27 protein-coding genes are annotated in these 46,980 nt (G+C 43.3%); 16 read left to right on the top strand and 11 right to left on the bottom strand.

Features of this window, described 5'->3' with window-relative positions; translation table 11 throughout:
• Positions 1–142 precede the first annotated feature (142 nt).
• Positions 143–7,735 carry a SpvB/TcaC N-terminal domain-containing protein gene (locus Q0954_RS14670; RefSeq protein WP_299458109.1) on the bottom strand — a complete coding sequence of 2,531 codons (7,593 nt, stop codon included), beginning with the start codon at positions 7,733–7,735 and terminating at the stop codon, positions 143–145.
• 652 nt (positions 7,736–8,387) lie between these two features.
• On the opposite strand from Q0954_RS14670, the gene Q0954_RS14665 reads away from it, so the two are divergent.
• Positions 8,388–9,092 (top strand): hypothetical protein, encoded by a 705-nt coding sequence (locus Q0954_RS14665; protein ID WP_299458107.1) that lies wholly within the window; start codon positions 8,388–8,390, stop codon positions 9,090–9,092.
• Positions 9,093–9,175: 83 nt separating this feature from the next.
• On the opposite strand, the gene Q0954_RS14660 is transcribed toward Q0954_RS14665, so the two are convergent.
• Positions 9,176–11,119: a tetratricopeptide repeat protein gene (locus Q0954_RS14660; protein ID WP_299458105.1), complete on the bottom strand. Its 1,944-nt coding sequence runs from the start codon at positions 11,117–11,119 to the stop codon at positions 9,176–9,178.
• Between the two features lie 407 nt (positions 11,120–11,526).
• Positions 11,527–11,820: an FHA domain-containing protein gene (locus Q0954_RS14655; RefSeq protein ID WP_299458103.1), complete on the bottom strand. Its 294-nt coding sequence runs from the start codon at positions 11,818–11,820 to the stop codon at positions 11,527–11,529.
• Between the two features lie 387 nt (positions 11,821–12,207).
• Between Q0954_RS14655 and Q0954_RS14650 the strand changes: the two genes are divergently transcribed.
• Both Q0954_RS14650 and Q0954_RS14645 read left to right on the top strand, forming a co-directional pair.
• The gene (locus tag Q0954_RS14650) at positions 12,208–12,414 is read left to right on the top strand and encodes a hypothetical protein (RefSeq protein ID WP_299458101.1); all 207 of its coding nucleotides are present in this window, start codon (positions 12,208–12,210) and stop codon (positions 12,412–12,414) included.
• Positions 12,415–12,706: 292 nt separating this feature from the next.
• Entirely contained in the window at positions 12,707–13,279 is a 573-nt protein-coding gene (locus Q0954_RS14645) for a hypothetical protein (RefSeq protein WP_299458099.1), read from the top strand.
• A gap of 114 nt (positions 13,280–13,393) precedes the next feature.
• Here Q0954_RS14645 and Q0954_RS14640 read toward each other — a convergent pair whose 3' ends face one another.
• From Q0954_RS14640 to Q0954_RS14625, 4 genes are all read right to left on the bottom strand, one after another.
• Positions 13,394–14,215: an enoyl-CoA hydratase-related protein gene (locus Q0954_RS14640; protein WP_299458096.1), complete on the bottom strand. Its 822-nt coding sequence runs from the start codon at positions 14,213–14,215 to the stop codon at positions 13,394–13,396.
• Positions 14,216–14,637: 422 nt separating this feature from the next.
• A complete protein-coding gene (locus tag Q0954_RS14635) occupies positions 14,638–16,626 on the bottom strand; it encodes an amidohydrolase family protein (protein WP_299458093.1) in 1,989 nt (662 codons plus the stop codon).
• A gap of 188 nt (positions 16,627–16,814) precedes the next feature.
• A complete protein-coding gene (locus tag Q0954_RS14630; protein ID WP_299458091.1) occupies positions 16,815–18,500 on the bottom strand; it encodes a leucine-rich repeat domain-containing protein in 1,686 nt (561 codons plus the stop codon).
• Between the two features lie 300 nt (positions 18,501–18,800).
• Positions 18,801–19,736, bottom strand: a complete 936-nt coding sequence (locus tag Q0954_RS14625; RefSeq protein ID WP_299458089.1) for an SDR family oxidoreductase — start codon at positions 19,734–19,736, stop codon at positions 18,801–18,803.
• A 159-nt stretch (positions 19,737–19,895) separates the two neighbouring features.
• On the opposite strand from Q0954_RS14625, the gene Q0954_RS14620 reads away from it, so the two are divergent.
• The 8 genes from Q0954_RS14620 (at position 19,896) to Q0954_RS14585 (ending at position 30,046) form a co-directional block, all read left to right on the top strand.
• On the top strand, positions 19,896–20,669 hold the full coding sequence (locus Q0954_RS14620; RefSeq protein ID WP_299458087.1) for a class I SAM-dependent methyltransferase: 774 nt from the start codon (positions 19,896–19,898) through the stop codon (positions 20,667–20,669).
• Positions 20,670–20,888: 219 nt separating this feature from the next.
• Positions 20,889–21,632 carry an iron-sulfur cluster repair di-iron protein gene (locus Q0954_RS14615; RefSeq protein WP_299458085.1) on the top strand — a complete coding sequence of 248 codons (744 nt, stop codon included), beginning with the start codon at positions 20,889–20,891 and terminating at the stop codon, positions 21,630–21,632.
• Between the two features lie 145 nt (positions 21,633–21,777).
• On the top strand, positions 21,778–22,194 hold the full coding sequence (gene ruvX / locus Q0954_RS14610) for a Holliday junction resolvase RuvX (RefSeq protein ID WP_002700277.1): 417 nt from the start codon (positions 21,778–21,780) through the stop codon (positions 22,192–22,194).
• A gap of 517 nt (positions 22,195–22,711) precedes the next feature.
• On the top strand, positions 22,712–23,263 hold the full coding sequence (gene def, locus Q0954_RS14605) for a peptide deformylase (protein WP_299458081.1): 552 nt from the start codon (positions 22,712–22,714) through the stop codon (positions 23,261–23,263).
• Between the two features lie 535 nt (positions 23,264–23,798).
• Positions 23,799–24,977 (top strand): imelysin family protein, encoded by a 1,179-nt coding sequence (locus Q0954_RS14600; protein WP_299458079.1) that lies wholly within the window; start codon positions 23,799–23,801, stop codon positions 24,975–24,977.
• A 712-nt stretch (positions 24,978–25,689) separates the two neighbouring features.
• Positions 25,690–27,096 carry a di-heme oxidoredictase family protein gene (locus tag Q0954_RS14595; RefSeq protein WP_299458076.1) on the top strand — a complete coding sequence of 469 codons (1,407 nt, stop codon included), beginning with the start codon at positions 25,690–25,692 and terminating at the stop codon, positions 27,094–27,096.
• 105 nt (positions 27,097–27,201) lie between these two features.
• Positions 27,202–28,299, top strand: a complete 1,098-nt coding sequence (locus tag Q0954_RS14590) for an imelysin family protein (protein ID WP_299458073.1) — start codon at positions 27,202–27,204, stop codon at positions 28,297–28,299.
• Positions 28,300–28,732: 433 nt separating this feature from the next.
• Positions 28,733–30,046, top strand: a complete 1,314-nt coding sequence (locus Q0954_RS14585) for an HTTM domain-containing protein (RefSeq protein ID WP_299458070.1) — start codon at positions 28,733–28,735, stop codon at positions 30,044–30,046.
• Between the two features lie 226 nt (positions 30,047–30,272).
• On the opposite strand, the gene Q0954_RS14580 is transcribed toward Q0954_RS14585, so the two are convergent.
• Positions 30,273–31,952, bottom strand: a complete 1,680-nt coding sequence (locus Q0954_RS14580; RefSeq protein ID WP_299458067.1) for a serine hydrolase — start codon at positions 31,950–31,952, stop codon at positions 30,273–30,275.
• Positions 31,953–32,218: 266 nt separating this feature from the next.
• On the opposite strand from Q0954_RS14580, the gene Q0954_RS14575 reads away from it, so the two are divergent.
• The gene (locus Q0954_RS14575; RefSeq protein ID WP_299458066.1) at positions 32,219–33,304 is read left to right on the top strand and encodes a sensor histidine kinase; all 1,086 of its coding nucleotides are present in this window, start codon (positions 32,219–32,221) and stop codon (positions 33,302–33,304) included.
• A 96-nt stretch (positions 33,305–33,400) separates the two neighbouring features.
• Here Q0954_RS14575 and Q0954_RS14570 read toward each other — a convergent pair whose 3' ends face one another.
• Positions 33,401–37,729, bottom strand: a complete 4,329-nt coding sequence (locus Q0954_RS14570) for a tetratricopeptide repeat protein (protein ID WP_299458063.1) — start codon at positions 37,727–37,729, stop codon at positions 33,401–33,403.
• Between the two features lie 391 nt (positions 37,730–38,120).
• Here Q0954_RS14570 and bshC point away from each other — a divergent pair, with 391 nt between their 5' ends.
• From bshC to Q0954_RS14555, 3 genes are all read left to right on the top strand, one after another.
• On the top strand, positions 38,121–39,683 hold the full coding sequence (bshC, locus tag Q0954_RS14565) for a bacillithiol biosynthesis cysteine-adding enzyme BshC (RefSeq protein WP_299458061.1): 1,563 nt from the start codon (positions 38,121–38,123) through the stop codon (positions 39,681–39,683).
• Positions 39,684–39,999: 316 nt separating this feature from the next.
• Positions 40,000–40,455 (top strand): hypothetical protein, encoded by a 456-nt coding sequence (locus Q0954_RS14560; protein WP_299458060.1) that lies wholly within the window; start codon positions 40,000–40,002, stop codon positions 40,453–40,455.
• Between the two features lie 97 nt (positions 40,456–40,552).
• A complete protein-coding gene (locus Q0954_RS14555; protein ID WP_299458058.1) occupies positions 40,553–40,993 on the top strand; it encodes a hypothetical protein in 441 nt (146 codons plus the stop codon).
• 110 nt (positions 40,994–41,103) lie between these two features.
• On the opposite strand, the gene rlmN is transcribed toward Q0954_RS14555, so the two are convergent.
• The gene (gene rlmN / locus Q0954_RS14550) at positions 41,104–42,156 is read right to left on the bottom strand and encodes a 23S rRNA (adenine(2503)-C(2))-methyltransferase RlmN (protein WP_299458111.1); all 1,053 of its coding nucleotides are present in this window, start codon (positions 42,154–42,156) and stop codon (positions 41,104–41,106) included.
• A gap of 484 nt (positions 42,157–42,640) precedes the next feature.
• Here rlmN and Q0954_RS14545 point away from each other — a divergent pair, with 484 nt between their 5' ends.
• Positions 42,641–45,238, top strand: a complete 2,598-nt coding sequence (locus Q0954_RS14545; RefSeq protein ID WP_299458056.1) for a TonB-dependent receptor family protein — start codon at positions 42,641–42,643, stop codon at positions 45,236–45,238.
• A 714-nt stretch (positions 45,239–45,952) separates the two neighbouring features.
• On the opposite strand, the gene Q0954_RS14540 is transcribed toward Q0954_RS14545, so the two are convergent.
• Positions 45,953–46,864, bottom strand: a complete 912-nt coding sequence (locus tag Q0954_RS14540) for a DUF2279 domain-containing protein (RefSeq protein ID WP_299458054.1) — start codon at positions 46,862–46,864, stop codon at positions 45,953–45,955.
• Positions 46,865–46,980: the final 116 nt, after the last annotated feature.

Raw genomic sequence — 46,980 nt, 5'->3', positions numbered from 1 at the left:
AACTTGATTCGGGGCTTGCAGCTTCCCTATTTTTGTAAAAAAAACCTTTGCCTAGTCTTGTAAATCTTTCTGAGTACCTGTCCAGAAAGCTGAACTTGCTACGCTGGACACAAGCGAGGACGCTTGCGCCAGTTAGGGAAGCCTAATCTAACCTAATAAAACCTCTAACATTGAACAAGTGTGTGACCATATCTGGATCAATGCAAACTCCATTCTGAGGATCATAAAATTCCATTTGATATAATGGCATCTTATGTACTCGTTCCCCATCCCCCATAAGTTCAAGAGCATCAGTCTTTGATATGATTCGCCCCTCATGGATATATTTTGTACCAATAATTTGATTAGATACATTTACGTGGATAGCATGCCCACCCATAGGTCCATCAACTTCCATAAGGTAAGCCCCTGGTTTAAGGTCAAAACTGTTACCTGATGGGATGGAAGCTTCTATACGTTGAGATATTCTTCCAGAATTGTATAAACCTTCATACCCTTGATTTAGAAAGGCTACTGCTTGGCCTCTATTTTCTATTGGATTATTTACTCGGTGAACTGGTCTTCCTGAAGCAGCTACAAATTCTTCGTTGGTAATCAGGGGGGAATCTTTAGGTCTTACCTTATTAGCGTGATGAGCCCCAACATCTGCAACGCATAAATCTCCACGGCATGTCGGGTTTGTTTCAGTTGGCACTCTTTGGCTTGACCTGTAAGAAGATGAACCAATGTGAGATGTACCAGAAGTTTTTTTTGCTATCGTAGTCAAAGTTCGGTTACTTGTTGCCAACGGCAACACATCCATAGTAAGGGTTGCTGCTGCTTCCAGCCTGTTTGTGTCTTGCCCTGTTACTGTTTCTCCTGTAGCCAGCCTTAATGCTGGATCTACAACAGGGACTTGACTTGCACCTACTTCCATTCCTACTTGACTCAGTAATGTCGGGTCATTTTCAAGAACACCTGTAAGCCTTAATGTAGCTGTATCGGCTACCCCACCCACAACACCTCCTATTCCGCCTTGTGGTAAGCTTGGCTTCTCATCTCTTATTGGGTCAGCTTTTCCTCCTACAAAAAACTCGAATAATGCGCCAAACCCTCTTCCTAATTGGAACATTGGGTCAGGGTAATATTCAGGAGGAAGACTCTGTCTCCCACTCCCATCCACCAACCTCACAGGATTCCCCCGCACATACCCATACACATTCACCCCATCCCCAATCCCAATCGGGTCGGTGCTCAACCAGCGCCCCAGCCAAGGCAAGTAATAGCGGGCGCTGTGGTATTCCAGCCCTGTCTCTTCGTCGCGCTCCATGCCTGTGTAGCAGTAGCGTTTGGCAGCTGCTCCTATCGTGGCGTTTGTTGCCTGGTAAGCCGTAGTGCCATAGGGGTGGTATTCTTCATAGCTAATCACCTCCGCCGTCTCGTTGAGTTCCAGCGCTGCCGAGCCCAAGTGGTTGTGGAGTTGGTAGCGCACCAAGGTTTCTTCGGTGCCATCGTTTACCGCATTGCGTCGGTCTATCATCACAAAGCGGTGCCCTTCGTCCAGCAGGCTCAGGGTTTCGCGTTCCAGCCCCACGTTTGCCCCGTTGTGGCATTTGTACAGCTCATAACCCGCCACATAAATGCGTTCGTCTTTTTTGGTGGAACCTCCTGCCATTCCTGCATCGGCGGCGTTTTCGGTAATCTTTCTCAGCCTTTGCCTGCTGCCATCATATTGGTAATAAGTGGTTTCGGGGGTGCCGCCGTCGCTGCGTTGTTGGCGGTTGGTGCGTGCCACTTGCTCCAAAAAGTTCCAGCCAATGTCTGCCAAGTGGGGCAAACTGGTCATAAAGCCGTGTTGGGTGTGGTAGGCATAGCTATAGGTGTAGCTACCCACTTGGGTACTCGTCAGGCGGTTGTTGGCGGTTTCATAAGCATAGTGGCGCGTCCAGTTGTTGCCGCTGGCAGTGTGTTTCATCTGCAAGATGTTGCCCACACTGTCATATTGGTAGCTTTGGGTATAGTTGCGCATTGCCATAGGGTCGTTGGGTTGCATGTCATGGGCAAAGGCGTCATCGTTCCAATTGTCTTGGTTGCCAAAGCTCAGGGCGGCGCTGTTTTCGCGCCCCGTGGCGGCTATCAATCGGTACAAGGCGTCGTAGGTGTAGGTGGCAAGGCTCGTGATTTTTTGGTTGTTGAAAAACACTACAGGCGCGGCACTGTCTTCTATTTGGCATATATTGCCCACGGGGTCGTAGGTATAGCGCCAGTCTTGCAGTGGGTCGCCGTTTTGTTGTTGGCTCACCAGCCGCAACAGCCCAAAAGTCTCAGAGTCGTAGCTGTAGCGGCTGGTCACTTGGTTGCCATACACTATCTTTTCGCGCTGCCCCTTGGCGTTGTAGGCAATGCGGGCAATGTAAGTGCTGGGCGTTGCCTCGCTGGGGTGGGTCACGGTTTCGCTGGTCAGCAAGCCCGTCTCGTTGTAGCTAGGAGTGATCACGCTGCCGTCAGGGGTGGTTTGCTCCACAATGCGTCCCAAGGCATCGGTGCGGGTGGTAAAAACGAACGCCTCGTTTTCCAAATCGGCGAGCATATTCGCCTCCGTCCAGTTTGCCACCTCCTTATATTTACTGAAAAGCTGGCGGCTGGTACTCAACGGTTGCCCCTTAAAATCATACGCAGGGCTATGCACCAGCCCACCCGTGTCGTATTGGCGGGTCACTTGCCCCAAAATGTTGAGGGCTTGTACCGCCGCTTCGTTGTCTCGCCCTGCGGTCAATTCTTGTTCGCCATAAATAGTGCGGCTAAAAATGTGGTCGAGCGGAGTGTCGCCATCGCCCCCCAGCACTTGGCTATAGCTGGGGCGTTGCAAGGCGTCATAGAAATAGCGGAACTCATGGTCGCGTTCGTCCCAAGTGCGGAGCGGCTTGCCCACCACATTGAGCAAGAGCCAACGCTTGCCCGCGTCCATGCTTTCTTGGTATACCTTGTTGCCTAACATGTCATATTTGTAGCGCATCACTAAATTGTCGCGGGCATCGGTCACTGCGCGCAGGTTGCCTTCTGTGTCTAGGTTTGCTTGAGTGTGGTAGAACGTCTCATTTTCTTGGTGGTCTTCATCAAGCTCTTTGTTGTTGTCTATTTGCAACACAGGTCTGCCCAAGGTGTCGAGGTGCAGCACTTGGGGCGTTTGGGCGTGCAAGGCGGTTTGCTCCGCAGCGTTCTCTTCTTTTGCAGGGTCTTTGCCGTCTGCAATCAACGCCTCGTCTATCAATCGCCCCACCCGTGCCGCATACCAATCGCTCTCGAGTACTGTGTCGTTGGCATCGTACAAGCTTTGGCGCCAAGCCGTAAAACTCACTTTAGAAAAAGTACCGTTGGGCATGTCGGTTCTAATGAGTCGCCCCACCGCATCGTAATAGAGCACAGGGCTTACTCCAGTTTCTACCAATTCCTTGGTGTCTTCGTAATGGTGACTCACCGAAAAATAAGGCTCGTATTGTTTCACCACATTGCCCTTGTTGTTTTTCACGGTGCGCCCGTTGCCAATCCAACGCAATTGGGGCGTAGTGTCCACCTCGTTGATGGTGATGCTTTCGTCGGCATTGATGACCACTTGCTTGGCAAGCCCTGGCGCGGCTTGAGTTTTTTGCATCACCACCTCACCCAAGCCATTGCCATACTCTAGGGCAATTTGCACGGGCGAATCAGCTACTTGTTGCGAATGTTGCTCGCGGCTAATGGCAGCCACCACCACAGGCTTGCCTTCGCGGGTGTAGGCGGCTAGGTCATAGACAAAACGCGTGGTAGCGTGCTGGAGCAATGCCTTGCCCGCGTTGGTGAGGGCGTCAGAGTCGGCAGCGGCAAAAAAGCTTTCAATGTTGGCGGTTTCGCTGGCGTTGGAGGTGGCTTCTAGCCCTGTCAGCGCGTCGGCTTCGTTGCCTTTGCCCATCACGGCAAGGGCTTTCGCCAAACCCAATTCGTCGCTCAAGCTTTCCGACAAATTGCCGTTGATGTCGTACATCTGTTGGGGGGCAAGGGTACGAAAGTTGAACACATTCACCCCCGCACGGTTGCCCAGTGCATCTTCGGTTTGGGCAATCAACAAATACTCATTGCCATAATAGCGTACCTTGGTCACCGCTTCATAGGCATCGGCGAAAGCCACTGGCACATAAAAACGGGCTTGAGCCTCGGCAGGGGTTTCGCTGTCTGTTATAAACTGCACCACCCCCGAACGCACCCACCAATTGGCGTCGCCTTCGCTGTGGCAAAAACGCCCTTCGGTGAGCACCGCATCACCTACTTTAGTCCCAAAAATGTCTGCCACTAGCTCGGGCGTGTACGCCAACTGATAGCTCTCGTAAGGCAAGCCCAACGATTCTAGTTGATAAAGGGGCAAAGCGCCGCTCAAGTTGTTTTGATAATAAGTAGAGCGCACATGCTCAATGAGTCGCCTTTGGGCTTTGTCTGCCGTCAAGGGTTGGTCAATTTCGTGGTACAAAGCCTCTTCCGAATGCGTATTTGAAAGAATTTGGTCAAAATCGGAAAGCTGGTAATAGTTCCCGTCTTTGGGTACGCCCTTGAGGGCAAAAGTTTTTGTCTCGGCAGGTAAACGTAAGCGGTAAGCCTCATCGTCGATCACGTCATTGGTAAAGGCGTTTTGGGTATACAAAATAGTGGTGGTGCTTTGGGCGGCTTGAGTGGCAGCGGGCAACGAGGCATCTGTCACTTGGCGTGGATACACCACCGCCGCCGACTCTAGCACATTGCCGTATTCGTCAAACGCTACATTGAGTTGGTGGGCAATGCGAGGGTCTTCGGGGTTGCGTTCATAATGGTAGCTCAGGCTTTGGCTGGGCTGCACCATAAACACCGCGTGGGCATTGTTGCCCTTGGGTTGCAGCAGCTTCACTACCCAATTGCTTTGCGTGACTGTGTAAGGCGTTAGCGCTTGTAGCTGTTCTTCGGCAGTGGCGTCTTCGGTAGCATCTTGGGCAAACACCTCGCTGCGCAATGCCCTGCCCTTGCAAGCTCGCAACGCCTCCACCCATTCTTGGGGGTTCAACTCGACTTCAATCATTTCCACTAGAGTGGTTTCGTGGTGACTCACTTCTTCGCCTTGGCGCTCTAGTTGTGCCTGCCAATAGTCTTTTTCAAACTGGGCAAGCAGTCGGTCATTGTCTAGAAAAGCCCCCGTGTGGTGCCAAGTTTTGGTGAGCACGGGCGCTTGGTGCAGGGCTTCTTCGGTGAGGTTGCTCGCCTCGGTTTTCACCCAATGGGCAAAGCTTTCGCTGTCGGTTTGTTCTACCCGCCCAAAGCCACGAAACTCGCGTTCGGGGTGGTCATAATAGCCATGATGGTAGGTGTAGCTGCTGGTGAAACAATGCCCCGTGATTTTGTCTTCAGTGGTGAGCTTGGCGAGGCAATGCACGGGAAAATGCAAGCGACTTGCCCAAGGCGTGCCTGCTGCTTGGTCGGCAAGGTAAAACTGGGTAGAGGGGGCGTACTCCATCGTTACTTCTTTGCCCAAGTTGTTTGTGTAACCCACCATCAAGTGAGGTTTTTGGCTGCCCATGAGGTCAATGTATTGCAGGGGGGCAGTGGTGTCTTTGGCAAGTCCGCTCGACCACACAATGCAAGCTACTCCATTGCCCAACAAATCGGCTACGGTGATATGGGCTTGGGGATGAATGGCAGGGAAAGCTTCTAACTCAAAGGGCGTTTCGGCAAAGCTGTTGCCGTGCAGGTTTTGCCAACAAGTCCACTTGTTTTTGCCCAAATAAATAATGTCGCTTGTGCCCGACCCGTCAATGTCGGCAAGGCGCAGCAAGGCAGGGTTAAAGGCATCGGGGGCGTCAAACCAAGGGGCATTGCTCATCGTCACTTTTTTGCCAAACCTGCCATAGCCCAAGTTTGACCAATAGCACACTTCGCCATTGCGAATGCGCACAATGTCGGTGAGCCCATCGCCCGACATATCGGCAAGAAAAATGGTTTGGGTGGCTTCGGCAAATACTAGAGTGGCGCCCGTGTTTTCGTCTGTAGGCTTCAGGGTTTTCTTTGCTTGCCCAAAGCCCTTTTTGCCCTTCGAGGCATACCAAGTAAATACTTGCTCTTGGCTAATGAGCACCTCCGCCTTGCCATCCCCATTCAGGTCAAGCCAACGGGCATTCGGGTCGTTCAAATCAATATTGGGCAAGGCATCAAAGCGGCGAAAGCCTTCCCATTCGCCTTGATTGTTTAGCTCAAAATAGCCAGGGGCAAGCGGGCTATAGCTTACCAATTGTTTTTTGCCGTCTGCCTCCAAGTCGCTCAATTGCATTTGCCCACCCAAACCCCCAAACGAAGGCTTGGGCGACACGAGCTGGGCTTGAGCAAACGCCCCATTGCCCAAGTTTGCCTTATAATACCAACCGCCCGCTTGTTCGGTGAGCACGCCCGCCAAGCCCTCGTTATACAAATCGGTCAATTGCCAAGGCGAAGAAAGCCCCACGGGGGCATGTACCAAATGCTCAGATTTGATAGTGCGCACTTCGCGGTTCCAAGCAAGGGATTGGTAGGCAAACTCTAGCGGGGGCATTGCCTTTTTTGAATAGCTGCCGTCGGCTTGTTTGATGTAGCCGCAAGCGGTGATGCTTTCCAGAAAAGTGAAACCCTCGGCTTGGGTTTGGTTGTAGCCAAAATCCAACGATTTCACCAAGCCATTGTACTCGTCTTGCCCGTTGAAACGGTGAAATAATAATACCCTTTGGCAAAGACGGGTGGTGCGTCGCTCAAATCCCGCCCTATAGTCCGAAAAAGCATCGCCGCGAAAGCCCCAATCATTGATTGGCTCGTTGGGGGTGGTGGCGTCATACTCGCCATAGTCGAGCACGGTGGCAAACAAATAGTCGATTTCGGGGGGCAGGCTTTCGCCAAAACCAGCGTAAGGGGTACGGTTGCCATAAAGCACTCGGCTTAGGTAAGTATTGGTGTAGCTGAGTTGCTCGTCTTGGACGCGGCTTTGATGGTGCACCAAGGCAGGGTCAAAGCCTTGGGCGTTTTCTTGTTTGTAAATATAATGGGCACAATTGCCCTTGTCATCAAAGCTAAATTCGGGCAACCATTCAAAAATGTGGGCGTCGTTGGCAGGGTCGGCAATGCGGGCTTGAGCCGTCCAACCATAGAGGGTGGTCAAGTTTTCGCGGCTGGTTACGCGCCATTTGAGCGCGCCCGACTCTAGGTGTTGCCAACGTTCAATGCGTGCAAAGCCTCCTTCGATGCGCGGGTGATAGCGGCGAATGAGGTGGTTGCCATCAGGCGAGGTTTTTTCGTCGATGAGGTACTCGCCCGTTTCGTCTAGAGCAAAGCTGCCATCGGGTAATTGGGCAAAGGCAGGCACCAAATCTTCTGCCTCCGACAACAAAAAAACATCTGAATCTATAGCATCTAGGTATTGGGGCAAACCTTGGTTGGTTTTGCGCTTGATAGAGGGCAAACTCAGACTCCAGCCCAAACCAAAAATGCCATTGCCCGCCCCCGAGTTGTAGGCAAGCGATAGGGCTGGGGTGGTGCCTCTGGCGGGCGAAAAGGGGAGGGGAATGCTAAAAGAAGCAGTGCCATTGACGGCATTGACGTTGAGCTTTTCGTCGATGCCCTTGATAGCGCCACCACCTTTGGGCAGGGCAATAGAAGGTATCTCGATGGCATTGCTTTCGGTTTTGCCTTGGTCGGTGGCAAGAAATTGCCCCGAACCATTTTCTGGTGGTGGATTCATAGGTTGTAAGTGATAGTTCGATCCCTGAAAATAGGAACTTATTGAAACTTTCACAAGATTTTATTATAAAGTCCTACTCTACCCAGCTATTTTTAAAAAGTAGCGTCCTCACCTGTTCCTCCGAATCAAATTCGGTTTACAACTCCAAGCTTGTCCTCTAAGAGCAGGCAAGCTTTTGGGACAGGTGTCCTGAACAATGTCTTGCTTTTTAACACTTATCTAAAATTAGCCGTTGGCAGAGCTCCGAATCAAGTTCGCTTCGTAACTCCGAGCTTGCCCTCGGAGAATTTAGAAACTCGCTTTGATCGGTTCACATAATAGGCACTTTATACGAATTTTGCCCTCATAATCTGGTGTAAATCTCCAGACTTAAATCTCACAATAGCCGCAAGTTTTGTAACTTGCTTTTGCTCCATCAAGATTACCTGTTTTTGATGAAATGGAAGTGAAAAACTTTCTTCTACTCAAGGGCTCTCCTACTAAAAATACTACTCCACACCAATTAAATACCAAAAAGTCTCTTCAGTATTGCTTTTGTAGGGTATTAAACACTGTACTGTATAAGCCTTGTAGGGTGCTCTCAATAGTTTTTTATCCCCTCCTCCCCTTCCTTTGCAACATCAAAAAATAATTAACCAAAACATAATTACTAATGATTACTTATAACAAACCTGTTCAGTTTTTACTCCTTGTATTGTCTTTTGTGGTTTTAGTTACCTCGTGTAGTAAAAAAGAAAGCATTGCTCCAGCAAACAATCAGGCGACACCTGTCACCCCCAGGGTTAACTTAAACACCTTGGCAAACAAGATTTCACAAGACCAGGATTTTAAGGCTTATATGCACACTTTGGCCAAGTTTTATATACTGCAAGGCGAAACTATAGAAAAGCGTTATAACGGTGATGTAAATGCGTATGAAAAAGCCATACGTGCCACACATAGCACACAAGCCCAACAAGGCTGGACAGCGGCAGGGGTAGCAACGTTGAGCGCCAAAATGGGGCTTGATACAAAGTTGTTGACTTTGTTGGTGCAAAAGCAACAAGCGGTAATGAAAAAATATCCGGAGCTAAGCCAGCTACGCCAGGAAGACCAAAACACTGTGGCCCAAAAAAGCATTCAACTGATGACCAACGACCCAGCAATGAGAATCGCTGCCAACTGTGGCGATGCTTGCTACAACGAGGCAATTGCTTGCCTTTGGGTAGCAGCTGGTACCGCAGGCACTGTATTTATAGGCTGTGTGGCTACTTGTGTTCCTTGTGCCATAGGTTGTGCCATTGGCGCGGGGCTGGTAGACATTGCTGCTGTTACGGCATGTGTATACCTGTACAAAGCTTGTTTGGCTCGCTGTTAAACAGTTTAATATAAGCAAACCCCCAATGCGCTGTACAATTTAAAGCTCATTGGGGGCTTTTTGATTTATTAAATCCTGCATTGCTATAATTGTTGTATAAACTGGCTGAGATCTTCTGTTTTGGTCAAACCTATCTTCTTTTTGAGGCGGTATTTTGCCACTTGTACACTTCTAAACTCTACGTGTAAAATACGCGCAATCTCTTTGTTGGTAAGTCCAATTCTAATATAAGCACATAGCCTTAAATCATGTTGCGACAAGTGAGAAAAACGTTGCTGCAAAAGACCAAAAAAGTTGGGGTGTACCTGGTTAAAGTGTATCTTCAAATGCTCCCATTCTTCTTCCAGGTGGTTGTTTTCTTGAATAATCTTTTTGATAGATTGAATATTACTGCTCAGTTTTGGGGGTACCTGATGCTGAAAAGAACTCAATTCGCCCTGGATATTGGTCAACACCTCGTTTTTGTGGTGCATCAATAAGGTAGAGGTGGCAAGTTCACGGTTTTTATACTCCAGGTCTAGCCTCAACCGCTTATTTTCTTCCTGTTTCAGCTTTTGCTCTACTTCCAGGCGTTGCCCTTCGGCCTTATGGCGCGCATTTTCTTGCGCCAAAGCCAGGCTTTTTTGCTGCAGTATTTTATGCCGCAACTGGTATCGGTTGTACAACAACACCACTACTAACACCGCCAACAACAGCCCGGCTACTGCTATATTGCGTAGCTTTCGCTGAAAAACAGTTTTCTGGCGCTGCATGTTCGTTTCTTTTTTCAACAAAGCAATGGCTTTTTGTTTTTGCTCTTCCTTATAGTGTTGCTCCAGCTTGGCTATACTTTCCGATTTTTCATTGTTAAATATACTATCGTTCGCCTTTTTATGCATTGCCTGATAATAATATGCCTGCCTAAAATCATTTAGAGCAGCATAGTTACGCGCCAACAACTGATAGGTAGCACTGGTTTCAAACAACGATGACGCCTGTTGCACCTTGGCTTCGCTTTGCTTCAGGTATTTTTCGGCTTGTGTGTATGCCTGCTTTAGATGGTACACTTCGCCTATGTTTCTCAACATAACCCCAGTAGCCAGTACATCACCTCGTTTTTGGGTATAATCGAGCGATTTCTTAAAGTAAGTAATCGCCAAATCGTATTGCAAAGATTTTCGATATAAATCGGCTATATTATGGTACAAAATAACCAACCTGCCATTGTCTTTAGTCTTTTGTTTAATGCGTAAAGCTTTGGTGTAATAGCCAATCGCCTGGTCATATTTTTTAAGACAAGTGTTGGCTATAGCCAAATTGTTGTAGGCTCCCGCAAGCAAATGACTATTATTGGTGTTAGCCACTACCTCTAGTGCTTCATGGGCAAGTTGTTCTACCTGGTCAAACTGCTCCAAATCGGTATAAGCAGTCGACTTTACCATCAATCCTTCATACTCCAAAGCAACCATTTGATAGTGTCGGGCAATTTTCAAGGCTTTGGCTATATACTCAAAAGCATAATCATAGTTTTTTTGCAAACGATGGAACTCTCCAATGCGAATGTTGGTATAACAAATTCTTTCAGGGTCGTTGAGTTGTTGGGCAAGCTTCAGTGCTTTATGATAAAGAGTACGTGCTTTGTGCTGTTTGTTTTTTTCTATCAGTACCGAGGCAATGCCATTCAAACAATCAATATGTGCTGCTACCAGCTGGTACTTTTGAGCCGTTGCCTCTCCCTTTTTAAACTGCTGCCAGGCTTTGTCAAAACTACGATAGCTCAGGTGTAGCTTGCCCTGTAGTACGTGCCCTTGAGCAACCCCCGCCATATCGTGGGCTTTGGAGGCAAGGGCTCCCCCTTTTTGGTAATACTGAATGGCTTTTTTGTATTCAAATTTATGGAGTTCACCCAATTGATAAAGTAGTTTTACTTTCTGAGGAATAGAGGAGGCTTGTTGCAGTTGAGCAGTAAGCTGTTCTATTTGTCGTTGGATTTTAGAATGAGGCTTTGACTGAGCAGTGGTTAGTACCAAACAGCATAACACTGTCATACATAAACAGATGCATATTTTTTTGGTGTCTGCTATACAACAGACCCAAGCAATGGGCAGGACTTTCATTTTTTATATTACTTCTGTGGTTAGTTCAAGAATCATTTCCCCAAAAACCACACCTATGATCAGGCAAGGCATATTACAGGCTCTTGAATTATCTATAATTAATCCGGCAAATCTAAACAAATTCAAGGAATGAAATCAACCCAGCGAAGTAAATTAGAAAAGTTGTCAATACTTTGTATATCTTTTTTAAATTTGTACCCCATCTATGCTGCTGTATGCAACCAAGGCACAGACATTACAACAATAAGGGAGTCACCAGAAAATACAGACTTTAATTTTTTAGTTACTCCCAACATCATCTGGTTATGCCACCAAAGTGCCCCGGTTTATAAAAATCTTTATTGGCGAGCAGGCGCTTTTGGGAAAGTTTTTGCGGGTTCGAACCGGTCGCTCAGGTAGGTTTGCCAAGGCACTATAGTTTTGCCTATTTTAACGGTATCTTTAGGCAATATTTGAAAGGGTTCATTGCCTATTTTGTTGCCGTTTACAAAAGTGCCATTGGTAGAGTTAAAATCTTGCACATAATACTCTTGTTTGTCGGTCAAGGTAAACGATGCATGCTTACCCGACACCTTATCATCAAACAAAATAATGTTATTGTCTGGCGCTCTGCCAACTGTTACTATTTTCATTGCATGTTTTTTTTACAGAGTTCTTCTTATAATCATATTTTTAAGGAGTATGTATACTCATTGCATTATAAATCTCTGAAAATATACATAACCCCCTTCAATTGAGCGCAATATCCTCAAAAAGTACTACAAAAAATAAAGAAACAGATAACTATTTTAGGTAGGGTAAATTCATTTTATAAGTATTAATACTTATAAATAGTCTTTTATTCCAAAACAGCGCAAAATACCCAAATAAAGCATAAGAAAATGTTATTTATTTGTTAAAACATCTATGGGCAAACCGAAGATTTAGCTCCAATTTCTTTGTTTTCTCATAAAAAAAATTAACTTGCGAATGCTTATTGCAAGGTATATCACACTTTTTAACTTTTAAAACTGATTATAATGAAAAGAAGTTTAAAAAACTTTGGGAATATTCAAGACCAATTATCTAACTACAACTTGAGAGACATTAAAGGAGGATTTAACCCCAAAAAGAACCCATTCGGCCCAGGAAGTTTTGGTCCTATGTTTATGTTGGGCTTTCCACCTAAAGACGATGACGACACTGGCCGTGCAGATGTAGACGATGAAATTAACACTGCTTTTTAATGTTGATTTAGTAATAAAGCAGAAAGGGAGCTGTTGATATTGTAAAACTTTTTGAACGATAAATATTACAGCTTTACATACACAACTAATTAACCCAAACCCTGCGAAACCCTAAAAACTTGTCTAAGTGTATTGTTGAGTGTATCACGCCTCACCTCTCGCTTAGACAAGTTTTATTTTTGCCCTTCTCTCCCTTCCTACCTCTTACTTTATTACCTCTACTGCTTGCTTTTCTGCTCCAAAAACTCCATTTTTAAGTACTCTAACATTCCTCATTCAAACGTTGAACTTTATGGCAGGAAAAATCAGCGATAAACTATTTACCAGACTGTTGTTTTTATTTATTTTCGTGGCCTGTTTATTTGTAAGTTTCAAAACTACCAAACGCCGCAAAGTAGCCGATGTTCAGCTGCCTATAGACTCTCTCAGCAAAACCAAGCCATTGGTAACTCCCTCATTTCCTGTGAAGAAAAAAGTAGGCATCTACAGTTTAACAATGTCGGTTTACCCTCACATGACCCATGTCAACGGTGATTTTATATACCTAATGGCTGAGATGTACGATAGTGAAGACCGTCGCATCAATGAGTTTGAAAACGAATATTGGTGGGAATCAGGACGAGACTCTGACGGTACCTGGACAGAAAAAGAAGAATCGGAATCGTGGATATTTAAAAACCGTCAAAAAAACGATTCACTTTACCTAGAGATTTACGGCGAAAAGTCACTCAGTAAAGGCGTATATTATAACCCCAAAAGTGTAAGAATACAAGTGTGGGAAGACCCACAAGCTGCCATAGCAAAATATTTTTTGGTAACAGGCATCGTGTTTTTGGTATTGTTTATCATTCTTCTTTTTATGTGATACCCTGAAGCCCAAGTACTCCACCACTTGAATTAATATCAATAGGTATTTTATAATTATTTATACCTACCAGGTTTTGAGACACCTGGTAGGTGCTGGCTAATATATCCTCTCCTACTCTCCTGTCCAGGCAGGCGCACGTTTTTCGGCAAAAGCCTTAAGTCCTTCCTGGGCATCCTTGGTCATAATGGTTTGCCCCAACATTTTGGCAAGGTAGGCCTGTTGCTCGCTCTCGCTGATGCTTCTCATTTCGTCAAACGCCTTAAGCCCCAAACGTACTGCTGAGGGCGAGTTGGCAAAAATCTCTTGTACCAAAGCATCTACAGCTTCGTCGAGCTTGTCGGGTGCTGCCAACTGAGTAACCAAACCCGCTTCCAAGGCTTCCTGAGCGCTTAGGCTTTTAGCCCTGATACAAAAATCAAGTACTTGACGGGAAGGCATAAACTTCATCAGGCTTGCCATTACCTGAAAAGGAAACAACCCACGTTTTACTTCAGGTAAGGTAAAAGTGGCCTCTTCGGTAGACACCACATAAGTACACCCTCCAATAAGCAAAAAGCCTCCAGCATATACTGGTGCGTGTACTTTAGCTATTACAGGTTTATGAATTTTGGTAAATAACTCTGCCATCACTATAGGAGTATCAGGCGTAGGAACAGTACTGTCGTTGGCTTCTTCTTTGCCTCGCATAGCCTTAAGGTCGGCTCCGGCACACCATACCTGTCCATTGGCAGCAAACACTACTGCCCAAATATGCGCATGGTGGTGAGCATAGCTCATGGCATAGGCATACTCACGTATCATAGTAGGGCTCATCGCATTGCGTGCCTTGGGGCGATTCAATGTAATAGTCAATAAATGGTCTTTTTCTTCTACTGTAATGTAAGCAAAAGTTTGTTCTTGCAGGTTGGCAGTTTGTTCTTTGGTATAATTCATTGTTTTAATTTTTGTTATTTTGGTTTATCTAAGGAACGGTGTCAAAATAAATTTACACTCTGAGAGGTGATCTTGCGCCTTGATACTTCGTTATTTTTATTGCCCGTAGCGCTGCTATGGGCGCAAAAAATAGCCTCGTCTCAAAACAAAACCTCTACCTCAAGAATGGTAATTTAATTTCTCACCATTCCTAAGTTGGTAGCCTTCGCAGGCATGGACTTGGATACTGATGTAATCAATCGGTACCGTAAGTCTTCACCTGTTTGGCCACCCTGAGCTCACAGGCTTGGTTTATAAGCAACTATCAATTGTATAACACAATTATTTTCAAACACTTATAACTCCAATAATTGAGCGTCAATTGTATACAGTTTTTCTTAATTTTTCGAAAAGTAAAAAACTACAAGTTAAAAAGCTATCTATTAAAAATACTTCACAGATACCGCTTTGAACAACTCTTTGGTGTAGTAAATATCTTGGTTTTTGATCGTAATGGCTACTTTGCCCACATCTGCAATGTTTTTGAGTGGGTTACCACTGATCAAGATAATGTCAGCAGCTTTGCCCTTGGCTATAGTACCATAGTTGGTGGCTTGACCTGCCACCTTTGCCGAGGTAATGGTGGCCATTTTGAGTACCTCTGCTGCCGGAATACCCGCTTTTACATAATTTTCAAGTTCACGATGCAAAGTAAAACCCACAAAACTATCGGTACCCGGCACTACCGTGATGTTATTTTGGTGCATTACTTTTACCATTTTGAGCATATTGGCAAAAGATTTTTCGTAATTAGCTCCCTGACCTTCGGGTACTTCAAGCGATGAGCCAGCCTTCATAGCGCGCTGTATGTTCAAAGGCAAACGTTTGGCTACTCTTTTCATCGAAGGACGAAACTCACCTTTGGCGCCTACAAACATATTTTCAAATATAGTAACTGTGGGGTCAATCACTACATTTTTTTGCTTAAGCAATTGTACAAATGCCTTCAACTGGGGCGAGTCAAAATCAAATTGATGCCCGCGTTGTGCCACCGCGCTAAACCTGACAGGGGTACGAGTATCTAGTTTTTTGCCATAAAAGTTTAAAAACAGCATATTGGCGTGCTGTATTTCATTGTAGCCCGCCTTTACCGCTTCTTCGGCAAGCATAAACGATGGAATGTGTCCACTTACCCTCATTTTGAGGCGATGAGCTTCTTCGGCAAGTGGCTTTACCCATTCGGGTTTCAAAGAGCTATACAACTTAATTTGCTGATACCCTTTATTGGCATACGCCTGCACCGCCGCAATGCCTTCTTTTACATTGTGTACTTTGCTACCTATGGGACCTGCATATTTGCCTGCTCCATCTATAAAGCCAGCCATTGCCTGAATACGTGGTCCCAGTACTGTACCCGCCTCTATAGCCTTTTTGCGGGCAAGCAATGCCTCACTGTTGCCCATGTCGCGTACATTGGTTACCCCACAAGCAAGGTGTAGCAACCCGTCGGTTTCGCTGGTGTAGTGCACGTGCATGTCCCACAAGCCAGGCATGGCAAACTTCCCTCTGGCATTGATCGTTTGGTAGCCTTCAGGAGCCTTCAGTTTTTTGCCATAAGCTACTTGTTGAATCTTACTTTTAGCGATTAAAATACTACTTTTAGGGTGCAGTTTACCAGACACTGGGTCAAACACCTGGGCATTGGTAATAAGCAACCCTTTGGCGATCTTATGGCGCAGTTGAGAGGCCAGCTCTTTGTAATAACTATCACGGTACATTTTTATAATCTTGTACAATTCTTTGATAAAGCCCTCATAGCCCAGCTTGACCATAGAAAACCACTCGCCCGGAGCAGCAAAAAACTCATTATTCTTGTTCAGCCATATATAATTGGGTGCCAGTCCCAGCCCACTTATTCTCACCAGCTTTATTTTTCTGCCATCGCGTAAAATATGATTTTGCAACACCTTAAGGGTAGAACTACCACTGGGCAAATGCTGAATGACGCGTTTAGGGTGGTTAAAATAAGCCTGGTATGAAGTGCCCACCGAAATATTGAGGGCTACATATTGTGCTTTTTTTCGCACCCCTTCTTTGCCCTTTTCTACATTATTTTCCCAAAAAGCCTCATCCCGTTTAAAACCATACCTTTCGTATACTGGCTTTTTATAATAATCTACCCCTCGTGCATCTATCATGGTAATGTAACCATCTTTGTCGTAACTGTAAGTACCTACTGTGCTATCGCCTCGCCCCCGGTCATTGAACTGACGCCATTCGGAGAAGGTGTCATCTACATTTTTCCATTTTTTCAAAAAGCCTACTTGTTTTGTACCCATCGTTATCGACCACCGGGTAGTATCGGGTTTTTGGGCATGGCTTACGCCAAAAACCCACCACAAAGTAAATAGCAGGAATAGTGTTTTTTGCATAATTTTATATTTTGTGTAATCAATTTGGATGCATAAAAACACGAATATAGGCATTATGACCAAACGAAGGTTGAATACAAGGCAGGAATTCAAAAAAGGTGGGCAATCGAAAGTAAGAAGCATAAAAAAACGAGTGACAGTATTGGTTCCATCACTCGTTTTTTATTTTGTTTTATTTCTGCTATTCGCTAAAGCGCTACCTCGGCATAAGAGCCACTCACGTTGCCCGACGTATGTGGGTCTATGGGGTTCTCCTGAATGTTGACCTCTTCGAGGTTGGATAATTCGCTCAAAATGCTTATATCTTTTACCTTATTTGAGTACAAATTAAGCTGCTTTAAACGCTTCAGATTTTTAAGCGGCGTCAAGTCAGTAATTTGGTTATTACTCAAATCCAGTTTTTCCAGGTTGGTCAAAAACTGAAGATCACTGATTTGGGTCAAACCTTTGGCACTTAAGTCCAAGTGGTTTTGGTACAAGAACTGGTCTAGCTGATCAACATCTATTTGAATATCGTTGATTTGCAACAAACCCAAGCTCTTGAAAGTACGCAATACCTGTACATCGTGGGCATCTATCTTAAGCAATGCCGCGTGTTTGATTTTTTCGAGCTCGGCAGGTTTTATATTCACAAAATCCTTGCTCTTGCCTGAATCATAGGTTTTATAGCGTCCAAATAACGATTTGGCTTTCTCAAAAAACATTTCTTTACGCAATTGTTCGCCCTGTTCCAGGTCGCTCAGGTCGAGCTGTTTGGCAAACTGTAGATTATAAAAAGCCTCGGTTACCAGGAAATACTCCAGGATAGATTTGTGGGCAAAAGTACACTGATGCAACGTGTTCATATGCAACAATGCCCTTGTTTTGAGCTCAAGCGTACCCAAATCTACATTGTTTTGCTCAGCCAGTACTTTTAGTTCATCATCAGTAATCACAAAACCACCTCGGCGCTTGCGGTGTGTGTACATGTCAATGGCCACTTCACGCGAAAACTTGTACAAGTCGCGGCGATACTTTTCTTTGTTTGTTCCCCGGCGTTGTACCTCACGTTCTATCCATTTGGCAATCAGTTCAGTATAAATCTGATAAGTAGAGCTGTAATTGTCCCGGCTTTTGATGAGGTCGTCAATATAGCGCAACAACATAGGGCGCACCATGAGGTTGGGTGAGTGCAACACTATTTTTTCGGCTTTTTTGCGCTTCAGAATGTTCAAAAACGAGTAGTTCTTCTTAAGGTATGTTTTGATGTCTTCTTCGTTGAAAGGAGACAAGTAAAGCTTTCGAAACTGGTAAGTATTTTCTTTGTATTTAAACTTTAACAGACCAGTTTCTCCTGATTCTTCTTCTTCGCGCGGAAAAAACTGGGTACGACAGGTAAAAACCACTTCTTTAAAATCAGCCACTTTTTGCAGAATGTAGTGCAGCCTTTTTTGATGAGCCTTGATAGCGTCACTGTCTTCGTCAAATGCGTCTAATAATAAAATGGTATTGGGGCGTTCTGCTTTTGGAATTTTCTCTACCTGCTCCATTGCATTAGGAAAACTCAACGGAAAGATTTTGATTTGATAATCGGTATCTGCCAGTTTTTCGGCGTATTTGGTGTACAAGTTCAACATAAAAGTTGTTTTACCCATTCCGGCCTCTGCCAAAATGATATAAAACTTATCTCGGTACATCGAGTCTTTGATGTTGCGATTGATAAAAAACGGAATCAATAACTGTCGTGTAACAAAGGCAAACTGATTGTCAGGATTGTTCTCTAAGGTGGGGGCTATATTCTGACAGTGCGTAGGAACATAGTATTTGAGTGCGCGCTTTATTTCGTATTTTGTGTAGTAAGCGTACAGCCCATTTTTTGTTTCTTGTAGGCTCATTGTTTCTAAAGCTTATAGGGTTAGGCAAATTAACAATCATACAAGCTCCACGCATTTTTTTTTGTACGATTAAAAATCAATAAAATTATTTAGGTTTTTAAAACATCAAAAACCGCCTTTATTGATTCAATTTGCTCATTTAAAATAATATATCACTGGGAAGAACAAAAATTGAGCAGAAAATGCTATAACAACAAAAATAGCGAAATGTATACGCAAAAAAAAGCAAATTGATTAAACAATATCAAGATTTTCGCGCATACACCCCTATTTTCTGGCATACTTTATAGTAGCCCACCCCTATACTGTGGCCTTGAGCTGTTGATCAAGAATGGCAATGCCTTCATCGAACGAACGCGGTGCATAATTGAGTTGTTGGATTGCTTTATCAAGAATAAACCCAGTTTTTGGTGGTCTTTTGGCAGGCTGCGAAAACCGTGAAGCATCAGTTTTTACAATTAATGAAGCATCAAGGTTAAAGTATTTTGCGGTTTTAATCGCCATTTCGTAGGGCGTCAGAAAATCTTTGCCCGATATGTTAAAAATACCACTAATTTTCTTGTCGGCCATCAAAAAGCACCCCATCGCAAGGTCTTCGGCAAGGGTAGGCGTGCGCCATTGGTCATCTACTACATGAATGGTTTTGCCCTCTTCAAGCGATTTTTTTACCCACAAAATGATGTTCGAGCGACTCATAGCCTCGGTTATACCATACACCAGCACGGTACGAGCAATGCTCCACTGTATATTGCTTGCCAGTAAAGCCTGTTCAGCGGCTAGTTTACTTTCGCCATAATAACTTACCGGGTTGGCGGTGGCTTCTTCGTGGTAAGGACCAGCTGCCCCATCAAATATAAAGTCGGTAGACAAATGAACTAAGAAAGGCGCCTGTCCTGCTTGCTTTAACTGTTGGCAAGCCTCTATCAAATACTCTACACTGTTTACATTGAGCTGCCAGCACAAGTCACGTTGAGTCTCACAGTCATCAACCTGGGTCATGGCAGCAGTGTGTATCACAGCATCTGGTTTAAACTCGGTCAGGGTGGCTATTATTTCTTCACGGTTGGTAATGTCCATGGACTGGTAGCGCAGGTTGGCACTGGTGATAGAGCAACGATTGTTGCCACGCGAAGTAGCCAGTACTTCTACTGTAGTATTATAAGGCGACGTAATAAGTAATTGCTGGAGCTTTTGGCCTAATAAACCGTTGGAACCAGTAATGAGTATTTTTTGCATTTGAAAAATGTTTTTGAGAATAGCAAATCAGGTGCAAAGCTACCAATAAGTGCTCTAAATACAACTTTTATCGTTGGCAGAAGTCACTTGTGTATTTTGTTTGCTTCATTTTTTCAGACTTTAGCCGTAGCTTTGTAGTTACATTTGATTTTGACCTTCATGAAAAAACTCATTAGCTGGATCATTAGACGAGTTCCAAGAAAGTATTTACAAATTATAAGCCCGCTGGCGCTCAAAGTTTTGGCCATATTTTACCGGGGAAATAAGGTACACTGCCCAGTATGTAGCAAAAATTTCAAGAAGTTTCTGCCTTATGGCAGGGGTGAGTCGGCACGAAACAATGCTTTGTGTCCCAATTGCTTATCGCTGGAGCGGCACCGCCTGATGCATTTGTACTTAAAAGAAAAAACCAATTTTTTTAATGATCAACTCAAGGTATTACACATTGCTCCTGAGGCTTGTTTTATCAAACGGTTTGACAAAATGCCTAACCTCGACTATATCACGGCCGACTTAGAGTCGCCGCTTGCCAAGGTAAAAATGGATGTGCATGACATTCCCTTTGACGCAAATACTTTTGACGTGGCTTTTTGCAACCACGTAATGGAACATGTAGATGATGACATCAAGGCAATGAGTGAGATTCACCGTGTACTAAAGCCTGGTGGTTGGGCTATTATTCAAGTGCCTTTTATCGCAGAAGGGCTAGAGCTTACTTACGAAGATGCCAACATTACCAGTCCATCGGAGCGTTTCAAGGCTTTTGGACAAGAAGACCACGTACGCATGTATGGTACCGACTATGGCATACGTTTGCAACAGGGTGGTTTTGAAGTAATAGAAGATGATTATGTGATGCATCTGGACAAGGCATTGGTAGAAAAATATTCATTGCCTTCTAAAGAAATTGTGTATTTGTGTAAAAAGGTTTAATTTTTTATTTTTGCTAAGCACTTTCTATATAGCAAGTAGCCGCAAGCCTTGAATGCCAATACATATTGGTATAATTAACGATCAGCTAAAAGTAAGGCTAACTCGCTCATCATAAGCTAACAATAACTACTTGTTAGCCGTATTTAATGCTGTATTAGTACTTATTTACTTTATCTATTACTATATCATCTTACAGTCTCAAAATTTAGGAACAAGTATATGAGGTTAGTGGCCAAAAAAATAAACGAACTAGTGACCGAAAATTATGTATACGCTGCTGTATTACACTATTTTGGTATTGAGTTCTACAATTACTCAGACGATACGCTTGCTCAGGTTTGTAAGGCGAGAAATCTCAACGTAGAAAAGGTAGTGAGTAGCCTTGAGGCTATCCATCACCAACCTAAAGAACTTCCCCTCAATACTTACCCGGCAGACTTGGTGATTGAGTACTTGCGTCATGCCCATTATGTGTTTATCAACGAAAAGTTGCCTTATATGGCGTCGTTGATTGAAAACCTTGACCCTCAAACAATAGGAAACGCTCATACTATCCGCGATCTTCAGTTACTCTTTCCTTTATTTGCCGAAGATTTCATTCATCATATCCATGAAGAAGAAGATACTTTTTTCCGATATGTAATGCTTTTAATGGGTGCCTCACAAGGGCATTACAATGCCAGCAAGTTGCATTATGAAATGGAGAAAAATCAAGTGCATTTGCTTGCCATTGAGCACGACACTCACGATGACGAAATGAAGGGCATCAGAGATATTACCAACAATTACTACCTTGACCACAATGCTCACTTACACCTGCGGGTACTTTTTATGGAGTTACAGGCATTGGAAAAGGACTTGCAGGTACATGCCAAAATAGAAAATCAAATTCTGTTTCCCAAGGCATTGCAGCTGGAACTAAAGGTAAAACAGATGCTTAAAAAACGTCATCACTATAACTAAACCCTTGATTTTGTGCCCTCCAGGGTTATATAAATAAAATTAACTATTGAATCGCGCGCTAATCAGTAGAGATTTGTCTAATTTTGTGCAGTAGATGGGACGATAACCCAATTTACAAAATAATGTTTCTAACTAAATTGTTGATATGCCGCGTATTGTTGCCATTGACTATGGAACCAAAAGGGTAGGATTGGCGGTGACTGATCCACTCAAAATTATTGCTACTGCCTTAGACACTGTTCACTCAAAAGATGTTATCCAGTTTTTGAAAGACTACCACGAGCAAGAAGGCATTGAGTTGTTTGTAGTAGGCATGCCCAAACGATTGGACGGCACCGAAAGCCATGCTACCAAACACGTAGAAGCTTTTCTTAATTTACTCAAGAAAAATTTCCCGGACACGGATATAGAAACTCACGACGAGCGATTTACCTCTAAAATAGCCCTCAATGCAATGATTGCCGGGGGTACTACGAAGAAGTATCGCCGCGAAAAGGGCAACATAGACAAGGTGAGTGCGGTAGTCATATTGCAGTCTTACCTGGAGAAAATGCAGTTGTGATAGTTTAAGTGGTTTTATGGTTCGCGAAACGGGGTTTTTATAGTTTTCAATTAAGAATTAGGAGCGTACGTGGGTTTAATTGATCATAAGTGAATTATGCCAGGAAAATAAACTTTGCCAATAAAATTTTCCACTCAAAAAGCCTTTAATTCACGCTTGTTTACACTTCATAAGGGCAAACTCCCGGACTTTCATTGTATTATAGCAAGGGGTTTAAATATACATCGGCACCTAAGGATTTACCCTGTGGGGGCTATGGGCTAAAGCACCCCCATAACTTTCAGTCAAACAAGAGCTAAGCAAACCACAAAACTTTTAACTACGCTTTTTATAAATTGCTAAAAATCAATGTGATAGAAAAAGTGTAGCTACTTAGGGAACAAGGTATACCTAGAACCTTGCACCTAGTCCCTAGTGGAGGCTATGCCGACATCCCGTTTACGGGGAACCTTGTCGGGGCTACGGACTACTAATCTATCGACTAAAGTATAAGTAATAATAAAAATTTTGATATACAATGATTTATCCGATTGTGGCTTACGGTGACCCCGTATTGAAGAAAAAAGCTGAGGAAATAGAGCCAGGGACTGACATAAGTGAACTGGTAGAAAATATGTTTGAAACCATGTATGAGGCACACGGCGTAGGGCTGGCGGCTCCGCAAATAGGCAAAAGTCTGCGTTTGTTTGTGATTGATCCTGAACCAATGGATGAGGCGTTACAAGACATGAAAATGGCTTTTATTAACCCGGTGATACTGGAAGAAGAAGGTACCGAATGGGCATTTGAAGAAGGTTGTTTGAGTATTCCTGACATAAGAGAGAATGTAAGCCGACAGCCTAAAATTCGTATCAAATACTTTGACCTCGACTGGAAAGAACACGAAGCAGAGTATGATGGTATGGCAGCAAGGGTGATTCAGCACGAATACGACCATATAGAAGGGGTATTGTTTACCGATTACCTTTCGGGTTTTAAGAAACGTTTGCTCAAGTCGCGCCTTACCAAAATAAGCAAGGGCGATGTGCGGGTTGATTACAGGATGCGTTTTCCGGCAGCGAAAAAGTAAATGTGCTGTATTATAAAGAATTGACCAGCCGTGGGTGTTACCAACATCTGCGGTTTTTTTTTGGTCGATCGCTGAATATCTTCTTAGGAATGGTGTAAAAATAAAGTTCTAACGCCAAAATATTTTGTTGGCAGGAGAGGCAAAAAAACGCGGCATAGCAGCGCTACGACAAGTTTTTTTAACGAATTCTGTCAGCGAAAGATGAGGTTAAGAATGTAAATTTATTTTGGTACCATTCCTTATCAATATATATTGGCATTATGTGTTGTCATTCTACCATCATACAATTTTAACATGCCTACACCAATTTTTTGACCTCCTACCGATGTACATTGGCAAGCGCACCTACCGGATGAAAAAAAATATCAAAAAATAATTTTATTATAATTGACTGATTCTCACAATTGAGTAAAGCGAATGTATGCTCGAGTGGGTGGTGGGTGATGGACTAAATGCGGTAGACTGTTGATTATTTGAATAAAATAATTTTATATTTGCCGTATTATTTTTAACAAGTCTAAATAAGGATAGCACAATGCGACTTACTAAAGTATTACCCCTGCTGGTATTTGTAATGTTACTCAATGCCTGCAAAAAAAAAGAAGAAACTACTACTCCTACCCCTAACCCCACTCAGGTAATTGAGGTATTGACAACTTACGCCAACATAGCTTATCAGAGCTATAGCGATAGCTATGATAAGGTGGCAGCGCTCAAAACAAGTATTGACGCTTTTGTGGCCAACCCCGACCAAACCAAGTTTGATGCTGCCAAGCAAGCCTGGAAAGACGCCCGCGAACCCTATGGGCAAACCGAGGTTTTTCGTTTTTACGAGGGTCCTATCGACAACTCTGCTACTGGACCAGAGGGGGCAATCAACGCATGGCCACTGGACGAAAATTTTATAGATTATGTAGCGGGCAATGCCACAGCTGGGATCATCAATGATGTAACCCAGACCATTGATGCTGCTACATTGAGAAGTAATAATGAAAAAGGTGGTGAAAAGAATATCAGCATTGGCTACCATGCCATTGAGTTTTTGTTGTGGGGACAAGACACCAACCCTGGTGGCGACTACAGTAACGCCGGACAACGTGCTTTTACTGACTATACTACGGCTACCAATGCCGACCGACGCAAAAAATATTTGCAGGTAACGATTGATTTATTGCTCGAAGACTTAAAAACAGTGAGAGATGCCTGGGCAGAAGGTGCCAGCTACCGCATTAGTTTTATAGGGGATGGTAACAAGTCGGTAGTAAGAATTTTGACCGGCATGGGTAGCTTGTCTGAAGCAGAGCTTGCCGGAGAGCGTATGAAAGTAGCTTTGTTTAATCACGACCAGGAAGACGAACACTCTTGCTTTAGCGATAACACTCACCGCGATATAGTAACCAATGCTCAAGGGATTTATAATGTATACTGGGGTACTTACGGCAGTATCACGGGCAAGGGCATTGCCTCGTTGGTAGAGGTAGCAGACAAAGAGCTATATGCCCAAATAAAAACCGAGCTGGAAGCTACTAAAGCCGCTACAGTTGCCATTCAAGCACCCTTCGACAAGGAAATAAGCCAGGGCAATACTGCTGGAAACCAACGCGTGGAGGCAGCTATTACCGCTTTGAGAGCCCAAACCCGCTCTATTGAGTTGATTGCTCAAAAGCTCAACTTAGGCAACCTTACGCTGGAAACTTCTGACGCTTTGAAATAAGTTTATAAAGCTACAAGCAATAATACCTGCCAGGTAGGCTGTTAAGAATCTGGTAATTTCTTCCCCACGTTTTTGGTTTAGAAATACCATGAGATTATCACAACTTTCAAGGAATTGTTTGCCTACCTTGATTGGATAAACCAAAACTGATTTTTCTTTAAAATATACCCTGTAACGTAGTAATGGCTATTTTTGCAGGAAAAGAAAAATTTGGGTATCTTGTATTAGACAAAGAATGTTTACCTTATTTTTAAAATCATAAAAGTTTCCTCAAAAACGTGGGGCACTTTTTTAAAATTCTTAACAGCCTACCTGCCAGGTTTTTGAAACTTGGCAGGTATTATTGCTTGTTTTATACCTATCCAAACGGTTAATTGCAGTTTACTTATGCCCAATAGTCCATAGTATTTAGTCGATAGTCCATAGCTGATTCGAGTAAATGTTCACCTTGTTAAATGCTGTAAACCAGTATTTTATATTGAGATTGTGTACTCACTTTATTTTTAAAAGTGTTTCGGTTTTATGCCTAAACACCCAATTAAATAGTTTTTAAATTCATCAATGACTGATAACCGAGCCTCTGGCGAGTCCTTAGATACCGATGTATATCGGTGCTCAACGAAGTTAATCAGCAAACAACTTTGACTAAAATCACTGCGGACTATTGTTATGCCTCTATGCAAAGATTTCAATAACTGCCAATTCCCTACCAATGAAACATATCAGATCCCTTACGCTTTTTCTTAGTTTACTGGCTTACTGTAGTGTAGTTTTTATAAGTTGCCAGTCAGAAACAGAAATGTTGATGCCCGAAGAGAATGAAGAACTTTCGGGAGGCGAAACTACGGTTTTTGCCAGCAGCACCAAGGCTTTTGACAAGTCGGTGCGCAACCTGAGTAATGAAAATTTTGACCATTTTTTTGTCGGCAACTCGTTTTTCCGCAACCCCTGGGTATCGGCGCCTGCCTCTACTACCGCTCGCGATGGCTTGGGACCATTGTTTAATGCGGTGTCGTGTGCGGGGTGCCACGTAAACGACGGACGAGGCACACCGCCTGCTCCGGGTGGGGTGTTTGAGTCTATGCTTATTAGGCTGAGTATTCCGGGGCAAACCGAACACGGAGGGCCTCTGGGTGACCCAATATATGGCAACCAGCTCAACAACAAGCATATACTGGGGGTAAAGGCAGAGGGCAATGTAGCACTAAGCTATGTAGAGATTGCGGGGAAGTTTGATGACGGCGAAACCTATTCCTTACGCAAGCCTGTGTATACCTTCAAAAACCTGGGTTATGGCGCCATGTCGCCGCAAATACTTTTTTCGCCCAGGGTGGCTCCTATGATTCCTGGCTTGGGGCTACTACAGGCGATCAACGAAACAGATATTTTGGCGCAAGCCGATCCTAATGATATAAACAAGGATGGGGTGTCGGGGCGCCCCAACTATGTGTGGGATGTGGTGAAAGAAAAAAAGACGCTGGGCAGGTTTGGCTGGAAAGCCAACAAACCTACGCTCAAACAACAAGTAGCGGGGGCTTTTTTGGGCGATATGGGCATTACTTCGCCTTTGTTTCCTAACGAAAACTGTACTTCGGGGCAAATCAACTGCCAACAGGCACCCAATGGGGGTAGCCCTGAGATAAGCGCCGAAAACCTGGACGCGGTAACGGCTTATAACCATTTGGTGGCGGTACCTGCACGCCGCAACTGGCAAGATGGTGAAGTGCTTAAGGGCAAGGCGTTGTTTCGCAAAATTGGTTGTATGACTTGCCACACGCCTAAGTTTACAACGGGTACTCTTGAGGGCTTTCCAGAACTGTCGGGGCAGGTCATTCGCCCTTATACCGATTTGTTGTTGCACGACATGGGCGACGGTTTGGCGGACAATCGCCCTGATTTTGAGGCAACAGGTAAAGAATGGCGTACTCCGCCTTTGTGGGGCATTGGCTTGGTACAAACGGTAAATGGACATACCAATTTTATGCACGATGGACGGGCACGCGGTTTACAAGAGGCTATTCTTTGGCACGGTGGTGAGGGTGTTAAAGCGAAGGAGGCGTACATGAGGTTGTCGAAAGGTGACCGTCAGGCGGTCATTAAGTTTTTGGAATCGCTTTAGAGCAAATTCGGGGCTGGGATTTACCGAGCCTTCTTATTATACTATTTGCAAATATAATAAAAACAAACACTGTGGGCTATTGATGATAGTCTGCGAAATAAACTGATGAAAAGAAATATACTACTTTATATCTGCTGCCTGTGGGGTTTGCTGGGCTGTATTAAACAAGAGCAAGAAGGTTATAACCGTCAACTCATTCTGGAAAATGTGGGGAATAATATCATTGTGCCACAATTAAACACTTTGCAGCAAAAGATGAGCACTTTGGTAAAGGCTGCCCAGGCTTTTGAAACCGAAACTACTGCCGAAAACCTGCAATTGGTGCGCAATGCCTGGCAAGCCGCAACGCTACAATGGGAACGCTGTGCTTTTTTTAACTTTGGCCCTATCAAAATGCAGGAAACCAGCCTCAAAATCGACTTTAACCCTGCCCGTACTCATATCATTGAGAGTGTGTTGGGCGATGCTTCTATCATGCTCGACCAGGCTTATGTGGCTACACTGGGGGTTGCCGCCAAGGGGTTTCCAGCCATCGAGTTTTTGCTGTTCGACCACGAAAAAACACTGGAACAAATGCTTGCTTTGTTTACTACCGATGCTCAAGCCATTCGCCGAAAGGCTTATGTAAGGGCAGCAGCACAAAACATTGAAGTGCAAGTGACGGCAGTAGCGCAGGAGTGGGCAAATAACGGGGGCAATTATCTTCAGACTTTTATTAAAAATAGTCAGGGAGGCAACGATGCCGTCAATACACTTGCCAATAAAATGATTGAAACGGCAGAAATTGTTGCCAATACCAAACTGGGTGTGCCGCTGGGGGTGCAACTCAAGGATGGCAGCCCTCAACCCGAAAAAACGGAGGCTTGGCGCAGTAAAACTTCGCTGGCGCACTTGGTGGCAAACCTGGATATGATGACGATGGTTTTTAAGGGTGATTTGGGCGATGGTTTTGATGATTACCTCAATGCATTGAAAGCGTCGGGCAGTGGGCAATCGCTTGCCAATCGTATAGTGGCACACATTGCCAAAACCAAACAGGCGGTGCTTGCCATTCAACCTACTTTGTATGAGGCTGTAAGTGCTGACCAAACACAAACAAAAGCAGCGTATGAGCTTGCCCGTGAGCTAGTGGTACTTATCAAGGTAGACATGATGAATGCACTGGGGGGCATTGTGACGTTTAATGACAATGATGGGGACTAGTGCTCTGGGTACTAAAATCCTTTCACATATTTCGGCTTCTTTTGCCTGCTGACTTCACCTAAAAAAACTCACGTAGCTTAAGCTATGCTCGTTTTTTGGAGGTTTGACAGCTACCAAAATAAACTCGAAATAGTGTATAAACTACTTAGTTCCCAAAGCACTAGGGCTTGGATAGCCTCAAGGTACAAGCGACAAGTCACAAGCTTGGGGCTATAGTAGCTTCAAACTCCCCACCTCATCCACCAATTTTATAAAACGCTAAAAATCAGTGTAATATAAAACCACGAAAGTTTGTAGAACAGCTTCAACTTGGCTTGCCCCTATAAAGGTTCTCCAACTAATTCCACTTGTGGCTTGCCGCCGAAAAGCTTAAGCCTTTCAACAAAGTATGCCTAGCTTATACCTGGTAGGTAGTAAATAATTGCGTTAAACTATGAAGACTTCGCGCTTTGCTCGCCCGGTAGACAATGCTATTTTGGGTGTTTTCAGGATTTTTTTTGGTAGCTTGATGCTGGTCAGCCTTATAAGGTTTGCCGCCAAAGGTTGGATCAAAGATTTGTACATAACGCCAAAGTTCTTTTTTACCTTTGAGGGGTTTCATTGGGTGCAGCCCTTGCCAGGCAATGGTATGTATTGGTTGTTTGGCGGGCTTATGGTGCTTTGTGTATGCATTATACTAGGCTTGTTTTATCGCTTGAGTATGGGGCTGTTTTTTTTGGGTTTTACTTACGTAGAACTCATTGACAAGACCAATTATCTTAATCATTATTACTTTATCAGTGTATTGAGTTTTTTGCTCATTTTTTTTCCTTTACATCATCGTTTTTCACTCGACAGACAATGGTTTGCTCAATTGCGCCAGCAAACGGTACCTTTTTGGTATGTGGCGGCGTTGCGTTGCCAAATCGGGCTGGTGTATTTTTTTGCTGGAATAGCCAAGCTTAAGTATGATTGGTTGGTATACGCCGAACCACTCAAAACCTGGCTTGCGGTGCGTACCAACTACCCGTTGGTGGGTGCCTGGCTTCAGTACGATTGGGTGCCTTACCTGATGAGCTGGGCAGGGGCTTTGTTTGATTTGAGCATTGCTTTTTTGCTTGCCTGGTGGGTGTCGCGCCCAGTGGCTTATGGGTTGGTAGTAGTGTTTCACTTGCTTACCTGGCTATTGTTCAATATTGGTATTTTTCCTTGGATAATGATGGTGAGTGCTACAGTTTTCTTCTCTACGGGTTTTTACCAAAGGGTTTTCTCATCGCCTGTATTGGCGCCAAGCCACTCCTCTCCTGCCCTGCCTTGGCGCACTCGATTGGTCAAGGGTTTTGTGGCGTTTTTTTTAATCGTTCAATGTTTGCTACCATTGCGCCACTGGTTGTACAAAGGCGATGTTCTTTGGACAGAGGAAGGGTTTAGGTTTGCCTGGAATGTGATGTTGATTGAAAAAACGGGTTTGGTAAGTTTTGTGGCGCATGACCCGCAAACCCAACAACAATGGGAGATTTTACCGGGCAAAATACTGACGCCTTTGCAGGAAAAAATGATGGCTACCCAACCCGATATGATCTTGCAGTTGGCGCATCACTTAGGCAAACAACTCAGGCAAGAGGGGCACCCAAAAATCCAAATTAGGGCAAAGTCGTACTTGGCGTTTAATGGTAGAAAAAGCCAGCCTTACATTCACCCTGAGGTAGATTTGATGCAAATAAAATGGCAACAACCTCGAAGTGAATGGCTGTTACCACTTTTGTAGTTTTAGTAAAAGCGGCATTGCATTATAGTACAACTGACAAAATTCACTGCTGAGGGCTCACAAGCTTGCAACGATTCATAGTATACTGAAAATGAAATTATTAGTCATTAGCAGGATAAGCCCTTGCGCCTTATTGCACCGATATACATCAGCATCTAAGGGCTTGCCCGTGTTTCCAACTCCGTGAAGCTTGTTACTTGTCGCTTAAAGCTATAATAAACAGCCCCTACTCCTTCACCAACACCTTGTCTCCTACCCTTATAGCAGGCTTGCCTTGTTGGGTAGTGAGTTGTATTTTAAGCTGGTTGCTTTTTGCAAAAAAGGTTTGCTCACCCTGGTAATCAAACTTTTTGGTCATTCCAGCTTCGTTCAATGCCCTCATACCAATCAGTTGGTTTCCTTGCCAGGTATAAAAAACATAATGATTTCCCTTTGCAAAGGTGAGTTTTGCTGCACTTAAATAATATTTTCCACCCTGACGCGCCACACTGCCCAACACCTCCACTGCCTGTATTTTGCCCAGGCGTTTCTCTCTGCGTTCAAGACTGCGTTTTATTTGGCGTGCTATTGCTTCTTCTGACTCTTCAGTCATATACTGATGTTCTAACTTGGCGTATTGAGCATAATCGTGCTGGAGCAAGGCGTTGACAAGTACGGTTATTTTTTGGTTATAAGCCTTTGCTACGGAAACCTTGTCAGTATTGGTACCTGAAAAAAGCGTGTATAACTTGGCAGTGGTAATAGGTACCTCTAACTGACTGTTGGCGTTGAAACGTACCTTAAATTTTTCGCCGGAAGGCAAGCGATACGCCCCCCCATAGCGCTTTGCCAGTTTTTCATTCATTGTTTTAAACTCGCCGTGCATGATACGGTCTATTTGGTGGGCATAAGGGTCAGCACTTGTACCATAGTTGGTGGCCACAATAATTACCAAATCTTTGGCAAGATAATACCCCATAAAAGCATTAAAAAAACCATTGCCGCCATTGTGCCACACTATTTCTCTGCCGGGCTTAGGTTCGGTGCCCCAACCATAACCATAGTGTCCGCCTCCGTCTTTTATATGTTTGGCAATGTATTTTTGGGTGGCCTCTTTCGACAATACAGTGTTGTTTTTAATTGCCTTGTACCACTTGTGTAGGTCGAGCACGGTAGACATAATGCCTCCGTTGCCCTTGAGGTGGTAAGTAACGCCTTGGTCGTAATGGCACTTGAGGTGGGTACTGCCCCAACGGTTGCCATTGCGATAACCCACTACTATATTTTTGGTGTTCCAGGTGGGCAATCTATACCCGGTTTGAGTCATTCCGGCAGGAACAAATATTTTTTTGTGTAAAAACTGCTCATACTCCATCCCGCTTGCTTGCTCTATAACCATTGCCAACAGGCTGTACCCCACATTGCTATAAGCAAACGAGCCAAACGAATCACTTAGTTTTTTGGTAAACAACCTTTTCAGGTAAGCTTCTTTACTCAACACCTCCTCGTCGGGGCCTATGCCACCGGGCAAGCCTGCGCTGTGGGTAAGCAAGTGATGGAGGGTAATTTTGTGCATGTGGGTGGGCAAGTTGGGCAAATATTTTTTCAATAAATCAGTCGTTTTCAGTTTGCCTTCCATTTCCAGTTTCATAATGGCTGCCCCAGTAAACTGCTTGGTAATAGAGCCAATGTCAAATACCGAGTTTGGATCAAAAGCAAGGCGCTTTTCACGATTGGCAAAGCCATACCCTTGACTAAAAATGATCTTGTCTTTGTGCGCCACCAAAGCCACTCCCGTAAAACCCTCTTGGTGGGCTTTAGTCAGGTATTGGTCAATGGTGCGGGCGTGGTTTTGGGCTTGTAATGTACCCAGGGCAAACATTGCTACTAAGCAAATACAAAGATTGAATAAGGTAAGTTTTTTCATGAGTTTATATTTATTGGTTGTGTAAAGCCACCTCAGCTTTTCTAATTGGCAGCAATGAAGGCAACTTGTGGTAGTATAAAAAACTCAATACAGCAACGTACTGGTATTTTTGATGTATGGTGCCATTGCTGGTAACAAAGCGGTTTTACAGTATTATGTACCGTTGGTACAATAAACCCAGGCGTTGATCAAAAAAACCTCATTCCCTCTTATTAGATTCATAGGTTTTGCCTAACTTCGAGCTGTTCCACGTTAAACCTCCTTGCATGAAACCTCAAAAAATCATTACCATAGTATTGCACGCACTTTTTTGGGTAGCGGTTTCTTACTTTTATTATACCTTTTCATCTAGCAGGCTGACTTACTCTGACAAGAACAGTATTTTTCACGATGTGCGCTACCACGATATGCGTTTTTTGATTCCACTATGGGTAGGCAATATTTTTAAGGCAATACTGTTTTATGGCAATGCTGAGTTTTTGATGCCTACTTTTCTTCAAAAAAAGCAATACTTCAAGTACCTCTATTACTTTATAGCCTTGATAGTGATGTGTTATGGTATAGAAATAGGAATTGATTATTTTTTGGTAAATGTGATTCCGCCTACCATGCCTCAAGACAATTACCCACCTGATTATTTTCATAACCTTGCAAGCATACAACCCGCCTTGTATTTAATGTTTATTGTCACTTCTTTTGGAGCTCGCTTTACGCAAGATTGGGTGCAGCACGAAACCGAAAAGCAATATTTGCAACAAGCCAAGCTTCAAACCGAGCTCAAATTTTTGAAGTCGCAGATGAACCCTCATTTTTTGTTCAATACCCTCAATAACCTATATGCTTCGGCATTAAACGACGGATCGGAACGAACCGCAGAAGGCATTGCCAAGCTATCGAAACTGATTAGGTACATGTTGCACGAAAGCAATGTGGATAAAATAGCCCTGGAGCGCGAAGTGGCTTATATTGAGACTTATATAGAGTTGCAAAAGCTGCGGTTTGCCGGCAAACACAATCCCGTAAATATTAACTTTGAGGTGGCAATAGATGCGCCTGAATGCCTAATTGCCCCTATGTTGCTGATTACTTTTGTCGAGAACGCTTTTAAACATGGCATTAGCAAACAACAAACGTCGTCGATTAGCATTGAGCTAAAAGTAACCAACCAGCAATTGAGCTTTTGGGTAGAAAACACGGTAAATCCGTTTGCCAACAATCAATTAGAAGAAAAGTCGGGCTTGGGGCTCAAAAACGCGCAAAGGCAACTTGAGCTGCTATATGCTCATAAGTATACCCTCAAAGTAACCCCTGGTGAAGAGGTATTTAAGGTAAACCTAGTATTAGAGCTGTAAAAAGGGCTATCATTATGCCCAAAAACAGACGCGTTTTTAGTCAGATCCGCCAGGTTTGGAACATCTGGCGGGTCTGGCAATTTGAGTGAAAAAATACTATTCCCCCACCATTACAAAAGCCCCCCAATAATATGGGTGACTATAATCTTTTCTTATTTTTAGTTGCGCTTTCTGAAAAGCCTGCCTTTTATTCCCCGACTTAAGCCACTCTTCATAAAAAGCATTCATCAGTTTTTGGGTCGCCTCATCGCTCACCTTCCATAAACTCATAAGCACGGTACGCGCCCCCGCTATTTTTAAAGCTCGCTGCAGCCCATATACCCCTTCGCCACTTTGTACCTTGCCCAGCCCGGTTTCACACGCCGACAGCACCACCAAATCGGTTTCATCAAGCTGTAGGTTCATTGCCTCATAAGCTGTCAGCACCCCATCATCGGTGTTGGGCTTCTCGGTTGCCTTAAAATAATCTGTCACTCCGGCCAAAATCAACCCCGAACGCAACATAGGGTCATTGTCTAGTGGGTTACTGCCCTTTTTCTTCTTTTTCTGGGCTTTTATTTTTACCCCACGCGAATCCTGCTCTCCATCACTAAGCGAAGGAATAAAAAAACCATGCGTGGCAATATGCAAAATATCAGGGTTTTTGATTGTTTTCAAGCTGTCTTCAAGGGCTTTGTTACCCAAATGAACCTCTGTGTTCCAGGCTTGTCGTTTTAACACCTTTTTTATACCAGCTATTTCTACTGCTGTACCTGGCAAGTCGGCAAAAAAAGCGTGCTTCAGCCAGGAGTCTTGTTGTTGATCCAGGTTATTTTTTTTCTTCACCATATTTATCTTGCCTTCCGGCTTGATATAGTATTTGGGGTGCCCCAACAATACCGCTTGCTTGTGGGTAGTTGTACGCTTACCAAAGCCTAATATATCGCGGGTATTGGTCACCATCGCTACCTCTAGTTCGTCCAGTACATACTTGTTCGTTTCGAGATTTTGGAGCGTATTTAGGTTAATTTGATTATACACACCATCGGGCGAAATGTATACCTTTTTTACCCCTTTGAGTGCTTTACGAAAAGGTTGCCAAAACATTTTATAAGAGTAGCGGTCTTGGCGTTTAAAGCGAATGGCATTTTTATAATACGCTACATAACGGGTTTCAAGCTTTTTACCATTGCGAATGGTCAAAAACTCCGGATGCTCTTTAGTCTCAGGTTTTATCACCAGCACGCTGTAGTAAACACTGTCTTTACGCGTACGCAAACGTATCATTTCTATAGCTGCTTCGCCTGGCTTCAAACGCTTTTGCACATCGCGCCAAGTGGGTAATGAAGGGTTATAAGCCCCACGAAACCCCTCGGCTTTGGCAGACAACTCCCGCTCTAGCGAGTTGGCCTTTGCTTCCAAGGCTTGTACATTAATTCCCTTGCGGTTGAGCGCAGCATCGCCCAGGTTATACAAATTGGCAATCTGTTCTCTCACCTCTTGCCACTCATTGTATTTGGTAATCAAAGCCTGGTTGCCGCTTGCCATAATACGGCGCCGTACCTTAGAGGTAGCATTCAAAATAAGGGCTTTGGTAGCCAACTGTAAGTTATACGCATCGCCCAATACTGGTAGCTTGGTTTGCCCCTTTGACAACCGCAAGCCTGATGAATTGAAGGCAAAACGCATAAAACCATCTATAAAGCGCTTATTGACTTCATAAAACTGTTTTTTTTCATCTTCGCTTAACGAAGAAAAAGTATGATCAATTTGCCTGAGCACAATCTTCACTGCCTTGCTAAAGTACTGCTCGGCTTGGTCAAACTTACCCTGGGCTTCTAAGAAAACGCCCAAATTACCCAAAGCCGCTGCATAATCAGGGTGATTGTCGCCTAGTTTTTCTTTAAAAATATCTATAGTTTGTTTATAAGCTTGCTCTGCCTCAGCCAATTTGCCCAACTCTTCATAAAACACCGCCAGGTTGTTCAACGATGCCGCATAAGCTGGGTGGTTATTGCCCAACGTTTTCCCTCTGATCTCAAGCGCCCTTAAGTAATATTCTTCGGCTTTTTGTTTGTTGCCCTCATCTCGGTACAAACCCGCCAGGTTGTCTAAAGACGACGCATAATCGGGGTGTTGCTCGCCCAGCTCTGCCTGCCTAATAGCCAACGCCTGAGTATACAATTTACGTGCTTCGGCTTTCTTGCCCAGTTTACGGTATAACCCCGCCAAGTCGTTCAAGGTAACGGCATACTCAAAATGTTGTTCCCCCAGCGTTTTTCGTCTAATATCGAGCGCTTGTATATACATCTTTTCGGCTTCCTGATAGCGTCCCATTGCTTTATACAAATTGCCCATCCCGTTTAATGTAGCAGAATAAGCGTAAGAGGCAACACCCGGGTTTACCTTACGTAGTTGCTCTGCCTTCAAAAAACTTTGTTCGGCTTCGGCATATTTACCCATTGCCTTAAACACCACCCCCAAATCGTGTAGCGCGCGGGCGTATTCGGGGCTATTGGCACCCTTTATTTTCTTCTCCAGTTTCAATGCCTCCTGGTAATTTTTCAGGGCTTCGTCGTAGCGCCCTGCTTGTTCATACATCTTGCCCGACTCGTCAAGTGTCACCGCATATATTTCACTATTACGCCCATACTTTTGTCGACTCAACCGCAACGATGCCGAATACAGCGAGTCGGCAGTAGTATAGCTACCCGACTCTACATAAGAGGCAGCCAAAGAGTTAAGAAAATAAATATAACTTTCATCGCGTCGGGGGTACACTTTTATACACTGGGCAAAGCGTTTTTTAGCTTCAGTTATTTTACCTTGTTGGTAATAAATCCCGCCCAGGTTTCTTAATATATTGGCATATACATCTGGCATCTTACGCAATACACTGGCGTTTTTTTCCAGATCCTGCAATAGGCTAAAAGCACTGTCTAACTTGTTTTCTTCGGTAATGTACACCATTGCCAGGTCATACGAAGTAAGCAAATAATCGCGGTGGTTGGTACCCAATGTTTGCGCCCTTCCTTTGAGTACTTTTTTATATACCTGAACGGCTTCTTTCAATCGATTTTGGGCATCATACATCTCCCCCAGGCGATTGAGCGTGGTCAAATACTCTTTGTGCAACGCTCCTTGGGTCTTTTTTTGGTAATCCAACACCGTTTTGTAATACTTTTCGGCTTCGGTAAACCGTTTCAAAGTCCAATAGATATTCGCTATGTTTCGGATGGTGGTCATCTCTGCGGCTTTGTCATTGCCTTTCTGACGAATCTCTAGTGCTTGTTTGGCATAGGTAAGCGCCTGTTGATGCTTGCCCATCTTAAAATACAACTTGGCTAGGTCATTCAATGATTCAGCGTATTTGGGTGAGCTTTTGCCATACGCCTGCGCTCTAATCGTTTGCGCCTTTTTCATCATCTGTTCGGCTTTGTTGAGCTCATTTTTCAGCTCATACAGCTTGCCAAAGTCGTGCATCGCCTGGGCATAATCGGGGTGTTGCTCACCCACCTCTTTTTTCAATTCAGCAATGGCTTCTTTGTACAGTTTTTCGGCCTCGTCATAACGATCCTGCACCTCTTTGAGCACCGCCATGCTTGCCAAATACCTGCCATACAAAGGGCTTTTAGTAGCTTTAAGGAGCTGCACTGTTTCGTTGTACAAAGGATCGGCTTTGTTGTACTTGCCTACCGCAAAGTAAATTTCAGCAAGGTTGCCTACGGCTCTTATGTATTGGGGGTGGCTGTTTTTTACGGTCGCTTTATAGGTTTGCCATATTTTTTCAAACAAAGGCATTGCTTTTTTATAGTCTCCTTCCTGATTATACAAAAACGCCAACCCTTCGAGGGTATTCAAATAATCGGGGTGTTGTTCGCCTATGCTCGCTTTTTGAATAGCCAATGCCTGCGTATAGTATTTTTTCGCTTCTGCAGGTTTGCCCAAGTCCCTGTTGAGGTTGGCCAGGTTATACAAGGTAAGGGCATATTCAGGGCTTTTCTCGCCCAGGGCACTTTTCTGGCTTTCGAGCATTTGGGCATAAATTTTCTCTGCCTTGGCCATTTTTTTAGTCTGAAGGTAAAGCCTTGCCAAGCGTCGTTGAGTTTTGAAATAACTGGCAGCTTTGCCCCCCTCTAAGTTTTTTCGTATTGCCAGCGACTGTTGGTACATTTGCGCTGCTTTGTCGTACTTTTGTACTGCCTGGTAAAACCCAGCTACACTATAGTAAAAAGAACCCAGTTGTTTAGAGCCTTTTCCTAATACACCCTCTATGCCTGGTAGCATTTCTTCGGCGTATTTTACGGCAGTAGGATATTTTTTTTGCCTGGCAGCTTGTACCATGTCATTGTACAATTTCTGATAGTCTTTTTGTTGTGCCTGGGCTGTATGCATACCTGCCAGCCATAGCAACATCATCATAGTAAAAGCCCTCATCCGCATCATAATTTGTTGTTTATTGTTATATGAGTGTATTGTTATTGTTTTATTATTTGAATAGGTTTGATTGGATGGATAATATAGCAAGAAAGTATTTGTAAGACTAACAACGAAATTAACAATTTTAATTACATCACTAAATACTTGTTAAACCCTGAATTTGACCATTTGATATAAAAAAAACCAGGGCTAATCTAACTTAACATCCATTTAACAGGACACATTTAAAAATCCCTGTATTTTTGCTTCACGAATAAAGGTTTCATTCGTCAGCCCAAAACAACTATCTAATAATCAATAAATTACTCAAACTCAGCCGTAGTCTTTAGTTTGGCTTACGTTTATTATTCAAATACTAAAATACCGAAGGCTTCAACATAAACAAACAAGTTACACCATGCAATTACATCAAATTGATTTTGCCCAAGCAGGCGTATTCTCTGACACTTTTGTAGACTATATCAGCGGAAAGGATGCCCTGAAGGAGTTTTATCACCAATTGCCCCACATCGAAAACTTCGAACAGCAAATAGCCCTCAAAAAAACGTTTTCGGCTGATACCCGCCAAGTACTACACGAGGCACTCACCCAACAATACCAACAAGTGCCCGCACCCCCTCAGGCACAAATAGATGCTTTGCTCGATAAAAACACTTTTACTGTAACTACCGGGCACCAGCTCAACCTGGCCACGGGACCTTTGTATTTTGTATATAAAATTGCTGCGGCAATTAATACTGCCAAAGCACTGAAAGCCAAATATCCAGCGTACAACTTTATACCTGTTTATTGGATGGCAAGCGAAGACCACGACTTTGCCGAAATCAATCATTTCAATTTGTTTGGCAAAACCTACACCTGGAACACTGACCAAACTGGAGCTGTGGGACGGTTTAACCCCGAAAATGTAGCCCAAATATTTGAACAGATCAATGAGCCCAAAACCGATTTATTTGCCCAGGCTTACGCTCAGCACTCATCGTTGAGCGATGCCACCCGCTACCTGGTACACCAACTATTTGCCAATACTGACCTGGTGATTCTGGATGCTGACCATACTGGACTCAAAAAGGTGTTTCAGCCCATTATCAAAGAAGAGGTGCTGACCCCGGCATCTTTTGACATTGTACGCCAAACCAGCGAAAAACTAGATCAACTCAATTACAAAACTCAAGTAACCCCCCGCGAAATCAATTTCTTTTATCTGGAAGGCAACACCCGTGAACGCATTGTTTGGGAGGGCGAAGAGTTTAAGGTTTTGAATACCGACTTGAGCTTTTCAACTGCTCAAATGGAAGCACTCATTGAGCAGCACCCCGAAAGGTTTAGCCCCAATGTTATTTTGCGTCCCTTGTATCAAGAGTGTATTTTGCCCAACCTGAGCTATATAGGTGGTCCAAGCGAACTTGTGTACTGGCTACAGCTCAAAGGGGTGTTCGAGCATTACCAATGTCCTTTTCCTTTGTTACAACCCCGCAACTTTGTGCTTTTTGTTGACCACATCAATCATAAGAAAAAGGAAAAGTTGGATTTAAGCATTGCCGACTTATTTTTGGACGAGGTAACATTGCGTAAAAATTTTGTCCTCAAAAACTCAGAAAACGAGCTTAAGCTCGACCAAGAGGTAGAAGCTCTCAATAAAGCGTTTGCGAGTGTGGTGCAAAAAGCCCTGGAGGTAGATAAATCATTGGAAGGTTTTATTAAATCGGAGCAGCAAAAAAGCCTGAAGTCGTTGGGCAATATAGAGAAAAGACTTAAGAAGTCGGAAGAGCGTAAATTGGAAACTGAAATTAATCAACTACTAAAATTGAAAGAAAAATTGTTTCCAAATGGTGCCCCACAAGAGCGTAAAGACAATATTTTGAGTATTTATGTCAATAACCCTGCGTTCATTTCTCAAATATTAGAAAAACTAAACCCGCTTAGTTTTCGTATGAATGTGTTATTGGAAAGCTTTTAAAAACCTGATAAATACAGGTATTACAAATCAATCATTTCGTCTAATAAAACAAGCATAATCTATAATTTTGTTTGATTATGTAAAATTTTTCAAAGCGGAATGAGTTACTTAAGAAAATCCAGTGAGCCATATCATTTGATCTTTTAAAAAGTTTCGATGATGTGGGGTTTTTCAAAAAATATTATACATTTGTAAAGTAAGCTTTTATGAGATTGATTTATATTTTTTGTTTAAATCTCTAACAGATCAATTGTTTTACACAAAGAATAAAAACAAAGCATTTTTGACATAATTCTACTAAAAAACCAAAATTATTATGATGGTCTTGAATCTAATTCTGTCGTTTTTTCTTTCATTCACCAATGTTTCACCAACTACGCCAGTGAAGGCAGAAGCTGTAAAACCAATGGCTTGCAATACAAAAGCTTTTACTGACGCAGCAATCAGCAAACTACCAAGAGGTTATACTTTCCTGAAAGCTTACCCGATTGATGGTAGAGGTGGAGCAAGAAAAACGATTAAGTACTCATACATTTTCAGTAAGAACTCTACTTACACTGTGAGACTAAAAAATAGTCACCCAAAAAATGTAGGAGTAATTGTTTCGATTATGAACTCTAGAAGAAAAAAAATAGCCTCAAGCTATGTAAAAGGTAAATATTACCCAGGTTTAGGGTATAAATGTGGTGCTACTGGTATCTACTACATTACCTTTAAGTTTGATGGCAAACACGATTATTGCGCAGGAGGTGTATTGGCGTTCAAACGTTAATCAACTCTGTTAAATATATCACCACTTTATTCAAAGGCTTTCTGAATTTTTATAATTTGGAAAGTCTTTTTAGTATCAACAAAAAACAAAGCTACTCATGATCTTCAGTTTCTTACTCGCTTCGTTAATGTCTTGGTTCCACCCATCACCTACTCCGGTAACCAACGCTCCCTGCTCAGCCAAGCAAATTGTACGCAAGGGTATTAGCAGTCTACCCAAAGGTTTTACCTTTCTCAAAGGATACCCTGTCAATGGGTTGAATGGCAAAAAGAAAAAAATTGAATACTCTTACATTCTTAGCCGTAACTCAAAATACCTTATATCGCTTGCCAGAAAAGGCCGCAAAAACGAAGGTTTACAAATTACGTTGCTCAATTCACGTAAAAAAGCCATTGCTACTAGTTATGTAGATGGTAAGTATTACGATGCTATTCAGTACACTTGCCAACGTACTGGTATCTACTACATTCGGTTTACTTACGATACCAAGAAAACCTCTGACTATTGTTCGGGGGGGGTGTTGAGTTTTAGGAGATAAGTTATAGGTTTTAGGAGCTGGGGACTTGGTTTTCATTACTCCATATCAAAAAAGCGTAGTTGTTATTGAAACAACTACGCTTTTTTTATGGCTATAGAACTACATGTCAACTATTTCTCTTCTTTGATTGCCAATTGTCCACAGGCAGCGTCAATGTCTTTGCCTCGGCTACGTCTCACGTTTACAATCACCCCTTTGCCTTCCAGGTATTTGGCAAATTTAGCCAACTTATCTTCTTTAGTATTTACAAAATCTGCTTCTGCAATGGGGTTATACTCTATAATGTTTACTTTACAAGGCAAATGACGGGTAAAACGGTATAACTCTTCAGCGTCTTTGAGCGAGTCGTTAAAGTTATGAAACACAATATACTCGTAAGTCACCCGGTTTTTGGTTTTCTGAAAGTAGTATTTCAATGCATCGCGCAAAGCTACCAAGGTGTTGCTCTCGTTGATGGGCATTATTTCGTTGCGCTTTTCATCGTTGGCAGCGTGCAACGACAAAGCCAGGTTAAACTTCACTTCGTCATCGCCTAGTTTTCTAATCATTTTGGCAATGCCTGCGGTAGATACTGTAATTCGCTTAGGCGACATATTTAAGCCTTCGGGCGAGGTAATGTGCTCTACTGACTTTAGTACGTTGGCATAATTGAGCAAAGGTTCGCCCATCCCCATATATACTATATTGGTAAGGGGTTGTTGGTAGTTTTCTTCGGCTTGTCGGGCAATGGCCACTACCTGATCATAAATTTCTCCTGGTTCAAGGTTACGCTTGCGTGACATATAACCTGTAGCACAAAACTTACAGGTAAGCGAGCAACCCACTTGCGACGACACACAGGCAGTCATTCGGTCTTTAGCCGGAATGAGTACTCCTTCTATGATATGGTTATCGTAAAGCTTAAAGGTAGACTTAATTGTTTGGTCATTACTAATTTGTTGTTGATCTACCGTCAATGCAGTAATGTCGAAGTGTGTTTGCAACATTTCCCGCAGCTTGAGCGACAAATTGGTCATCTCCTCAAAACTATTTGCCGACTTTTGCCATAGCCAGGCATATATTTGTTTGGCTCGAAAGGCTTTCTCACCTTTACTTGCCAAAAAGCTGCTAATATCAGCCACTGAAAGTTTTCTTATATCTTGTTTTTGGCTTACTGTTGCCATCATCTTAGTCTTTTAAAAGGTAGTGAGGGCAGTTCAGTTGCCCCGAATGTTTGTAACTGCAAAGTTCTATAAGTTTAAGGGGATAAACAAGTTTAGGCAACGACCTTCAACATACAGCTTGTAGCAAAAGCAAGAAAAAACGTTCAACACTCCTGCGCTTAAACGCCCACAAAGTAGAGTAACCTCCCACTACAACCTGTTAATAATTTGTTAAATAATTGATAATCTGTACTTTAACTTATCTATAAAATCAGGCATTTCATAGAGATGTGATTGGGTGATTGGTCTAGAAAATAAGGCTATAGGTAGATTATACATGTATGAAATAGAGCCATTCACTAGTTTTGTAAAAACGTTGCTTCCCATATAGAGCAACCAAATACAGCATAAAAGTGTGATTTTTTAAAGATGATGCAGGCTGCAGTTGATGGTTCATTCCTATTTTTAACCAAACAGCATACATTCCTAAGAAAACATTTATACCATGAAAAATTATACATTAAAGAATTATACCATGAAAAACCTTCTTATTACCAAATTATTAGTGTTTGGACTGATACTAGGCTTTACAAGTACTCAGGCACAGCAAAAAAAACCTCCTGTCAAAAAAGGGCAAAAAAGGCAAATGCCCGCCATCGGAAAAGTATATGGCGTGGTGAAAGATGCTTCTACCGGAAAACCAGTAGAGTTTGCTACGGTGGCGTTGGTAAACATGCGTACAAAAAAAATAATTACAGGAGCCATTGCCAATGACAAGGGCAAGTTTTCTATCAGTGAGGTAAAGCTAGGCATGTACCAGCTCAAAGTAAATTATATTGGTTATAAAGTGAAAACCCTGGGTCCCATCAAACTCTTTCCTAAAAAATACCGGGGCGATGGCATAGAACAAAATATGGGAGAAGTGGGCATACAATCGAACGCCGAAAAGCTGGGCACAGTCACTGTGACCGCTGAGCGTGAAACAATGGAGATCAAAGCCGATCGCAAGGTGTTCAACGTAGAAAAAAACATTACCAGTACTGGTGGCACCTCGTTAGATGCGCTGCAAAATGTGCCCTCAGTAGATGTAGACCAGGACGGCAATGTGAGTTTACGCGGAAGCGCCAATGTAACGGTATTTATTGATGGCAAGCCTTCTGGATTGACAGGGGGTGGGCGCCAGGCTGCTTTGGAGCAAATTCCGGCGTCGAGCATCAAAAAAATAGAAGTAATCACCAATCCTTCGGCAAAATATGACCCAGACGGCATGTCGGGCATCATCAATATTGTACTGAAAAAAAACGTATTGCGTGGAATGAATGGTTTTGTAAACCTCAATGTAGGTACCAACGACAAATACAGTGGTTCGCTTCGTTTGGGGTTGCGTACTGGGGCTATCAACGCCTATGTAAATTATAGCGGCAACTTGTTTAACCGTTTTATGAACTCTACCAATGTGCGTGAAACTTATAACGACGCCCGTGATACGACTACTTTTTTGAATCAAGTAGGTGATGGTGACATGCAGTTTCATTCAAATTTGCTCAAAGCAGGAATAGACATCAACCTGAACGAAAAAAACACTTTGACTTTTAGTGGTTTGTACAGCATCAGAGGCTTTGGCAGAGACATGATCACTGACCAGGTAAACGAGCAACAAGTAAACGGAGGCAATCGTACTTTTTTGTCGCGCTCATTGCTCGACAATGAGTTGGGCAGTGATGGCAATAATATGGATTTTAACGCTGGCTACAAAAGATATTTTAATAACCCTGATAAAGTCCTGGCGTTAGATATACGTCATTCGCGTTCAAGCAGCTTGTTTAGCTCAGACCTTGCCCTGGCCCCTCGCAATGAGGATGGTACGCCCACGGGAGGCAATTCGGCATTGACTATTAACGAAACCGACAACAAGTTTAATATAACTACCGCTCAATTGGATTTTGAGTTGCCAGTAAATAAAAGTGTGAAATTGGAAATGGGACTCAAAACTACCATAAGAAATATATTCAATGGTTATTCGGTATTGAACGATGCCACCGGAACGGGCAACTACATTCCAGACCTTACTCAAAACAATGATTTTCGTTACGATGAGCAAGTACACGCCGCTTATGGTATCTACAACCACGAATTGACCAAAAAGTTAAGCTTTCAGGTAGGGTTACGAGTAGAACAAACCATGTCGGATGCGGTAGTTGAAAACACTGACCAAAACTACAGAAATGAGTTTTTAAATATGTTTCCAAGTGGTTTTATAAGCTATAAAATCAGTAAACAAGGAACGTTTACTGCTAACTATAGTCGACGCATCAACCGTCCTCGCACCCGTGCCCTCAACCCTTTTATTATCAGAATAGATGCCAACAACCAGTTTCAGGGAAACCCGGCCTTACTGCCTGAGTTTATCAACTCTTATGAGTTAAGCTATACCCATACCCACAAAGGCATCACCTTGAACATGACCACTTATTTTAGAGACATTCGGGGCAATATTCAACGTATTCTGTTGGAAGACAACGTCAATAATATCATTACCCGCTCGTATGACAACCTGGAGTCGGGGCGTAACTATGGCATAGAGGGGGCTTTTAATATGAGGGCGACCAAATGGTGGAACTTTACCCTGAGTGGTAACTTTTATAAAACCGAAATTGATGGTTCGAACCTTGAAAATGAACTCAACAATGAAGCATTTAGCTACCAAACCAAGCTGTTGAGTAACTTTAAGTTTAGTTCTAAATTCAACGCCCAGGTTACAGGGCGCTACCGTGCTCCTATTGTATTGGCACAAGGCGAAATGGAAGAAGTGTATTCAGTAGATGCCGCCATTAACTATAAAGTATTGAAAGGCAAAGGCACCCTGGGGCTAAGAGTAAGCGATATATTTAATACCCGTCGTTATGGCTTCCTTACCAATGGCACTGACTTTATGCAAGTGGGTAACTTTAAGCCAGAAACCCGCATTGCATTTCTGAGCTTTTCTTATCGTTTTGGTAAAATGTCGATGGATGCCCGCAAAATGCGTGAGCTACGCAAAAAACGCCGCAAGCGTAAAAAGAGACGTGGTAACAATGTACCTAATGTGGATGGGATCAACTAAAGAATAGACGTTTTTTTATCAGTGTTAATTTAGATGTACAAGGGCAGCAATTTTTAATTGTTGCTCTTTTTTATTACTGATTTTCAGTAAGTTATATTTTATTTCAGTAAAAATCTGTGCTTTTTTTTCCATTTATCAACTACAACTTGGGTATATATAGGCATAACCTAAGGAAAGTAGGTGAACAAACAGGGTGGCGCATAAGTCACCACCTTTTATAATAAGAGTTATTTGGTTGAAAAGTACACATTTTATGCACAAAAATAACTCTTTATCAAATAACAATAGGTGATCAAACTTTAATTCACTAATTCAAGCTACAAGGTATGAGTCGCAAGTCCTTAGATACCGATGTATATCGGTGCTTCAAGTGACTATTATTCAAGTTCAAAAAATAGTCAAACTTTTGATAATCAAAGCTTTTAATTCTATAACCCACAACTTACGTTAACCAATTGAAGATATCAGCTATAACACTCCCTAAGGAATTGTTCAAAAATAAATTTACACTCTGAGGGGTGATTTTTCGCCTTGATACTTCGTTATTTTTATTACCCGTAGCGCTGCTATGGGCGCAAAAAATAGCCTCGTCTCAAAACAAAACCTCTACCTCAAGAATGGTAATTTAATTTCTCACCATTCCTAAGGTAAATACTCATTGCCTTTAACGCCAATAGAACCATTCGATGACCTCCTCGCTCAAGGTTTACCCCTTTAGTAATACCACCCATGAAACCTCACCCCTTTTGCCGAACTAAACGATATAGCGGGGGCTGGCAAATGAATCATATTGACAAAAAAAATCAAACTTTTTAAAAACTTACTTTTAGTTTTGATGGCGGTAAGGTCGAGGTCAAGCGAAAGGTAAAGTTGACGATAAGGAGGAAGCCCTGCGTTAATGTTTTGATAGTCACGGGCAAAAATCATATTTTCGGCACCATAGCCTACTGCCAGGTTGAGCCATTTGGGATAGCGGTTGCCTTTTGGCAAAAATTTATCAACGTCTACTGAAAGCCAAAAAGTTTGCCCGTTGTAATCTTTCAATATTTCCTCAGAAAACGATTTGCCCAACAATTCAGGGCGTTGATGGGGGTATTTGGTACGATGAAACGAATATTTGGGATGGATACGGGTTTCGCCCCACAAGGCGTGTTGCCCATACAAAAACATAGCCCCGCTGGCATTGGCAAAAAAATCGCTGAGTGAAGCACCATAACCCGCCGAAAACCCATCGAGGATTTCTATTGGGGTCATTACCACAATGCCCATGATGGCTCCCCAAAACATCGACTTTTTTTCTGACAAGCCTGTCCAGCGAAAAGCCCTGGAAGCCCCCAGGCTAAAATGATAGGTACTGTAAAAATGCCCTACTTTATCTACTTGTTTCCACTCCTGGCTATCATCAAACCAATGAAATGACTGTCTGGGAGAGTTTTTGTACCAAACCTCATTTAAGCCTACCAAACCAGCCCCATACAATACCGAACTACCCACAATGAGGGTGCGTAACCGTGAACGGTTTACTTGGCTACTGTCTTTGCTTGAGACAATGGGCTGCGCCTTTACCAAAGAGTGATATAGTAGAAAGGTAGCCAGCAACCCGATGTATTTGACTGCCTTTGCCATGTGTGTTTTATTTAGTTGGTGGTAATAACAGGGTTCTAGGGACTAGGTGTTAGGTGCTAGGTACACCCTGTCTCACAGGTAGCTAATAAATTCATAGCACGCTTATTTTCAAATAG

It is taken from the genome of uncultured Microscilla sp. (assembly GCF_947493425.1).
Taxonomy (GTDB): domain Bacteria; phylum Bacteroidota; class Bacteroidia; order Cytophagales; family Microscillaceae; genus Microscilla.
This window is presented reverse-complemented; position numbering and strand designations above follow the sequence as displayed.

Bases quoted from the DNA above. Each gene is read 5' to 3' on its own strand.
- Q0954_RS14620 (WP_299458087.1), top strand. From the start codon at position 19,896: ATGAAAAAACTCATTAGCTGGATCATTAGACGAGTTCCAAGAAAGTAT.
- Q0954_RS14650 (WP_299458101.1), top strand. From the start codon at position 12,208: ATGAAAAGAAGTTTAAAAAACTTTGGGAATATTCAAGACCAATTATCT.
- Q0954_RS14640 (WP_299458096.1), bottom strand. From the start codon at position 14,215: ATGAATTATACCAAAGAACAAACTGCCAACCTGCAAGAACAAACTTTT.
- Q0954_RS14645 (WP_299458099.1), top strand. From the start codon at position 12,707: ATGGCAGGAAAAATCAGCGATAAACTATTTACCAGACTGTTGTTTTTA.
- bshC (WP_299458061.1), top strand. From the start codon at position 38,121: ATGCAATTACATCAAATTGATTTTGCCCAAGCAGGCGTATTCTCTGAC.
- Q0954_RS14560 (WP_299458060.1), top strand. From the start codon at position 40,000: ATGATGGTCTTGAATCTAATTCTGTCGTTTTTTCTTTCATTCACCAAT.
- Q0954_RS14630 (WP_299458091.1), bottom strand. From the start codon at position 18,500: ATGAGCCTACAAGAAACAAAAAATGGGCTGTACGCTTACTACACAAAA.
- Q0954_RS14545 (WP_299458056.1), top strand. From the start codon at position 42,641: ATGAAAAATTATACATTAAAGAATTATACCATGAAAAACCTTCTTATT.
- Q0954_RS14590 (WP_299458073.1), top strand. From the start codon at position 27,202: ATGAAAAGAAATATACTACTTTATATCTGCTGCCTGTGGGGTTTGCTG.
- Q0954_RS14595 (WP_299458076.1), top strand. From the start codon at position 25,690: ATGAAACATATCAGATCCCTTACGCTTTTTCTTAGTTTACTGGCTTAC.
- Q0954_RS14585 (WP_299458070.1), top strand. From the start codon at position 28,733: ATGAAGACTTCGCGCTTTGCTCGCCCGGTAGACAATGCTATTTTGGGT.
- ruvX (WP_002700277.1), top strand. From the start codon at position 21,778: ATGCCGCGTATTGTTGCCATTGACTATGGAACCAAAAGGGTAGGATTG.
- Q0954_RS14570 (WP_299458063.1), bottom strand. From the start codon at position 37,729: ATGATGCGGATGAGGGCTTTTACTATGATGATGTTGCTATGGCTGGCA.
- Q0954_RS14540 (WP_299458054.1), bottom strand. From the start codon at position 46,864: ATGGCAAAGGCAGTCAAATACATCGGGTTGCTGGCTACCTTTCTACTA.
- Q0954_RS14625 (WP_299458089.1), bottom strand. From the start codon at position 19,736: ATGCAAAAAATACTCATTACTGGTTCCAACGGTTTATTAGGCCAAAAG.
- Q0954_RS14635 (WP_299458093.1), bottom strand. From the start codon at position 16,626: ATGCAAAAAACACTATTCCTGCTATTTACTTTGTGGTGGGTTTTTGGC.
- rlmN (WP_299458111.1), bottom strand. From the start codon at position 42,156: ATGGCAACAGTAAGCCAAAAACAAGATATAAGAAAACTTTCAGTGGCT.
- Q0954_RS14575 (WP_299458066.1), top strand. From the start codon at position 32,219: ATGAAACCTCAAAAAATCATTACCATAGTATTGCACGCACTTTTTTGG.
- Q0954_RS14600 (WP_299458079.1), top strand. From the start codon at position 23,799: ATGCGACTTACTAAAGTATTACCCCTGCTGGTATTTGTAATGTTACTC.
- Q0954_RS14665 (WP_299458107.1), top strand. From the start codon at position 8,388: ATGATTACTTATAACAAACCTGTTCAGTTTTTACTCCTTGTATTGTCT.
- Q0954_RS14615 (WP_299458085.1), top strand. From the start codon at position 20,889: ATGAGGTTAGTGGCCAAAAAAATAAACGAACTAGTGACCGAAAATTAT.
- Q0954_RS14660 (WP_299458105.1), bottom strand. From the start codon at position 11,119: ATGACAGTGTTATGCTGTTTGGTACTAACCACTGCTCAGTCAAAGCCT.
- Q0954_RS14670 (WP_299458109.1), bottom strand. From the start codon at position 7,735: ATGAATCCACCACCAGAAAATGGTTCGGGGCAATTTCTTGCCACCGAC.
- def (WP_299458081.1), top strand. From the start codon at position 22,712: ATGATTTATCCGATTGTGGCTTACGGTGACCCCGTATTGAAGAAAAAA.
- Q0954_RS14555 (WP_299458058.1), top strand. From the start codon at position 40,553: ATGATCTTCAGTTTCTTACTCGCTTCGTTAATGTCTTGGTTCCACCCA.
- Q0954_RS14655 (WP_299458103.1), bottom strand. From the start codon at position 11,820: ATGAAAATAGTAACAGTTGGCAGAGCGCCAGACAATAACATTATTTTG.
- Q0954_RS14580 (WP_299458067.1), bottom strand. From the start codon at position 31,952: ATGAAAAAACTTACCTTATTCAATCTTTGTATTTGCTTAGTAGCAATG.